The sequence below is a fragment of the uncultured Campylobacter sp. genome (assembly GCF_905373215.1).
GTDB lineage: Bacteria > Campylobacterota > Campylobacteria > Campylobacterales > Campylobacteraceae > Campylobacter_B.
In genome coordinates, this window is the sequence record NZ_CAJPRT010000005.1 from 57672 (window position 1) to 115035 (window position 57364).

Sequence of the window (57364 nt, forward strand, 5' to 3'; positions counted from 1 at the left end):
AAAATTTAATGCGTGATGAGGCGCTGCGAGATGCTCTCGTGCAAAATGCAAATGAAAATTTAGACGAGTTTTCGCAAGAGCGCATCGTTGAGCTCTGGCAGGGCTTGATCGATCGGTTTGCGCGCAAATAGCAGCCGCTTATCGATGCCCTAGCGGCACGCGGAGATAAATTTAAACTTCGGTGTGCTAAGATAGGCTCTTGTGCCCGAGCGGAGCGGCGCGTTTAAATTTGCCGCATCGCGCGATGAAATTTAGCCGCTTAGAGCGGCGTAAAATGCGCTAAATTTAAACGGAGTGTGCGGCGTATGCTCGCATAAAAAGCGGAACTAAAGCTTAAATTTAGGGCGCGGCAGCGATATTTAAAAGGTAAAGGGATGAAGAAATTAAGCGTTTTTATCTATTCGATGGGCGGCGGCGGCGCCGAGCGCGTCGTAAGTAACCTCTTAGGCGAGCTTACGGCGCGCTACGAGGTGCATCTAGTGCTGATGAATGAGAGGATTTTTTATGAAATTCCAAACGGCGTGAAGATCCATTTCATCGAAAAATCAGCCCCCTTTGAAAACGGGCTGCTGAAGCTCGCAAAGCTGCCATTTTTGGCGCTGCGCTACAAAAAGCTATGCGAGAGGCTGGGTATCGATATCCACTTCGTTTGGATGAACCGCCCTTGTTACGTGGCGGCGCTGGCGCGAGTTTACGGATTGGGCGGAGCGATGATTTTTAACGAATGCTCGACGCCGTCGGTGCTGTATGAAGATGCGAGTTTCAAATCTAAAATTTCAAAATTTCTGCTTCGCAAGCTCTATCCGAAGGCCGATTTTATCTTTCCAAACTCGCTTGGAAATTTGCGCGATCTGGCGGATAATTTCGGAATCGATGAGCGCAAGATGAGCGTGCTATACAACGCGATCGATTTGGATGAGATCGGGCGCAAAGCAAGCGAGCAGGTTGCGCAGCAGCAGCCGTTTTTCCTAAGCGTCGGCAGGCTCGATGCAGGCAAAAACCACGCGCTTTTGATCCGCGCGTATGCAAATTTAAAAAATAATGACAAAGACCTGCTGATCTTAGGCGACGGCGTGCTGCGAGCCGAGCTTGAGGCTTTGATAGAGGAGCTGGGATTAGGCGGCCGCGTGAAGCTTTTGGGCTTTGACGCAAACCCGTATAAATATATGGCCAGATGCTACGCGTTTGTCTTCGTAAGCCTTTTTGAGGGCTTTTCAAACGCGCTCATCGAAGCTCTTGCGTGCGGCAAGCTCGTGATTTCAAGCGATCATCAAAGCGGCGCGCGCGAGCTTATGGGGCAGAACGAATGGGGCGTACTGGTGGGCGTGAACGATCTAGAAAGCACCCAAGCGGCGATGCAAAAAGCGCTGGATGATGAAAATTATGTAAAATTTTATGAGAAAAAGGCTAAAATTAGAGCCTCGTTTTTCGATAAAAAACGAATAGCAAGCGAGCTGATCGCAAAAATAGAACAAATCGACGAAGGAAAATAGGCGTGGGTGAAGAAAAAAAGGCTTTTAGCGTCAGAGAGATCGACGAAGGATCGGACGATCAAAAAGGCGCGCAATCAATGGGTACCGACAAAGCTGCCTTAAGCGAAAATTTCGCTAGTGAGGGAAATTTTGACGCAGAGTATTCCGCAGGCGGCGGAGAGAATTTTAGCGGCGAAAATGCCGAGATTGAGGGTAGCGAGGATACCGCGCCTCAGAGCGATAAAAATTCCGCGCTTGATGCAAAAAATTCTGCGAGCAAAAATTCCGCGCACACCGGCGTTAAAAATTTAAGCGACGATCAAGCGCGCGCTGTTTCTGCAAAAATGCGAGCACAAAAAAAATCCAAAAAGGCTAAAAAATCAAGCGGACGAAATTCCGCCTCGGTAAATTCTGAAAATTCCGCAGGCGCAAATTCTACAAACTCAAATTTAAAGGGCGCTGCAAATTCCACGAGCAAAAATTCTACAAATAAAAATTCCTCTGGCGTTGCGAACTCTACAAATAAAAATTCCGCAAAAGCCGCTAATTTGGCTAAATTTAAAAATGCGAATTCCGCAAGTGCTTTAAATTCTACAAACGGCATAAATTCTGATAATTCTAAAAGCTTTACAGCAGAAAATTCCCAAAATTCTAAAAATCAGTCAGCTGGCGCGCTTCCTGCCAGGCGTAGAATTTTTGGCTTCATAAAAAATTATGAGTTTTCAAAGCATATTTTGCTGATGATTTTGTTTGCATTTGCCTTTAGCGTGGCGTTTCGTATGTGGTGGGTGTATTGGGCGAGCGGATTTCCGAACTACTTTTTTTGGGATGGCGAGCTGATGATAAACACCAACGACGGCTACGCCTTTGCAGAGGGTGCGCGCGACCGCCTCGCGGGTTTTCATCAGCCCAACGATCTTAGTTATTTTAGCGCGCCGCTTTCGATCGTGACGGCGTTTTTGGCTGAAATTTTGCCCTTTAAAATCGAGACGATATTCGTTTATCTGCCGGCTTTGTTTAGCTCGCTCATCGTAGTGCCGATCTTGCTTATCTCAAGTGAGTTTCGCTGCATGCGCGCGGGCTTCATCGGCGCGCTTGTCGCGAGCGTGGCGAATAGCTACTACAACCGCACTATGGCGGGGTATTACGACACCGATATGCTAAATATCGTGCTTGCGATGTGTATTTTGTGGGCGCTCATCCGCATTTGTACGCGCGGTTCGCGCAGCACGCTGTTTTGGCTGGGCGCGTTTGTGATATTTTATATGTGGTGGTATCCGTCCAGCTTCTCGCTAAATTCCATGATGCTCGCCGTATTTTTCGCCTACACGCTGATTTTTAAACGAAAAAGTGCGGTAAATTACGAAGCGATGATTATCTTTTTGATCGCGCTTTGCTCCACGCCTTTGGTAGCTAAAATTTTAATCTCGCTCACGCTATTTTGGCTCTTTGCGTTTAGAGGAAAGCTATTAAATTTTAAAATTTTAACGATTATCGGCGCGCTTGCCGTAGTCTTTTTCGTCGCAAACGGAGGTCTTAGCCCGATCATCTTTCAGGCGAAATTTTATATCTTCCGCTCCCTTGCGGACAACGCCGATACGGCATTTCATTTTTTCAATGTCAATCAAACGATCCAAGAATCTGGCATCGTGCCACCTAAGATCTTTATGGAGCGCATCAGCTCGCACGTCGCGGTTTTCGTGATCGCGGCGATCGGATACGTAGTACTTTGCTTTAGGCATAAGGAATTTTTACTCTCGATCCCGCTTCTGCTTTTGGGCTTTGCGGCAAACAAAGCGGGCCTTAGATTTACGATCTACGCCGTGGGCGTGATGGGGCTGAGCTTTGGATATATTTTGTATTTTTGCGTAAAGCGCTTGGATCTGCCAAAGATCGCTGCACGCGCGATACTGCTTATTTTGACGGCGCTTGCGATCTATCCTGCGTGGCAGCACATCGTCTCGTACAAGGTCGATACGGTCTTTTATCAAAGCGAGGTGCGGGTGCTTGACGAGCTCAAAGATAAGGCGCAGCGCGAGGATTACGCGCTTTCGTGGTGGGACTACGGATACGGCATACGCTATTACAGCGACGTAAAAACCCTTATCGACGGCGGCAAACACCTAGGCAACGATAATTTCCCCGTTAGCTTTGCACTTTTTAGAGATCAGATGAGCTCCGCAAATATGGCGCGCCTGGATGTCGAATACACCGAGCGCGGATATAGCGAAAAAATTCCAAACAAGCTAAAGCAAATTTTAAAAGACTATAACGCGACTGATGTAAATGATTTTATCTTAAGCTTGGGACTGGCTGATTTTAAGCCGCCGAAGCCTACGCGTGACATCTACTACATCCTGCCCGATCGTATGATGAATATCTTTCCCGTCGTCACGCAGTTTTCAAACATCGACATCACCGACGGCAAGCAGCTGGGCGAGCTGTTTTTCATAACGAGCGATAGGTTTGTTCAGGATCAAAGCGGCGTGCATATGGACAACGGCTTTTCGATCTCGCCGAGCCTTTTAAATTTAGAATATAGCGGCAGAAAATTCGCGATCAATACCTTTTACGAAACGAGCTACGACGCGAGCGGCAAGCTTTCGGTAAAAGAGTTTAATATGGACAGCAGCGCGCAATTTTACGTGATTTTCATGCGCGATTACGGGCGGTTTTTGCTGATGGATAGAGCGATGCTAAACTCGAGCTACATTCAGCTTTTTGTATTTGAAAGATATAGGCCTGAGCTATTCGAGCCTGTGATCTTAAGCCCTGCTGTGAAAGTTTATAAATTAAAGCGCTAGATAAAATTTTGCCGCAAGCTAAGGAGAAATTTATGAAATTTAATCTCGCAACGCCAAGCAAGGAATGCAGCAGATGGCTCGCATAGGGTTTTTAAGCCATGCCGATATGAGCTTACATTTCTTTCGTCGCCCGATAATGCAGGCTTTAAAAGAGCGCGGACACGAGGTTTTTGCAATCGCTCCTCGCGGCGCTTATACGCAGGATTTGGTACGCGATTTTAATGCCGTAACCTACGATCTTGATCGAGCTAGCCTAAATCCGCTTACCGTATTTAGCAACACCAAAGCCCTTGCGCGCGAGCTAAAGAAGCTAAATTTGGACCTGCTGCAAACAGCTGCGCACAAATCAAACGTGTTTGGTACGCTGGCGGCTCGAGAGGCGGGTATAAAATATGTGATAAACTTAGTCGAGGGGCTGGGCAGCTTTTATATCGACGATGATATTAAAACAAGGCTCGTGAGGGCTGTCTTGGAGAAGCTTTATAAATTTTCATTTTCGCAGGCGGATGCTTGCGTATTTGTAAACGATGCCGATCCTGATTATATGCTATCTCGCGGGCTTATTGCGAAGCAAAAGGTCATAAGGATTAAAAGTGTAGGCGTAGATGCTGAAAGGTTCAACCCCCAAATCGTTAGTGCAGCGGATCTGGGCGAGGATTTGCATGGCAAAAAGATCGTACTGATGATAGCTCGCGCGATGTGGCATAAGGGCGTGAGAGAATTCTACGAAGCAGCAGAAATTTTAAAAGATCGATCGGATGCGAAATTCGTCTTCGTAGGCGAGGGCTTTGCGGGCAATAAAAGCACCGCCGATCCTACGTTTTTGCGAAGCGGTGAGGTGCATTATCTGGGTGCCAGAAACGATGTGCCAGAGCTTTTGAAGGCTAGTTACTTGCTGGCACTTCCTAGCTACAAGGAGGGCTTTCCGCGCACGGTTTTAGAGGCGATGAGCATGGCGCGAGCCTGCGTGGTAAGCGACTGTAGCGGCTGCGTCGAGGCGGTGCAAGAGGGGATAAACGGCCTAATCTGCCGCACTCGCGACGCAGAGGGTCTTGCGCGAAAGATCGAAATTTTATTAGACGATGCTACGCTTTGCGAAAGGCTTGGACGAAACGGGCGCGAGATAGTACTTGCAAATTACGACGAAAAGATCGTCACGGAAAAATATTTAGAGGTTTATAGGAAATTTATCGATGTATAGGGGCTTTTTAAAACGCGCGCTTGATTTTACGGCGGCTTTGATTTTGATTATTTTGGTTTCGCCCGTGATGGCGCTTACGTGGTTCTTGATCCGCAAGCACATTAGCAAAAGCACGATTTTTACGCAATCTCGCCCTGGGTTTGATGAGCAAATTTTTAAAATTTACAAATTTAAAACGATGAGCGACGAGCGCGGCGCGGACGGCGAGCTTCTGCCCGACGAAGAGCGGCTGAACGATTACGGCAAAAAGATCCGCGCGCTAAGCCTGGATGAGCTGCCGCAGCTTTTCAACGTGCTAAAGGGCGATATGAGCTTCATCGGGCCGCGACCGTTGCTGATCGAATACTTGCCGCTTTATTCGCCGCCGCAGCGCCTTAGGCACAGCGTGCGCCCGGGCATCACGGGGCTTGCGCAGGTAAACGGTCGCAACGCGATCAGCTGGGAGAAAAAATTTGAGTTTGATACGTATTACGCGCAGAATTTAAGCTTCGCGCTCGATCTTAAGATCGCGCTTTTAACGATAAAAAAGGTGCTTGCGAAAGAGGGCGTGAATAAAGAGGGTATGGCGACGACGGAGAAATTTAATGGACACAACTAAAATTTACGTTTACGGCGCAAGCGGACACGGGCTGGTGGTCGCGGATGTCGCGCTAGCCGCACGCGGGGCTAAATTTAGCGAGGTCATTTTTTTAGACGACGCAGCGGGGCTGAAATTTAGCGAGGATCTGCCGAAGCATCCCCTAATAATCGCAATCGGCGATAATAAAACCCGCGCAAAGATCCAAGAGAGAGTATCGCGCGCCGGTTTTGAGATAGCGACGCTAATTCATCAAAGCGCGATCGTTAGCGCAAGCGCAGTCATCGGCGAGGGCGCAGTCGTAATGCCCGGCGCCGTGATAAACGCGCGAGCTAAAATCGGTCGCGGTGCGATAATAAATTCAGGCGTCGTAATCGAGCATGAGTGCGAGATCGGCGAGTTCGCGCACGTTAGCCCAAACGCGGCGCTTGCGGGCGGCGTGAAGGTGGGGGCGTTTTCGCACATTGGAATCGGCGCTAGCGTCATTCAGAGGCTAAGTATCGGGCAGCGCTGCATCATCGGCGCGGGTGCTGCGGTCGTGCGCGACATAGCTAGCGACAGCGTAGCCGTAGGCGTGCCCGCTCGCGTGATTAAAAAAAATGGCTGAATTTAAAATTTATAGCATTAAAAGTGATAAAATCCGAGCATTTAAATTTTATACCGAAAGCTAAATTTAACTTTGCTCCGCGCGAGGTTAAATTTAAAGATCAAGGAAGGATAGAGATGGCAAGAGTATTTTTAAGCCCGCCAAATATGGGTGGCAATGAGCTTGAGTATATAAAAAAGGTATTTGAAAGCAACTATATCGCGCCTTTGGGCGAATATGTCAATCGCTTTGAAGACGCAGTGAAGTCCTATACTGGCACGCGCGGCGCGCTAGCGCTAAACGCAGGCACGGCGGCGCTTCATCTGGCGCTTCGCTGCAGCGGCGCAAAGGACGGCGACGTGGTTCTAGGATCCACGTTTACCTTCATGGCGTCGCTAAATCCAATATTTTACGAGCGCTGCGTGCCGGTGCTGATAGACAGCGACGAGAGTTGGAATTTAAGCCCGAGGCTGCTTAAAGAAGCGATCAAAAAATCGCCGAAAAAGCCAAAGGTGCTCGTCGTTACGCATCTTTACGGACAGGCTGCGAAGATGGACGAGATATGCGAAATTTGCGCGAACGAAGGCATTGATGTTATCGAGGATGCCGCAGAGGCGCTGGGCGGATTTTATAAGGGTAAAGCATTAGGCGGTATCGGAAAATGCGGCGCGCTAAGCTTTAATGGCAATAAAATCATCACTACCTCAGGTGGTGGCATGCTGATCTCAAACGATGAGGAGCTAGTGGCTAAGGCTAGATTTTTAAGCACCCAGGCGCGCGAGCCGCTGCTTCACTACGAGCACAAGGACTACGGCTATAACTACCGCTTAAGCAACGTCTTAGGCGCTATCGGCGTAGGTCAGATGGAGGTCTTGCCGCAGCGCGTAAAGAGAAAACGCGAAATTTTTAAAATTTACGAGGATCTGTTTAGAGGCACCGACGTGGAGTTTATGCCTGAAGTAGAAGGCGGCGAGGGCAATAGATGGCTTACGACGCTTCTATTTAAGAAAAAGAATGCCCATCTAAAGGTTATCGATGCGCTAAATAAAGCCGACATCGAATCTCGTCCGCTTTGGAAGCCTATGCATCTACAAAGCATCTTTGCAGGCGCGCTTAGCGTAGTTGACGGCACGAGCGAGGATATGTTCAGTCGCGGCATCTGCCTTCCTAGCGGCACCGATATGAGTGACGAGACGATCGAGCGCGTCGTAAAAATCGTAAAAGAAAACATCTGATGCTGTTAAAGCCCACTAAATTTAGCCGCTTCGCGTTTTTTTTGCTAGGAGATATTTTTATCTCGATCCTCTCCGTTTACATCGCGTTTTTGCTGCGATTTAGCGGAGATATACCGAACGAATTCTATAAAGGCGCGCTGCTTAGCGCCTCGAGTCTTACGGCGATTAAAATTTTCTACTTTTGGTTTTTGCGGATCTATTTAGTTCCGTGGAGATTTTTCGGGCTATACGAAGCGAGGAAGCTTTTCTACGCGCACGTGATGGCAGCGCTTACCTTTTTGATAGTATTCTTCTTGGCGAGTAAAATTTTTAACCCGTTCCCGCGCTCGGTCATTATCATAGACGCGGCGATCTCGTTCATCTTGATCAGCGGGGTTAGAATTTCAAAGCGGATGTTTCTAAGCGAGAAGAAAAACATCACGAATAACGAGCCCTGCATCGTCGTGGGCGCTACGAGCAAGACCTTTCACGTCCTAAAAGGTATGCGGCAAAAATATATCAACTACTATCCGGTGGGCGTCGTGGACGGGCGGCCTGAGCTTGTGGGAACGTATTGCGAAAACTATGTCGTGAGGGCCAAGGGCGAAATTCCGCAGATGATCAAAGATAGCGGCGCCAAAACCGCAATCATCGCGTTGGCGCTGTATCCGGACGAGCTAAAGGAGCTATACGACGAGCTTTTTGCATACGGGCTAAAGGATATCAAGCTCTTTTCGCTTTTGGAGGATGAGAGCAGAAAGATCCGCGACGTATCGATCGAGGATCTGCTCGCTCGCAAGCCAAAAGACCTCGACACCAAGGCGATCGAAAATTTTATCAAAGGCAAGATCGTGCTGGTAACGGGTGCGGGCGGCACGATAGGAAGCGAAATTTGCAAGCAATGCTTGAAATTCGGCGCAAAGCGTCTTATCATGGTCGAGCACAGCGAGTTTAACCTCTACTCGATTAATGAAGCCACCGGCGCGGACGCGCGCAACGAGCTAAAGATGATAAACGTCGTTTATCGCCATGAGCTGGAGGAGATTTTTGCGGAATTTCGCCCAGAGGTAGTCGTGCACGCAGCGGCGTATAAGCACGTGCCGCTATGCGAGTTTAACCCGCATCTAGCGGTCAAAAATAATGTCATCGGCACAAAAAACGTAATCGATCTGTCTAAAAAATACGGCGCGAAAAAAGTCGTTTTGATCTCGACCGATAAGGCGGTACGACCGACGAACATTATGGGCACGACGAAGCGTATCTGCGAGCTTTACGCGCTAAATTCCAACGACGCGGCAAGCGACACGCAGATCGTCGCGGTGCGCTTCGGAAACGTGCTCGGCTCAAGTGGCAGCGTCATCCCTAAATTTAAACGCCAGATCGAAGCGAACGAGCCGCTTACCGTTACGCACCCCGAGATTACGAGATATTTTATGCTCGTTAGCGAGGCGTGCCAGCTGGTGCTTCAAGCGGCCTCCATCGCGCAGGGCGGCGAACTTTTCGTGCTGGATATGGGCGAGCCCGTAAAGATCGCCGATCTTGCCAAGCGAATGCTGCAGCTTGCCGGCAAGGAGGAGCTTGGTATTAAATTTGTAGGCCTGCGTCCCGGCGAGAAGCTTTACGAGGAGCTTTTGATCGACGAAAACGACAAGAGCACGAAGTACCAATCCATATTCGTAACCCACTCCGCAAAATACGATCTGCAAGAGCTAAGCTCGCAGATCGAGGAGCTTTCGGAGTGCGAGGACGCGCAGGTCGCGGAGAAGTTAAAGCGCATCGTGCCTGAGTTTTCGCACCGATTGAACGATATGAAGGGCACGGCTTGATCGGTATCGTGGATTACGGCGCGGGCAATATCCAAAGCGTGATGAACGCGCTTAGCTTTTGCGGCGCTAAATTTTGCCTCGCGCGCAGCCCTGAGGAGCTTTTGAGCTGCGATAAGGCTCTGCTTCCGGGCGTGGGCGCATTCGGCGAGGCGATGGAGAGGCTTCGCGCAAGCGGTATGGACGCCGCGATTAAAGAATTCGTCGCGAGCGGCAGATATTTTTTAGGTATCTGCCTTGGGATGCAGCTTCTGTTTGAACAAAGCGAGGAATTCGGCGCGCGCAGCGGGCTTGGAATTTTACCCGGTCGCGTCGTAAAATTTGACAAAACGAAATTTAATATTCGGGAGGCGGAATCCAGGTCCGAAAATATAAAATTTAGAAAAAATATGAAATTTGGATCGGGCGGGGCGAAATTTAATTCAGACGGGGCAGAGCCGAGCGAGCACTGCGGGCAAAATTTCGCTCGCGCCGAAAGCCTAAAGATCCCGCACGTCGGCTGGAACAGCGCGCATTTTATCAAGCGCTCGCCGATAAATGCGGGCCTAGGCGAGTTTGAGTATCTGTATTTCGTGCACTCCTACCACGTCCTTTGCGAGCGCGAGATCACGCTTGCGAGCACGTTTTACGGCTATGAGTTTGTAAGCGCGATCTGGCGCGAAAACGTATTCGCCTTTCAGCCGCATCCCGAAAAAAGCCACGATGCGGGCATAAAAATCATTAAAAATTTTACGGAGCTGTGATGGAGATTTTACCTGCGATCGATCTAAAACAAGGATGTGCCGTGCGCCTTAGCAAGGGCGAGATGCAAAGCGCAAAAATTTATTCCAAAGACCCCTGCGAGCTAGCCAAAAAATTTGAAGATCTCGGCGCTAAATGGCTGCATTTGGTCGATCTCGACGGCGCGTTTGCTGGCGAAGCGGTAAATTTCAAAGCGATCGAGCGGATCGTAAAAAGCACTCGCCTGCGCGTAGAAGTGGGCGGCGGTATCCGCGACGAAGCGCGCATAAAGCAGTATTTGAGCCTAGGCGTCGATAGATTTATCCTCGGCTCGGCGGCGCTTAAAAACCCGGATTTCGTAAGGAGGATGGCGAAGCTTTACCGCATCGTCGTGGGCATAGACGCAAAAAACGGGCTCGTAGCGACCGAGGGCTGGGCGGAGCTAAGCCGCGTAAAAGCGACCGATCTGGCTCGAGACTACGCGGACGCGGGCGTTTGCGCGATCATCTGTACCGACATATCGCGCGACGGGATGCTAAGCGGCGTGAACGTAGAATTTAGCCGCTCTATCGCGAAAGCTTGCGGCATCGATACTATCGCAAGCGGCGGCGTGAAAGATATGAACGACATAATCACGCTTAAAAACGCAGGGCTCATCGCGGGCGTCATCGTCGGCAAGGCGTATTACGAGGGTACGCTCGATCTTAAAAAGGCGTTTGAGGCTCTATAAAAACGCCCGAGCGTAAGCAAAGTTTGAACTAAATTTTAGTAATATGCAAATTTTAAAATTTAAAGGCGATGTGAGGCGATGAAAGATTTTTTTTATGAGATGATCGTAAAAAGCGCGAATGCAAGCGAGCTTTTTAAAAACTTTGCGTTTGAGTTCGGCATTACCTGCGTCGAAGAACGCGGCGAGCGTTTCATAATCCGCGACGAAGAGGATCTGCAAAATTTAAAATTTGCGTTTGAAGAGTTTAAAAAGGAGCTCGCGCGATCTCTCAATTTAGATGCCGATCTGCAGATCGAAATTTCAAAAAAGCCTAATATTGATTGGATCGAGCAGTATAAAAAAGGCGTCGCGCCCGTGGCGGTCGGCAAATTTTACGTCCGTCCGAGCTGGTGCGAAAGATCGCAAGATCCCGCGCTAATCGATCTGCTAATCGATCCTGCGCTGGCGTTCGGCTCGGGTCATCACGAAAGCACCAATATGTGTCTGGCGCTGCTTAGCGAGCTTGCTCGCGCGGGCATGAGCGCGCTTGACGTGGGCTGCGGTAGCGGAATTTTAAGTATCGCGATGAAAAAACTGGGCGCAAAGGTAAGCGCCTGCGATACCGACGAGCAGGCGGTAACAGCTACACAGCAAAACGCCGAGAAAAACGGCGTGCAGATCGATCAAATTTGGCTCGGCAGCGTTTCAAGCTTGGGCGAGCGAGCGTCTAGTTTAAGCGAGCAAGACTCAAGCGCAGCCGCGCAGTCGCAGTTTGATCTCGTCGTCGCAAATATAATCGCCGACGTGATTTTGATCCTAAGCACGGATCTGAAAAAAGCGCTAAAACCGGGCGGCAAGCTCGTGCTGTCGGGAATTTTAGAAAAATATAAAGATAGGATCGAGCAAGCCTTTTCGGATCTAAATTTCGTGCAGATGAAAAAGCAAAACGAATGGCTCAGCTTCGTTTATGAAAGGAAAATATGAATAACAACCCAAATAATCAACCCCCTCAAAACGGCGGCGGAAACAATTTTTTCAATAAAAATCCGATCGGCGTTTTTATAATTTTTGCGCTTATTTTGATAGTCGTGTTTAAAGCGATATCCCCAAGTGGTGGATTTGATAGCGGTGGAGTGCTGGGCTCCGTTTCGGGCGAGAGTAGAAACGTAACTTACTCCGAGCTAAAATCGCAAATCAAAAACTCCCAAGTAAGCATGGTTTCCATTGGAAGTTCCACGATTAAAGCGCAAGTCGGCAATGTAATCTACACCGCTAAGCGCGTGGATGATCCCGAGCTAGTTCAAATTTTAGAATCGCGCAAAATTCCATACGGCGCGTATAACGAGAGTAACTTTTTGACCGATCTGCTCTTTAGCTGGGTCTTGCCGCTCGTGATTTTCTTTGGAATTTGGATGTTTTTGGCCAACCGCATGCAGCGTAATATGGGCGGCGGCGTGCTTGGCATCGGAAGCTCTAAAAACCTAGTAAGCGCCGAAAAGCCTAAGGTTAAATTTAGCGATGTCGCGGGCGTTGAAGAGGCGAAAGAGGAGGTTAAGGAGATCGTAGATTTCTTAAAAAACCCCGAGCGATACATTAGCCTCGGAGCTAAAATTCCAAAAGGCGTTCTTTTGGTTGGACCTCCGGGCACGGGCAAGACGCTGCTAGCCAAAGCGGTCGCGGGCGAAGCGGACGTGCCGTTTTTTTCGGTATCGGGCTCGAGTTTCATCGAGATGTTCGTAGGCGTGGGCGCTAGCAGGGTGCGCGATCTATTTGATAACGCTAAAAAACAGGCTCCGGCGATCGTTTTTATCGACGAGATCGATGCGATCGGCAAAAGCAGAACCGCAGGCGGTATTGGCGGAGGCAACGATGAGCGCGAGCAGACGCTAAATCAGCTGCTTGCCGAGATGGATGGCTTCGGCTCGGAATCAAGCCCGGTAATCGTCCTTGCGGCTACCAACCGCCCGGAGACGCTGGATGCGGCGCTTCTGCGTCCGGGCAGATTCGATAGGCAGGTTCTAGTCGATAGACCTGATTTTGACGGCAGAATGGCGATTTTGAAGGTGCATATGCGCGATGTTAAATTTGCTCGCGATATCGATATCGAAGAGATCGCGCGCCTTACCGTAGGTTTTGCGGGAGCAGATCTTGCAAATATTATCAACGAAGCCGCGCTTTTAGCGGGTCGCGAGGCAAAGGCGGAGGTCGAGCAAAAAGACCTGCTCGAAGCGATCGAGCGCGTCGGTATCGGACTAGCTAAAAAATCGCGCCGCGTAAGCCCGATCGAAAAGCGGATCGTCGCCTACCACGAAAGCGGCCATGCGCTCATCGCCGAGCTTACCAAAGGCGCGATGCCGGTATCTAAAGTAACTATCGTGCCGCGCGGATTGAGCGCCGCGGGATATACGCTAAATTCTCCATTTGAAAATAGATATCTGCACCAGCGCCATGAAATTTTTGCCGAGATCGATACGTTTTTGGCAGGGCGCGCGGCGGAGGATGTGTTTTTAGGCGAGATCACCGACGGAGCAGGTAATGATTTGCAGCGCGCTACCGATATGCTTAAATTTATGGCTACTCAGGTAGGAATGACCGAGGCTCTCGGGCTTGCGGTGCTAGAAAAGCAGCAGTATTCCTTCCTAAACGGCGGACAGAGCATCAAGGATTACAGCGAGGTAACGGCGGTCAAGATTGACGAATATGTCCGCAAGACGCTGGATGAGCGCTACGCGGCGGTAAAAGAGACACTAAGGACCTATGCTCCGGCGATCGAGGAGATGGTGAAGGCGCTGTATGAAAAAGAGACGGTCTCTGGCGAGCAGATCGTGGAGATCATCTCTAAATTTGAAAAAGATAACGGCATGCCTACCCGTCTGGTGCGAAATTTGGGCGCTAACGATGATATCGAAAACGCAAAGAGCGAGGCTTAAATTTAAAGCCTCGCGCGGAGTAAGAACTTAGGGCTAAATTTTAAGGCGATCGCGCTAAAGCGTTTTACGAGCGATCCGCGGCACCGAACGAAAAGCGATGCAAAAATAAAATTTAAAGAGTAAGAGATGGAAGAGGAAAAGGGAAAATTGATCTACATATTGCCGAATTTTTTCACGGCGGCAAGTGCATTTTTAGCGGTCATCAGCATAATTTCTACGATCAAAGGCAACTTCAGCGCCGCGATCTTTTATATCATTTTATCCTTGATCTGCGATGGGCTTGACGGCCGCGTGGCGAGGCTAACGCATGCGACATCGAAATTCGGCGTGGAGTTCGATAGCCTTGCGGATATCGTTGCTTTCGGCGTAGCGCCGGCGCTGCTATTTTACTGTGCGGTCGGGCACGATTACGGTAAGGTTGGCTCGCTCGTAGCCGCACTTTACGTGGTTTTCGGCGCGATCAGACTGGCGCGATTCAATGTCACTACGGGCACCTACGAGCCTAGCGTTTTTATCGGGCTGCCGATTCCGACAGCTGCGATTACGATGGCGTTTTGGATCGGAATTTATCTAAAATATGAGCTCTCCAAAGGGTTTGGGGTATTTTTGATCATCGCAATGGCGGCGCTATCGTTTTTGATGGTAAGCAACATCCGCTTTCCGAGCTTTAAAAAGATCAGCCTAAAACGCCCCAATGCGATTAAAATTTTAGTGCTTCTAATCGTCGTATTTTTCTCGCTTTTATATCTTTTCAGGCTGGAATTTCCGGCGGTGCTAGCCTTAGCTTACATCCTTTACGGTTTAGTCCGCGGAGCTTTAAATTTAAGCGCGGCCAAATTTCATAAAAAAGACAAACCCGAGGAAACGGCGAAATAATCTCAGATATGTTTATTGTCGCGATTGTTTTAAGCTTGCACGGCTATAATTTCGCCAAATTTTAACGATTTGAAAGGATCTGTAATGGACAAAAATAAAATCATAATCTTCGATACGACGCTTCGTGACGGCGAGCAAAGCCCCGGAGCGTCGATGAATACGGACGAAAAGATACATCTTGCGTTGCAGCTTGAAAAGCTGGGCGTAGATGTTATCGAGGCGGGTTTTGCGGCGGCGAGCCCCGGGGACTTTGACGCGATAGAAAAGATCGCGGGCGCCGTTAGCAAGGCTCGCGTCTGTTCACTTGCGCGCGCTTTAGAAAAAGACATAAAGGCCGCAGGCGAAGCGATAAAGGGCGCGAAGCTTGGGCGCATCCACACCTTCATTGCCACAAGTCCCATCCATATGGAATTTAAACTCAAAATGCAGCCGCAAGAGGTCATAAAGCGCGCCGTAGAGTCTGTGCAATACGCTAGAAGCCTATGCGATGACGTGGAGTTTAGTTGCGAGGATGCGTGCAGAAGCGATATGGGTTTTTTAAAAGAGATCTGCGACGCCGCGATAAGCGCAGGGGCCTCCACCATAAATATCCCCGATACGGTGGGCTATCTCTATCCGGATGAGATCACTGCGCGCATAGGCGAGATCGTTAAGCTTATCGACGGGCGCGCCGTAGTTTCGGTGCATAACCACAACGACTTGGGAATGGCTACCGTAAATTCCTTAGCCGCTATTTTAGCAGGAGCCAGACAGGTCGAGTGTACGATAAACGGTATCGGCGAGCGCGCGGGCAACGCGGCGCTGGAGGAGATCGTAATGGCGATCAAGACGCGCAGGGATAAATTTGCGCCGCTTTATACCGATATAAATTTGAAAGAAATTTATCCATCCAGCCGCTTAGTCGCGAGCATCACCGGTATCGAGCCGCAACCTAATAAGGCGATCGTGGGCAAAAACGCCTTCGCGCATGAAAGCGGCATCCACCAAGACGGCGTGCTAAAACACAAAGAAACTTACGAGATCATGCACGCCAAGGATATCGGACTTGATAAAAACTCGCTCGTACTGGGCAAACACAGCGGCCGCCACGCCTTTAAAGACAAGCTGGTATCTTTGGGCTATGAGCTTAGTAACGAGCAGATTGAGATCGCGTTTAATAAATTTAAAGCGCTCGCCGATAGCAAAAAGGACGTTTTCGACGAGGATATTAGAGAGCTTGTAAACGACGAGTTCGTAGGAGCCGAAAAGACCTATGAAGTGCTAGTTTTAAGCTCCAATAGCTGCAACAAAGGACACGCTAGCACTGCGCTTACGCTAAGGTATAAGGATGAAATTTTAAGCGACAGCGCGCTTGGAAACGGCGGCGTGGATGCGATATTTAAGGCGATAGACCGTATCAGCGGCATAAGCGGTAGCTTGAAAGAGTATCAAGTAAAAGCGGTCTCGCAGGGCAAAGACGCGCTGGCGAAAGTAACCGTCAAGGTGGAATTTGCGGGCGAGGGCGCCATCATCGGCAGAGGACTTGACGTAGATACGATGCTAGCGTCTGCAAAGGCCTACGTTGCGGCGCTAAATACATATCTGGACGCCAAGTGCTAAGATGTCGGCGTGCACGGCGAGGTTTATTAAATTTAACGCAAATTCCGCCAGATTAAACAAATCAAAAGCAAAATTTTAATAATATTTTGCACTTAAAACGTTGGAGTAGGGGTATTGATCCGAAACTCGTTTTAAAATTTATTTATGGAGACTTTTATGAAAAAAGTTCTTGTATTGTTATTTGCGCTTTGCGGCGCAGCTTTCGCTAGCGAGCAGCTAAGTGCTTACACTCAGATCGTTTCTTATTCTGCGATCACGGTCGGTATCGTTTTAGGATTGGCCGCCTTCGGTGGCGCTATGGGTATGGGAAATGCTGCTAACGCGACAATTACCGGTATTGCTAGAAACCCGAGCGTAGCTAGTAAGCTATCGACTACGATGTATATTTCGCTTGCGATGATCGAAGCACAGGTTATCTACGCGCTAGTTATTGCTTTCATCTTGCTTTTTGCTAACCCTTTCGTAACAGAAGGTCTTGCGGCTGCTGCAAAATAATCCTAAGCCCGAGAAATCGGGCTTTAAACTTATATAATTCAAGGCTTGAGATTAAGCTTTAAAATTTATGCGACCGTGGTGGAATTGGTAGACACGCTATCTTGAGGGGGTAGTGCCGCAAGGTGTACGAGTTCAAATCTCGTCGGTCGCACCATCTATCAGAATTTCCCCTATTTTTTAGTTTTTTGAATTTTTTAAAAGCCCTATTTTTGGGAATTTTAAAATTACTCTTAAAAAATTTTAATACTTAGAACTGCCGATTGATACATATATTTTAAGAAAAACTACTATATATTAAAAAATTGTATAGTAGCTCTTTCTGCGCTCTCGCCTTGTTAATCCTTTGAGGAAATTCTATAATCTGCCTAAAATTACTATACAAAGGAAGAAAGATGACAGAAGTTTTTACCAAAATTAAGGATAATCCAATTTTTAAATCAGACCCTGACAAAGTAGTCAGGAATTTTATTTTGCCGCAATATAAGCGCACTATGGTCGAAGTCTTAGATGATTTTATAGCCGTTAAATTTTATAGCTCACCAGCCAGAGACGGAACGATTAAAATGCATAGACACTATCACTATACGCAAGGTGGCAAGTTAATCAAGGTTTTAGGTAATGCCGACGAAATAACATTCGAAGGGGCTAGAATATTGTTAAAGAAATTAATATCAAATAGCTATACTAATGGTGTGGCGGCTCCAAAGAATACGCTAGCGAGTGTTTTTAAAATTTACTGCAAATATAACGCTTTTGCCGAAAGAACGTTAAGAAAATTACGATTTAGATTTCAATCGAGGCTAAAGTACGTTAGCGATAAGGATATCGGCAAGATTACTAAAAAAGAGATAATGCAGATATTAGACCCTATTTACAAGAATGGAAATTTGCACTTTTAAAAGATTTGTTTTATTTTATCCGTTCTTTATTCAGGTTCGCGCGAGATAGAGGTATAAGCGATAATCTTTTAGGCTCTCTTTAACTTAAGCTCACATAAAGGAGTAGTAAGTTACGATGAGAACTATGAAAAACAAGTATATCTATCGTTCCCGAATTTCGGAAAAGAAATTTAGAGAGATTTTGAAGTATTTCGCAGAGGATATAGATGCTACTAAAATGTCAAATTTAACCGGAATTTCTAGAATTTCCATTAATAAAATTCTAAAAAGCATTAGAATTTTGATATCCAAAGAGTGTGAGAAGATATCTAAGTTTTCGGGTGAGATAGAGATAGATGAGAGCTACTTTGGAGCTAAGAGGGTAAGGGGAAAAAGAGGCAGAGGAGCAAGCGGAAAGCAGCGAGTGTTTGGAATGCTAAAGCGTGACGGTAAGGTCTATACCCAGATAGTTAAAAACTGCTCTGCTAATGAACTGATACCGATACTAAAAGAATTTAGCGAGCTTGATAGTTCTACTATCTATTCTGATTGCTGGAAGGCTTATGACGGTTTGGTTGATTACGGAGCCAAAGCACACTACAGAGTGAAGCACTTTAAAAATGAATTCGCTAATGGTAAAAATCATATAAACGGCATAGAAAACTTCTGGGGTTATGCTAAACATAGACTAGCTAAATTTAAAGGTATTAAGAAAGAGAATTTCTTGCTTCATCTAAAGGAATGTGAATTTATATATAATACTAAAACTATACAGGAAAACCTATATCAGAAACTGTTGAAATTGATAAGAGGGAATCCGCTTAAGTTTACCGGATTAAGAAGCTCAAATGTAAGAAATTTAACCTACGAGCATTTAAAAATAGACGATGGCGGAGAATATTCCTTGCTATTCCCGCAAGATGAAAATAAAGTGAAAGCTAATGGCGATGAACATCTGGGGCTTCCAAAGGAGGTAGGCAAGTGGCTAGAGAGCATAAAAACAAAGTCTCCTTTATCTTTTGTGAATACAGAGGGAAATGTTTTGAGTGAGGCGACGCTTGTTAAGGCTCTTAGCCAATACCTAATGCTATAGCGCCACTAGCCGCATCAACGATAGGAATAACTATATTTAGCCCACCTGATTTGATTTTTACATAGTTATCAAAAACCTTGACATTATCAGGGTCGGCTAAAATATTTACAGGAATTCCTTTTATGAAATCGATTGTATCCGAAGTGGGCTCGATATACCAAGCAACGCCTTGATTTGAATTGTTAGAAGTATTGTCATCTTCTGGCATGATTTTCTCCTATTTATAGAATTTGTAATTTTTATCTAAATTTTCAATTTGTAAATTAAAATTTTGTAGTAAATATTCATTTACTAGTTTATAGTCTTGCTTTGTCATCAAATAGACATTTACGGCATTTTTTTGATTGTCATAAAAAACTATGGTGCAAAATAGTATAAATTTATAATCTTTGTTAATTAACAAGGCAAATAATTTTACTAAACAAGCAAACAAATTTGATAAAATCAAAAAAAATCCCACAATAACAAAACCAAATGGTGCAAAAATTTTTTGAACCGAGTTATCTGGTATCTTACCAATCATAGGATAAATACTTTTTTTAACCCAAACAATATTTTGTTTTGCTACCGTCGTATCTCGTTTATCCCAATAAACTTTATCATTATATAAATATACTTTTTCGGGTTTTCTAAATTTTCTAATAAAATCAATAAAAGCCCAAATATTGACTATTGGAAATGCTACAACCACAGAGCTAAATCTTGGATTTCTCATTTCATTTTTTAAAATTTCAAAAAACTCGTCACTATTCCAATCGACAACACCAGTAAAAAATACAATATAAATCATTATAGTGTTACATACAAGTAAAAATGTAAAACCATACATTATCATTATAAAGTTATTTTTAATGATGAGCGGAGCTTTATCATAATCTCTCATTTTAATCCTTTTTAAAAAATTTCTCTTATTGCAAGAATTTATTTAAATTCCCACAATGCCCACAACCTTGTCATTGCGAGACCATGAAGTGGTCGAAACAATCCAGCATGAGGCGTTTTGAATTTGCAAATTTGCTTTAATAAACGGTTTCTCTGTTTCGCAATGACATTTTAATACAAAATTCAAATCTCGTCAGTATCGTTTGATACCGAATTTATTAAATTTACAAATTTAAACTTACTTTACAAATTCACACAATTAGTAAATTTAAATTTGCAAATTTGATATTTGGATCTGTTTGATCTGAATTAGCCCCCCCGGTTAAACTCAAAGAATATAGCAGTCTTTTTTCTGCTTTATCCAACTCGTTTGTTGCCTTGTTAATTCTACTTGAATTACTCTTTTTTTGTCTCCTTATTAGAATTTTTTAATATTTTTTATATATCTGTATCCAAATTTATATGAAAAAATGTATAAAAATATTCTTTTAACAAATCGTGGTCTTTTTGATTAAAAAAAGCTATTGTTGTTCCTTGTTGTATTACTACGCGAATACCCCTTATCCAACCTATGTCAATTACAAACTTTTGTGAATATTTCCAAAAATCTATAAGATTTTTATTTGATTTTTTATAAAGCAACATACGAAATAAAATATCATACATAATTGCCAAAAATAAAGCAAAAGCATAAATAAATAAACCTATTATAAATTCGCTATCAAAAGTAAATATAAAACCACCTATTGATACAATTAAAATAGGGTATATTGTTATGAATTTTGCACTAAGTATGATATATAAAAATGAAGAAAATTCTTTATTTCCTAATAAACTATAAATTTTTCGTATTTGTAAATCGTTATCGTAATATATCGCTTTCATATCATACGAAAGTAAAACATGGCGCTTTTTTGAAAATATAGTTATCATATAAGAAATAGTTAAAAATCCTACAAATATCAAAAATAAGATATAAATTTTTCTTATTATTTCGTCAAATTCATCAAATTTGATGTGGTGCTGTATTACAAAAGTAAAAAGCAAAGAAATAAAGAAAAATATTAAATTTAAAATACCGTGAAGCAATATTTCTCTACTGTAATCACGTAAAATCAACGGCTCTTTGTCATAATCCCTTAAATTCTTGTTTTTATTAAAAACATCATTATCCACCTTTCATCCTTTTTATACAATTTCATTTTAAATTCAATATCGGTCAGTATCGCCGATACTGGATTTTATGAATTTACAAATTTAAACTTACTTCAAATTCGCACAATTAGTAAATTTAAATTTGCAAATTTGATATTTGGATCTGTTTGATCTGAATTGCCCTCGGTTAAATCCAAAATCCATGGCAGTCTTTTTTATACCACAGCTTGTTAATTGTTCAATCTCCTATACCCCGCCCAAGCTAGCTCTGCATATGTTTTTAGCGCCTCAAACTTTCTCATTTTCTATCCTTTCTGAAGAATTCTTCTATCATCTTTTGATTACATATATCCAAATACTTCTCCCTGCCACTATCGCAAAAATCCGTACTCCCGGGATTGCCGCCATATGCCCTTATGATTTCACCCGCTATCCCTTGGTATCCAATGCTCATATATACGTTATCTGCTAGAATTTTACCGGTATATCTATCTTTGATCACGGCACCGTAGTTAAAATCAATATATAACATATCTGTCAATACATTAGGTTTTATGTCGGGCTTTAGTTCTAAGAGGTGATATAGATCTTCCGCTACGAGCTCGATAGGCGCTATCTCATCTTCATTGATTTCTTTGCGAGCTACGCATTTGTCTTTGTAAATTTGCTTGAGATCTTTCATATTGTATTTTATGTAGCTTAATATTTTGGACGGTTTTATATCTATCATCGAGGCGTTTCTGTCATCAAGTAACGATTTTATCCCCCTGATTATCTTATCATCACTTTCATGATTTGGTTGCAGTTGATTAAAAAATATATTTAATTCTTCATATGTTATCGGGATACTCTTTAAAAAGCCACTTGTGCTTAACTTGGCTGATAAAAAGCACTCTTTTGCGGTATAGTCATCCAGATAAATTCTAAAGTATTTACCGTTTGTAATAGGATTCTCGCTTTTTTCTTTGTAGTCTATAAAATTTACGTAGCCGTTTATCAAAGATATGAAATTCGCATCGGTCGTACTTGCAGGGAAATTTAGCCAATTGGTTGGATCTATCAAAGGAAAACCGCTTCTATTCCATTTGACTATTTCTCTTTCTCCTGCATAGTAAGCGTGTATGGCGGGCTTTTCGTAGACACTTATCTTGGCATATTTAAAATTATAATAAGCCATAACGACTCGAAGTAGGATAAAGTCGCTAAAGAAAACCAAAAACCAAACAAAAAGCCAAAGTAGCTTGCGTTTGCCCTTGAGGGCGATTAAGGCGACAAAAAAGCTTATGGTAAAAAAAGCGGGTATTATGAAAAGAAATACTATACTGCGCATATCTAACCTTTATAAAAATACATATGCAAATTTGTAAAGTCAAAAGAGCTTCTTTAGTAGCAATATTTTATTGCTCTATATCTTAGCTCGTCATTAAATTTCATATAAATTCAAGTAGATGAATTTATATGGAATTTTAAAAACTAGCTTGAGTATCTTAAAGTTATTTTCAGTTTTTTAAGTCTTTTTAGCTCTTCAAACTTCTGTTTTAATTGGGCTCTTTATAAACGGAATTTCGATGCATTCTATACGAAAGGGGATTAAAATTTTATAAAACAGCGGATGAAATTTTAGGTTTGCCGTCACGATAAACAGGTAGGTTGATCTGCGAATTTCAAACGCAAAAAAAGCGCTTAAAAGCCCGCGAGCCGAAGCGGAATTTGGACGCAGCGGCGGCGTTTTGCTTTGCAATTTGGGCTAAAATTTGATATGATTGTGCGAAATTTCTATTGAACGGCTTTTTAAAATGAATAAATTTATAACCCAAAAAATAGGCGCGCTCGCGGGCTTTAGCGATGAAATTTTAAAAATTTTAGCATCGTTTGACGCGGATAGTTCGGACGTCAGGCTCGCTCTGCAAATTTCAAAAAACGCTCCTCTTGCGGATAAAATTTTAGATTTGGCCTTTTGCGGTTTGTCTAAATTTAGCGCCGAAGGGCTTGCGAGGCAAAATTTAGCTACCGCAGATGAGCAGTGCGATCTCCAAGGCGCGGAGCCTATGAGGCACGGCTTGCAAGACGCCGCAGACGAGCGGCAGCAAAACGAGTGCACCTCGAGCGAGCAAAAGGGCGCAGACTTAGCAGAACAGGGCGATAGTCTTAAATTTAATCATTCAAATGGCGCAAACGGCGTGAACTGCAGCGACGAGAATTTTAAATTTAACCCCTCGCAGGCCGCGAGCGATACGCAGCAGCAAAATGAGCACGCTGCTGCGAGAGCCGATTGCGCGCTAGGTTCGAGCATCTCTACGCAAGCCGCACAAACGCAACAGCAAGAACGAGCGCAGGAGCAGGGGCAAGCGCAGAAGCAAAAACAGGAGCAAGAATGGGGCAGAGCGCAGGAGCGGGGACAAGAGCAGGGTGCCGCGGCATTAAAAGCGCTAAATTTACAGCGAGCGTTTGAGCTTTACGGGCGCGAGCAGATGCGGGCGTTTTTTCTATTCGCCGTATTCGACGAGATGTTAAAGCCGAGCCTGCAGGCGTATCGCATCGATCGCGAAAAGCTCGCGCAGGTCTCGCTGCTGCGAAATCTGCTTATGTTTTCGTGGATCAAATCCTACCCGCAGATTGAGCAAAGCATCCTTTCAAGCGTGATTTTAGTGGAGTTCGGGCGGGTTTTTATCGACGAGCAGGTGTGCGCGGCGGGCAAGGCGGAGGAATTTTACCATGCCATCAAGGGCTCGATCTTTCCGCAGGATTTTACCGACGTGGAGATGGAATTTAGCGGCACGAACCGCGAGAGCGTCTCGCACGCGCTATTTGCGCATTTCGGGCTAGAACAGATCGCGCAGGACGCGCTGTATTCAAACGCCCCCGACGACGCGCCTTTTGAGAACAAATCCCGCTACGCGATGCTAAAAATCGCCAAAACCGCGGTCAATATCTACCATCACTTCGACGAGCTTAGCATCGACAACGCTTTAAATTTACTAGTCGAGTTTGGCTTCGAGCAGGAAGCGTTTTTAGAGGCGAAAGGTGAAATTTCGATATGAAAGAGTTCCTGCGCGCCTTCAACTCGGGCGTATTTGAAAAGGATCTTAGCGGCGAGCAAAAGGAGCTCGCGCGCAACTTCCTAAATATCGGCGCTATCAGCGCGCACAAGGGTAAGCTCTACCTAAACGACGGCTATGTTTTCGGCAGGCTCGACATCGCGCGCGACGGCACGGGCTATCTGCAAAGCTTCGACGATCGCTTCAAAGCAGATCTCATCATCGAAAACAGATATTTAAGCGGCGTGCATCTGGGCGATCTGATCCTAGCAAAAATTTTAAGCTCAAGAAAGTCCCGCCTGCACGCAAAGGTGCTGATGTGCGTCAAGCCCGCATTTTTAACTAGCGTAGTTTATACCAAAAGCTTTGGGCGCGAAATTTTAGGCGTGAACGTCAAAACCGGCCTCTCAAATCCGCTCAAAGCCACGCAAAAATCGCTAAAGCAACTGCCGCCGAATACCCTTTTAAAGATCGATAATCTAACGAACGAGATCACCGAGGTGATCGGAAACCTAGCCGATCCCTTCGTCGATGAGAAAATTTCTTTAGCGATCTACGATAAAAACGACGAATTTAACGAAGCGTGCAAGCAGCAAGCCGCGAGCTTCGGCAGCGAAGTGGACGAGGCGCTGTATCCGCAGCGCGTGGATTTGCAGCATCTGCCCTTTTGCACCATCGATCCTATCGACGCCAAGGACTTCGACGACGCGATCTATTTTGACGTAAAAGAGCGTACGCTTTACGTCGCGATCGCCGATGTGAGCGAATACGTAAGCGAATACTCGCCGATCGATAAGGAGGCGAAATTTCGCGGCTTTTCGATCTACTTCCCGCACCGATCCGTACCGATGCTACCGCGCGAGCTTAGCGAAAATATCTGCTCGTTGATGCCGGATTTGCCGAGGCTAGCTTTTGTTTTTAAGATCTCTTTGGATGAAAATTTAAACCCGCAAAAACAGGAGCTTTTTGAAGCGATTATAAGATCAAAACGCCGCTACAATTACGACGAGGTCGATGAAATTTTACGCACTGAAAAAGCAGCCGAGCCTGAAATTTTAAGCTGGCTCTTGCCGCTTAATGAAATTTGCGAGCGACTGCGCCGTGCGAGGCTAAAGCGCGGATTTGATTTTCGCACCAAGGAGCTTCGCATCACGCTTGATGAGCACGGTCAAATAAGCTCCACTCGCTTTGAGACCGACACCCCGTCGCACAAACTCATCGAGGATTGTATGCTGCTAGCCAACAAAGCCGCTGCGGCGCGCATCGAGCGGGGCGTTTTTAGAAATCACGGCTCGGCGGAGCTTAAAAAAATTTACGCTCTGCTTGACGATCTGGCGCTGTTCGGCATCGACGTGCCGTATCAGAGCAACCTTGCTAAGATGATCGGCGAAATCCAAGCGCAAGCTGATACCATGGGTATCCGCGAGGAGGTCGATAAGCTCATCATCAAGGCTCAAAAGCGTGCCGAGTATGCGTCCGAATCGCGCGGGCATTTCGGGCTCGGATTTGATAACTACACGCACTTCACAAGCCCGATCAGGCGCTATTCCGATCTCATTTTGCACCGCCTGCTAAAGGCGCAGATGAGGGGAGATGAAAAATTTTATAATTACCTGCTTTTAAACATCGACGCGACGTGCTCGCGGCTAAACGAGCTCGAGCGCGAGGCAGACAAGGTCGCGTTTGATTTTATGGACCGAAAATTTGCACGCTGGGCCGCAGAAAATTTGGGCAAAAAATTCCGCTGCTACATCGACGAAAACGGAAATTCCGTCACCGCAAAGCTCGACGACAAGCTAAAGGGGGCTAAAATTTTAGTTTCAAATTTCGCCGGCAACATTTTAACGTCCGTTCTAGTCGAGCTTACGGACGCAAACATCGCTAGCGGAGTGATTTTAGGCAGGGTGGTGAGAAAAATCTGATGTATAGGAGAGAATTTGACGGGCTTATCGCAAGCGGCAGGGTGCCGAATTTCGTGCTTTTGCGCGGCGGAGACGATTTTTCAAACGAGCTTTACGCGCAGCGATTGAAGCAAATTTACGCCTCGGAAAATTTTTTGAGTTTGTATTTTTTGGAGTATGATTTTGACGCGGCGCGAAGCTTCTTGGAGCCCTCGCTTTTCGGCGGCAGCAACACGCTTCATATCAAAACCGCCTCGCTCATCAAGAAAGAGGAGCTACGAAGGCTCATCGCGCTGTGTAAGTCGGACGCGAATAACCATCTGATCTACGAGCTAAACGATAGCGAAATTTCGGTAAGCGCGGATTTTATCAAAGAATTTGAACGAAACGAGGTCAGATTTTTCAAACCCTCGGGCGTGAATGAAGCCATAGCGCTGCTTGTGCAAAAATGCGAGATGTGCGGGCTTTTTGCAAACACCGCCGCGCTTAGTAGGATCTACGCCATCCACAACGAAAGCCTGAGCCTAAGCGCGAGCGAGATAGAGAAATTTGCAAGTTTAGGGCTCGAGCTTAGCCTGCAAAACGTAAATTTGATGGTTTATGGCCTTAGTGAGGTGAGCTACGACGAGCTTTTTGATAAAATTTTTGGACTAAGCGACTTTCGCGTAGATTTTTACAAAATGGCTCTGGGCGGCGGATACAACGAGATGGAGCTGATAAATTATTTCTACCGCCTGATTTATAGAATTTTTCGCCTGCATGCTTACGTGAAAATAAACGGCAGATTTGATTTTAAGGCGGTTTTAGGCTATCAGCCGCCCCCTTCCGTAGCCGCACAGATGCAGCGCTATGCCACTGGTTTTTCTACGCAGACGTTTTATAAAATTTTCGCTCACTTAAATGATTTGGAATTTGAACTCAAAAGCGAAAAGAACGCGGCGAAGGATGAGCTTTTGCTCGCGTCGTTTTTGAGGTTGCAGCGCATGCTGCTAAGCTCGCTCGGGCAAAAAGCAAATATTAAGTGAAATTTTAGTAATATCTCTTTGCATTTTTTGCAAAATCCTTGCCCGCAGACACCGTTTGCGAGCTAAAATCCATAAGGAGAATTTATGAGAAACTACGAGGTTTTATTCATCGTTAAGCCCACGCTTACCGACGATGAAGTTAAAACAAAAGTCGATTTCGTCAAAGAAATCATAACCAAAAACGGCGGAGAGATCGCCTCCGTGATCGAAATGGGCGCTAGAAAGCTTGCCTATAAGATCGACAAATATGAGCGCGGAGTTTATTTCGTAATCTATTTTAAGGCCGAGCCGAGCTTGATCTCCGAACTTGTTAGAAATCTGCGCATCAACGAAGATATCATTAGATTTTTGACCGTCAAATATGAGACTAAGCGTGAAATTTCCGCTTGGGACAAGCTAAGCAAAGGCATCAAACTAAGCCCTGCGAAAAAAGAGCGCGAGCCAAAAGCGCCGGTAGAGCCGAAAGAGCCTGAAGAAGCAGCCAAAGAGGGCGAATAAAGGATAAAATATGTTTAATAAAGTAGTTTTGGTAGGTAATTTGACCCGAGATATCGAGCTTAGATATCTGCAAACGGGCACCGCCGTAGGTAAAACCGGCATCGCCGTCACGCGCAGATACAATAGCTCAAACGGCGAGAAACGCGAAGAGACGTGCTTTATAGACATAGATTTTTTCGGTCGTACGGCCGAGATCGCAAACCAATACTTGCGAAAAGGCAGTAAAATTTTGATCGAAGGCCGCTTAAAGCTAGATCAGTGGCAGGATCAAAACGGACAGAACCGAAGCAAGCACTCCATTAGCGTAGATACGATGGAGATGCTAGGAAGCAATCAAGGTGGAAGCGGCGGCTATAATCAAGGCGGCAATTACGAAGGCGGCAATTATGGCGGAAACTCCGGCGGCTACGGCGGAGGAAATTCTAGCTACAGTAATTACGGCGGCGGAAATAGCTATGCTAATAGACAAAACTCAAATTCTAGAGGCGCAAAAAACGATTATAACGCGCCTAAACAAAAAGAGCAGAGTTACGAAAGCACGATTCCGGAAGTCGACGTCGATGCCGATAAATACGATGACGGCAATGACACGATCCCATTTTAATTAAGGAAAAATCATGGCAGATAAGAGAAAATATACTAGAAAGTATTGCAAATTTACTGAAGCAAAGATCGAATTTATCGATTATAAGGACACAGCGCTGCTAAAGCACTGCCTAAGCGAGCGCTTTAAGATTATGCCGCGCCGCCTAACCGGCACCAGCAAAAAATACCAAGAGATGGTAGAAAAGGCTATCAAGCGCGCGCGCCAAGCAGCCCTTATACCTTACATCGTCGATCGCAAAGACGTGGTCGTAAATCCATTCGAAAATCTTTAAATTTTAGCGGTACAAAGCCGCTAAAATTCCCCCTATTTTAAACTCTAAATTTTAAAATTTAAGCCCGCTCTTATATATAATTCCACCTATATTTTTTCAAAGGAGAAATTATGGCAAAGAATGAACATCCGGATCATTTAATGTGCCCATTTTGTGGCAAAGACGACATCAAATACGGTGCGGTCGTATGTAGCGGATGTCAGGCGGAGATCTCTTATAGTAGAGCATGGTTCTTGAAATTTTTAATAGGCGTGGTATGTCTTGTTTTTGGAATACGTGTCCTTATAAGAGCTGGTTTTATAATTCAAGATGTTTTTCTCATCTCTATCGGTACGATTTTGGTTTTATATTCTTTTGCGCTAGCAAGAGATCATAGCCCAGAATTTCATAGGACTATGAAACATGTCGAATAATCTTGCATATTTTTCATCGCCCAATCGGCGGTTAAATTCTAAAACTCTCCGATTGAATTTATAATCAGAAAGTCTCGCTATTTAAATTTTTAAAGGTTGCTTATGGACTTTTTATTAGGTCTCATTATTGCGGCAGCTACTTCACTTGAAGGGCTTGCGATAGCGATTTTAATCGCTGCCGCTATGGTTATTTTCAGCGCTTTTAATGCCACGATTGCTTTTGCCGTAGGATATATAGTATTTTGTATCGCGACCTGGTTATTATATGTAATACGAATAATAGATTTATGACAATTACGTCTCTTGCAGTAAGTTTGACTCTGGGCTATTTAGCGGCTGATGCCGTTTATGAGAGAGAGCAGATTAAAGATGCCGAACGTGAAGTGCAGAAGCAACAAAGTATGACACAGCAAGATAAAGTCTATTATATCCAGCGAAGTCTGATGTTCGGTAGCTACGGCGTGGCAATCGACGGCAAGTGGGGCAAAAAGACTATACAAGCGGCGCAGAAATATTCGGGCTCGTCCGCGACTTCGATCGATGAGCTTTATGAAGCCGTCAAGGCTAAAAAAGAGGGCAGAAGATAAAATTTAAATCGCAAGCCAAGCCATCCGCACTAAATTCTTAAATTTACTCGCTTTATATACGTCTTATCGGGCGCCTCAAAACATATTGCGCCGCTTTCCGAAATCTCTTAAGTCCGATTGAGGTGTAAATTTTAAAAGGGAACTTGAGCGTTTTTGAGGTAAGCAGACGAAATAAACTTGCTTGCGCGTAGACTATGTAAATTTAATAAATTTAGCTGCAAGACACGACGGAATTTACGCTGTTTGCGGCTTGCAAGCGGGATAAATTTAAGGGCGCGATCTTTACGGGCAAAATTTTATGCGCGACCAATGAGGCGCGCGGTTTTCTATGAAAGTTTAAATTTCTTATGCTCAAAATGGTATTTTCTTTGCGAAATCGCGTTAAATTTAAGGCTATCTATACTGGAAAAATTAACGGCATATTCCTTCAGGCGGGTAAGGATGAAAGAGAAGCGGTAATTGCCATTTTCGTAAAATATCTCGCTCGTTATTATTTCGCCGGGCGCCGCGTCGCATCTTCGATCCGAGCTCATAACGCATTTTAGTTCATAATATCCATTTTGCAAATCTCCGATGTAAAATTTCAAATGCAACTTTTCATTGATTTGTTTTGGGGGTAGCAATAGCGCATCGTTGAAGCTTATGCCCGCAAAAATTCTTTCTAGCGTATGCATATTTTTATGCATCCCTGCCAAATACGCCTCATACCGCCGCTGCCTTAAGGCATATTCGCTATCTTTTATATTGCCTTTGATCCAATCTAGGTCGAAATATAGCACTTCAATCTCTTCGGTTTTAAATTTATCGCTACCTGTTCGCTACAGCCCCAAGAAATTCTCATCGTTTTTGATCTTTTCGATGAGATCAAGCGTGGCGTAAAATTCGTCGTAGAAATATGGCATCTCGAGCTTGAAAAATTTAAAGCTTAGCCCCTCCAGCACCTTGAGCGAGTGTTTGTTTTTAAGCAAAAATATGAAAAATACCCCGTCTTTTTCCAGCGCGTTGAGGTAGTTTATTTCGCTTATATTTGCGCGCAGGATCTCGGCGTCGAGGATGACGACGTCGGCTACGTAGATGAAGTCGTTTAGGTGCCTCTTCGCGCTCTCCCAGTTGGAGTTTGGCATCACGTCGCAACCAAGCCCGCTCAAAAAATCTCGCAGCTCCTCGAAGATCGCGCGGTTTTTATGCGTGATGATGACGTTGTAGTCGTATTTTTTGGCGCTAAAGCTCTGCTGCGCGAAGCAGCTAAGCACGGCATCCATTTTAATGAACGTCCCACGCCCGTCAGCTCCAATACTCGGATGCGAACCGAGTGCACGCAAATGGGTCTGCGCCGAAGTAAGATACTCATCATCCGTACTAGCGGCGCTTTCTAGTGCACTTTTAAGCGCATAGGTGCGCGGATCCTTTAGCTCGCGATCGATACCTACTCGCACGTCGAGCTTGATAGAGCTCATATTTGCTCTAAGTTCCTTGCTACTAAATTCCACGCTTACGCGGATTGGCTCAGCGATATTTTGTAGGAAAAACTCGCACGCATCAAATACCGCGCTAGTAAGATTTAGCACCTCGCCGCCGTAGATACGCGGCAGCTGCGGCGGGAAACTAAGATAGAGCGTGCTGTCGTATTTCGTGCACTCCTCAAATAAAATTTCGCTTTGAAATTTTAAAATTTTTAAAATATCGATCTGCGCGATATCCTCGCGCCTAGGCACGACGGGGCTGCTTTCTTTGACTTTAGGCGCAGCGGAGAAAATTTTACCGCTTACGGCGGGCTTTTTAGAAAAGAGCTTTCTTGCCGCAAACCACGCGATCGCTGCTATCAGCGCTAGCGCGCCTAAAACCACGGCTTTCATAGCACAAGCATCCCATCGCCATAGGAGTAGAAGCGGTATCTTTGCTCCACTGCGATGCGGTAGAGCTCAAGCGTGCGCTCAAGCCCGATGAAGCTCGCTACGAGCATTATCAGCGTGGATTTGGGCAGGTGAAAGTTCGTAAGCAAAAAATTCTGTCTTATCGGCGGGTTGCCCGGGTGCAAAAACAGCTCGCAGATCCCGCTACTCTGTCCGTTGCGTGCAAAATTTTCGATCGTTCTCGTAACGGTCGTACCCACGCCTAAAATTTTTCGCTCGCTTTTTAGAATTTGCGCGGTCTGCGGCGGGATAGAGTAGAGCTCGCCGTGCATTTTATGATCGCGCAGATCCGCTACTTCCACGGGCTTGAAGGTGCCCGCGCCTACGTGTAGCGTGATAAAATAAATTTCGTGTCTTTTGCGTAGATCGTTTAGTATCGCATCGTTAAAATGAAGGCTCGCGGTGGGTGCGGCGACGGCGCCTTGCTCGCGCGCGAAGATGCTTTGATACCAGCTCTCGTCCTGCTTGGTATCGGCGCGCTTAATATATGGCGGTAGCGGCACATGGCCGATACGTTCGCAAATTTCAAAAACATCATGGGTGTTTAAAGCTTCGCCGCCGCGCTCAAACTGCACGATGCGAAGCCCGCCTTCCATCAGCTCGCAAACGCGCGCTTCAAGGTCACTTTGAAATTTTAATTCGCTGCCTACTTTGACGCTGCCGCGAATATAGGCGCTAAATTTATTGCCCTCAAGCGGCGAGTTTAGCAGAAGCTCGATCTTGCCGCCGCTGTTTTTATGACCGAAAAGGCGCGCCTTAATCACCCGTGTGTCGTTAAAAATAATATCGCAGGGCGGCAGGACGTCCGCTAGATCGCCGAAGTGCGCGTGAGTGATCTGCTGCTTGGCGCGGTCGTAGATCAGCAGGCGCGCGCTTTGTTTGGGCATCACGGGCGCGCTTGCGATGAGCTCGCTAGGAAGCTCGTAATCGTAGCTGCCAACTAAATTTAGATCCGCCATCTCACGCCTGCGCTACGTCCGTGGAATTTTCGCCTTTGTCATCCTCTGGCTTATACGGATTTATCATTTTGGCGATGAAGATCGAAAGCAGATAAAGCGCAATTAACGGAGTTGCGAGCATAAACTGACTAAGCACGTCCGGCGGCGTCATGACCGCTGCAAAGATAAAAATAATGACGATTGCGTAGCGAAAAAAATCGCTCAGGCTTTTGTTCGTCACAAGCCCGATCTTAGCGAGGAAAAATGTCACCACCGGAAGCTCAAAGCTGATGCCGAATGCGACGACAAGCTTAGCGAAAAAGCCTACATATTCGCCGATTGTAGGCATCGCAGTAAATTGCTTGGCGCCAAAATTTACCAAGAAATTAAATGCGACTGGAATTACGAAAAAATAGCAAAACGCTGCGCCCAAAAAGAACATAACGCTCGCGCCGCTAACGAAAGGGATGACATATTTTTTCTCGTTGTCGTAAAGCCCGGGCGCTACGAAAAGCCACGCCTGCCAGAAAATTATCGGCATCGCTAGAAGTAACGAGGTGAAAAACGATACCTTCATCGCGGTAAAAAAGGTCTCGCCAAGCTGGGTAAAGATGATCTCGCTGCCCTTAGGAAGCACGCGCACCAGCGGGCGGGTCATAAAACCTAAAATATCCTCCCAAAAGCCGAAGCACCCGATAAAAAGGACGATGACGGACAGCACGGAGATAACCAGGCGCTTGCGAAGCTCGGCTAGATGGGGTTTTAGCTCTTCAAACATTAAATTTCTCTCTCATTATGATTTTTGCGTATCGCTATTTTGCGCGGAATTTTGCATAGAATTTTGCGCATCGCCGTTTAAATTTGCATTTTGCGCGGCGTTTTTCGCTTCGCCGTTCGCATTCGTATTTTGCGCGGAATTTCCCGCGCCGCCGCCCGTGCTCGGCATGGAATTTTTACTTTCATTTTCGACGTTAGAATTTTTGCTTTTGTCTCCGGCTCCGGAATTTATTGCGCTGTCGGCGGAGCCTTGCATAGAGTTTGCGGCGCCAGCGGAGCTTTGCGCGGAATTTTCGCCGCTCGAATTTGCTTTTAAATTTGCCGTCTCATTTTGTTTTTGTGCCGAGACTTTCGCGGAGTTTAGCACGTCTTTGGCGGCGTCCGAGCTAAGCGTTTCTTTAAGCGAACTTTCCGCGTCTTTTAGCCCCGCATTTAGCGTCTCTTTGACCGAGTCGATACCGCCTTTGATCTCGTCGAGCTCCTCAAACGTGAGCTTTTTGCGCACGCCCTCGCTTGCTTGCGTGATACTCTCTTTATATTTTTTGGCGTCCTCTTTGAGCTCGGCGATGCGAAGCTCCTGATCGAAGCTCGATTTTGCGTCGTTGATGGTTTTTTTGATGACTTTGAAGTATTTTGCGAGCTCGACCAGCACTTTCGGGAGCTTTTCGGGCCCAAGCACGATTATCGCGATGATTAAAATGACCGTAATTTCAGGCATACTGATACCAAACATAAAATTTCCTAACGTAAAAAGTGGCGTATTGTAACTAAAATTTCATTAATCTTAAATTTAGCGCCCGCGGCGGCTTTCTTGCGTGATAAAAAGCGCGATCTCGTCGGCGAGCAAAAAGTTAGGATTATAAAATTTATCTTCGCCGAATTTCAGCTTTTTTGCCCGCACGAGCAGCTGCGCGTTACTTAGCTCCGCGACGTTTAAAATTTGCGCCTCAAATCCCAAAACGCAGCGCAGCCCGAGAAATATGCGCTCAAGCTTTTTATCCTGCGCGCTTAAGACTTCGCGCTGTTTTTGCAGCGGATCTGCAATGTAATCTCGCAAATTTTTAGGCGAGCTAAGGCGCACCTGAGCGCTAGTTCCGACCGCAAATGCCCCAAATCCCACGTAATCCTCGCCGCGCCAGTAGGCGAGATTGTGCTTACAGCGCAGTCCGCGCGCGGCAAAATTTGAAATTTCATACTGGCTAAAGCCGCTATCCGCCGCCAGAGCAAAGAGAAATTTAGCTAGAGCCGCGCTTTCCCTTTTGAAGCTTTCGCGCCCGAAAAAGGGCGTATTTTCCTCAAGGCTTAGCGCATAGGCGCTTAGATGCGGCACTTCGCAGCGCGCAAGCTCATCCATTTCAAATTTTAAATTCCTCTTATCGTCAAATTTGCTCGCGTAGATTAGATCCAAATTTATATTATCAAAGCCCGCCGCTTTGGCATTTTGCACCGCGAGAAAAATCTGCGCCGCACTGTGTGCGCGACCGAGGAATTTTAACTTAGCGTCGTTAAAGCTTTGCGCGCCGAAGCTGATGCGATTTACGCCGAGCCCCTGCATCGCTCTAAGCCAGGCGGGGCTAGCGGAGTTTGGATTAGCTTCCGAGCTGATTTCAGCTTTAGCGGCAAAATGCGGCGCGAGCAGCGCAAAAATTTCGTCGTAAAGCCCCGCATCCACGGCACTTGGCGTACCTCCGCCGATAAAAAGCGTCGAAATTTGCGCGTGCGGATTTTTCGCCAAAAAATCGCGCACCTCAAGCTCTAGCGCGCGAAAGTAGCTTTTTACGAGGCTAAACTTATCGCTGAAGGAGCCAAAGGCGCAATACGGGCATTTGGAGGTGCAAAACGGCACATGGATGTAGATGTGCAAGGTCGGTCCTATGGGCTAAATTTACGTCGCAAAATTTAGCGAATTAATTTGAAAATTTATATAAATTTTAAGCCTCTTAACGCAAATTTTAATATTTTTAGGTAGAATTTTGAGAAATTTTTTGTGAGAAAACGAGATGGAAAAAGAGAAAAATTACAGACCGAATGTCGCTGCAATCGTACTTTCGCCCTCGTATCCGTTTAATTGCGAAATTTTAATCGCGCAACGAAGCGACATCAAAGGCGCTTGGCAGTTTCCTCAAGGCGGTATCGACGATGGTGAGACGCCTAAGATGGCGATTCGCAGAGAGCTAGGTGAGGAGATCGGAACAAGCAAAGTCGATATCATCGCTGAGTGCCCGAAGTGGCTTAGCTACGACTTTCCCGATGGAGTAGCTCAAAAGATGCGCCCATACGACGGGCAAATTCAAAGGTATTTTTTGGTACGATTGCGAAGCTTAGCCGATATAAACATCAATACTAAACTTCCTGAGTTCGACGCATTTAAATTCGTAGGCGCGAATGAGGTTTTAAGGCACGTAAATCACTTCAAAAAGCCGATTTACGCGACGGTTTTAAAATATTTTAAGGAGGAGGGTTACATTTAATGCTGATCGTTCAAAAATACGGCGGTACGAGCGTCGGTACGCTAGAGCGGATCGAGGCGGTCGCGCAGCGCGTGATAAAGACTAAAAACGAAGGACACGATGTCGCGGTAATCGTTTCTGCGATGAGTGGCGTTACCAATCAGCTCATCGAGCAGGCGGAATTTTTTACTAAAACTCCCGTAGGCAGAGAGATGGATGTGCTGTTAAGCTCGGGCGAGCGCGTTACGAGTGCACTTTTGGCTATCGCGCTAAATGCCAAGGGCTATGCTGCGATCGCATTTAGCGGGCGTGGTGCGGGCATCGTGACGGATAATTTTCACACCAAAGCTCGCATCGTCTCGATCGATCCAAAAAGTATGCAAGAGGCGCTAAAGCAGGGCAAAATCGTCGTCGTCGCAGGCTTTCAGGGCATCAGCACCGCAGGCGAAGTAACTACGCTCGGGCGAGGCGGAAGCGATCTTAGTGCAGTCGCCGTCGCAGGGGCGCTGAATGCCGATCTGTGTGAAATTTACACCGACGTAGACGGCGTATATACGACCGATCCGCGCATCGAGCCGAAAGCCAAGAAGCTTGATCGCATCAGCTACGACGAGATGCTTGAGCTTGCGAGCTTGGGGGCGAAGGTTTTGCAAAATCGAAGCGTCGAGCTTGCGAAGAAATTAAATGTAAATTTGGTGACGCGAAGCAGTTTTAACGATCATGAAGGAACACTCATAACAGGAGAAGAAAAGATGGAAGATGCGGTAATTAGCGGCATTGCACTGGATAAAAATCAAGCAAGAATCACGATTAGAAACGTAGAGGATCGCCCCGGCGTCGCGGCTGAAATTTTCTCCGCGCTTGCAAGCAAGGAGATCAACGTCGATATGATCGTGCAAAATATCGGACGAAACGGCGAGACGAATTTAGGCTTTACTGTGCCGCAAAACGAGCTGCAGACTGCTTATGCGGTAATGAAAGAGGTAAATCCAAATCCGAATTCCATCATCGAATCGGATGCCGATATCGTAAAGGTTTCTTTGGTAGGCGTAGGTATGAAAAGCCATAGCGGTATAGCCAGCAAGGCGTTTAAGACGCTTGCGGACGAAGGGATAAATATCCAGATGATCTCCACGAGCGAGATTAAAATTTCGATGATCGTAGAGGCCAAATACGGCGAGCTCGCCGTGCGCGCGCTGCATAAAGCCTACGATTTGGATAAATAATGCAGGATCTGCACACTTGGAGCGTCACGGCGATGCGCTCCGAGCCCGGACTTGAGTGGCTCGAGGATCGCAAGGAGGACTGGACGCCGCTTTTAGCATCAAAGCTAAAATTCCTCCACGACGGCTTTGCTTTCATCGTCATCTGCGACGATGAACGAAGCTGGTTTAGCGAATATATCATCAAAAAGATCAACTCCTCTACCAACTCCCGCCCGCTGCTACCATTTTTTTCGCTGCGTTCGCTCTACCGCGGCGGCGTAAATAGCCTGGAGGACGCGCTGCTGCTAAACGATATGCTAAGCCTCGCGTTCGCCAACGGCTTTATATATTTTTACATCGGTAACGGCAACCATCCGCTAGCCAAAATCGCCAAAAGCCACGAGGACAGCTATCTGTGGCTCATCGACGAGAGGCTGCAAAACAGCTTTTACATGAGCGAGAGTGATCCTAGCCTGGATCTCAAACTGATCCAGCTTTTTAAAATTTTAGACAAAAGCATAGACGCCGTGCTTTTTGACGAAGTGGTGCTTTGAAAATCATAAATCAGATCGTTTTGACGAGCGATTATGAGGGCTTTAAAGATAAAATTTTAGCCGAAATTCCGCGCAAAAATTTAAGGTTTTTCGAAAGCGTTGAGCTTAAGATTGACGAGGCACGAAAGATCATTGACGAAGCCTACGTCGCCGAGCGCGAGGATAAGATCATCGTCATCGCCGCTACGAAATTCGGCGAGGAGGCGCAAAACGCTCTGCTTAAAATTTTAGAGGAGCCGCCCAAAAATACGGTGTTTTTCCTGATCACTCCCTTCATCAACGCCCTGTTGCCTACCATCCGCTCGCGCCTGATAGTGCAAAACCTCTGCGTGCGAAAGCCTAGATACCGCACCGGGCTAAGCTTAGCCAGACTCAGCTTAAAGGAAGCAGTGGAATTTATCGACACGCAGATCGCGCTGGAGCGCAAGGGCGAGCTGGACAAAACGGCGCTAAAAGCGCTCATCGGCGAGATCGCGCTAGAGTGCTTTGAAGCAGGCGTTAGGCTAAGCGGCGATGAGCTGCAGCGAATAGATCGCTTAAGCTACCTCGCCGAGCATAACGCCAAAGCCCACGCCGTGCTTACTCCGCTGCTGTTGATGATCGAGGAGAAAAGATGAAAATTTATAAAATTTCAAACGAGGCCGATTTCGCGCTGATTTGCGAGCGCATCGGCGTGCGAAATGCGGGACGGGCGATAATGCAGAAAAAATCGCGCCTAAACTTTTTCTATCTAAAAGATCTGCGAGCGCCCGCGGCAAATATTTTAAAGCAGGATGCCCTTAGTATCGGCGCCGAGCTTGCGTGCAACGAAGGAGTAATCCTAGGGCGCGACGATACGGATGCGGTTTTGATCGCAAACGATCGCCAAATCGAAGTTTTGGCGCAGAAGGAAGCTCTGCAGGATTTTGGGCTAAAAGAGCTCGCGAAATTTCTAAGCGAGAAATTTGCTAAGCCGCAAAGCTGCGAAATAATGGGCGTAGTAAACATCAACTCTGATAGCTTCAACCCCGCAAGTCGCGCGGCAAGCTTAAAAGAGGCGACCAATAAGATCGAAAAGATGATCGAGCAGGGCGCCGCTATCATCGATATCGGCGGCGTGAGCTCACGCCCGGGCAGCCAGTACTGCGGTAGGGATGAGGAGTTTGCGCGCATAAAGGACGTGCTGAGCGAAATTTACCGCCTGCGTCTGCACGAAAGGGCTAAATTTAGCCTCGATAGCTTTGATGAGTATTGTTTGGAATTTGCGCTAGATCGGGGCTTTAGCATCATTAACGACATTAGTGCAAACCTCGCTCTTGCTCCGCTTGCGCTTCGCTACGACGCCGCTTACGTGCTGATGCACATGCAAGGAAAGCCGCAAAATATGCAGCTTGCGCCTAAATACGACGATCTGATGGGCGAGATCGATGAGTTTTTTGCGCAGAATTTGCAGCAGCTGCAAAGCACGGGGCTTAAAAAGATCATCCTTGACGTGGGCATCGGCTTTGGCAAGACCGCCGAGCAAAATTTGGTACTGATTAAAAATTTGCAGCATTTCTTGCACTTCGGCTGCCCGCTGCTCGTGGGCGCTAGTAGAAAGAGCGTTATTGATTTTTACAGCCCCTCTGCGGTCGAGGATAGGCTCGCAGGCTCGCTGTATCTGCACCAGGTCGCCGCTTTAAACGGCGCCGCAATCATCCGCACGCACGACGTTTTTCCGCACGCGCAGATGCTAAATCTAATGCGCGCGATGGATCGGATTCTGCTATAGTAAAATTTCAAAAAACTTATCGGAATTCTGCGAAATTCTGTGGAATTTTCTTGAAATTTCATGGCTTGGCAAGATTTTGATAAAACCCGCTTTTTATAGAATTTTAAAATTTGTCCGAGTCAAATCTTTATAATTTTTAGAAATTTTGCAAAAGAGCTTTTACAAAATTTCATCCGCGTTTTATTCTGCGCCTAAGCTTTTGCGTGCTTGCTTACCTAAACTTTATAAAAATTTATAAAATTTCGCTCGATTTATGAGGCGCGTCAAAACAGCGAAGTAAAGAGAGATAAATTCTAGCGACGATTGCACGGATTATTTGCTGCGCGAGCCGAGTTATTTCATTTTTGGGCGAAACGAGCGCTTTACGTCAAAGCCTTTGCTGGCAATTTTTATATCATTTGGTATCGTGCCTGCCGGAGCAGAGGCGTCCTTTTTGGCGGATAAAAACTCGACTAGGCTTTGCCAGACAAAGTCGGCATCCAGATAAAACCCCATTGCGTTAAGCTGTGGATTTATCGCCACGGTGTGAATGTTCTGTGTGAGCTTAAAAAATACGATGGGTGCGCTCAAAATTTCATCTTTGCTTATAATTTTATCGTCGCGAATAATATTTTTTAGTATCGTTTTGCGGTCGCCCTCTAACGCCACGAGCTGCAAAATTTCCTCGCGCGTAGCCTGCTCGCCGACCTTGCTGAGCCACGAGACGATATGGGCGCGAAATCCATCGCTAAAGCTCAAAGTTCTGTCATTCTGATACTGCCTTCTTAGCTCCGTCTCGTCAAACTCTAGACTTGTGTAAATTTTACACTGAGAGGCGAAAATATGGACTAAATTTTTACCGATGAAAATCACGGAGTGAAGCAGGCGCGGCAGCTTATTTACGTCCGTTTTGCTCCAGTTTATAAATTTACCGCCGATAAAGCGGTACCCGCTAAGCTTCCTTTCAAATACCTTTTTATCGCCCTCATCAAGCCTCCATAGCTCGTCCGCACCGACTAGAGTAGAGTTTCTGCGGTCATAGACCAAAGTCTTGTCAAGCCCGTATTTTGACACCATAAAATCGTAATTATCTTTAAATTTCGAGATAATTTTCATGTTCGTCTCTTAAAATTTTATCTTCCCTAAGCTTCTTAATCGGTGCGCTTTGCACTGAAACCGAAGCAAAATTTTATCATCGTAAATTCGCACTGCAAACCTCGCAAATTTTACTAAAATTTACTGCTAAATCGCCAAAATTTATATTGCAAGCTCACGGCTCGCTCAATTTTATTGTGTGTCGGCGAAATAGTAAAACCAAACAAAAAGCGTGCGGCGCGGCAAATTTTAAATTTATTTTACGCGGCGACGTAGAATTTTAAAATTTATTTTCCGCGATGGCGCAAAATTTCAAATTTATCTGCCGCAAAAACAGAGGCCGCTACCGCTTAAAGTCATGGATTTCGATACTAGCGCCGTATTTTTTGCAAAGCTCGCTTACCTTTTCTTTAAGCCTCTCCTCGTCATAGCAGATGAGATCGATGTATGCGTGCCTCTGCCCGGTTGCTCCGCCGATTATCTCTAGAAACGAGCCGCAGCTCTCTAGCTCCTCGTCCTCGATCTTGTTTCGCAGATCAAAGCCCGCCTGCACGTCGCCGCCGTTATCAATGCTAAGAAAGCAAAATTTGATACCGAGCTCGAAGGCTTCGTTATAGATGTCGCGCTCGCCGTTTAGGTACTGATTTATGATGGCCGTTAGGCAGGTGGTGCCTACGATCACGTCCTCGCGTACCTCGCTACCGCGCGGCTCCATTTCATAGCTGAAAAAATTCTTTAGCGGTTCGCGTGCGGCTTTTTCGCCGAATTTCTCATCGACCAGATCGGCAAATTCGCTTAGCGGCACACCGTTTTCTTGGGGTTCGGCCAGTACCTCAAGCTCGCCTAGCGTATTTATGACCGCCGTTTCGCCGATCATATTGTCAAGCAGGATAAAGCTAAGGTTATAGGCCTTGCCCTCGTCCTGCGCGAGTAGAGCCGCTAGGTTTTCGTTGTAAATTTTAATATCCACGTCGCTTTCGTTAAACTGCGCGTAGATCATCGACTCCTCGGCGTTTACGTGCGTATTGTACATCTCGATCCCGCCGATACCTCGCGGTGCACGCGGCTTTCCGAGCGTGCAGCGCATTTTGGATTCGAGCTGCTTGGGCATAGCGTTTTTGATGAAGCTTAGCCAAAATAATCGGTGTCTCATACCCTCGGGAGTTAGCACTAGATCGAGCTTATCGCCCACGAGCCCCGTCATAAAATAGGGCTCGGCAAGGCAGATACGAAGCTTCTCGTCGGTCTTTCGCATCGCCTTTTCAAACTCCTCCGCCGCCAGATCGGCCTTGATCTCATCTATCGCGCCGCTAAATTCCGCCCAAAATTTATCCACTCTGCCGGCAAAAGTGCTTGGGATTTGTGCTTTCTCAGCCTTTTTACCAAAACCGAATAACCCCATTTTTTCTCCTTAAATCAAATTTTACTTGCATTATAGCTAATTAATTTGCCTCACGTGCACTGAAAGCAGCCGCCCAAAACCTCGCATTTTTCGCAAATTTGCACATATATGACCCCCTCGCCCTGCACCAGCTCGCCGAATGGGATCTGCGCTAGATGCTTCATCGTCCCGCCGCAGCTAGGGCAGGCTAGATACGCGGCGTCCTGCACCCACTGCGGATAGCCTCCCACGGTCACGTCAAGCTCGTCAAAACAGCCGTAAAACGGGGGAACTTCGCCGCCTAGCTTAAATTTCATACCGTTCAGCCGCGCAAGATCTTGCTGCGAAAAGTAGCTTTTCTCCACCCCTTCGCCCTCGTATTGCATCTGCAGCTCGCCGTCCGCGCCGCATTTGCAAAAATACATTACCGAGCCGACGCAGGTCGGGCAGCAGCGAAATATCGCGTCGTGCTTTAAATTTAAAAACGCAAGCCGCGGATCAGTTGCCTTTAGGCGGAGCATATCGAGCATCTCGCAGCCGCAAAACTCGCACTTTTGCCCCGTAGGCCTGCCGATACGTACGGGCTCATCCGCGTTTTGGTTTGCGCCTTCGCAGCGGGCATCCTTTGCATTTTCGCTCAAATTTAAACCGCTGCCAGCGTCTTTTTGCGCGTCTGATTTGAAATTTACGCGCTCGTTCCGCAAGCTCGCGTCTTCGTCCATGCCCGTGCGAGAACTCTGCGCGCCCGCGTGTAAATTTGAAATTTCGTCCGCGCCGTTTTGCGCATTTTGTTCGCAATTTTCGCCGTCTGCGCCGCCTTTGAAATTTAAAATTTCGTTTGCGCTTTCATCTCTGCGCCCGATCGCGCAGCCGCCGTTTTTCTCCGCGCCGTCTCTCGCGCGCACTACCGCGAGGCACTTATCAAAAACGAGCGATTTTCGCTCGCCCATCTGATCAAAGCTCCAGCCGCCGATTTGCGCGTAAATTTCGGTGCCTGCGTAGAGCTTTTGGCGCCACGGCTTTGGGTTTTGATACAGCTCGTAAAAAAGCTGCATCGTCTGCTCGTCACCATGCCACGCAAGCGCGCACAGTAGGTCGTTTAGAGTGTTTTTGGCATTGTCCTGCAGCGAGGCGAGCTTGCGGACGAGCGCGTCTCTCACGTCTTTCGACGCGCCGAAGTAAAGCTCTGGCGGGCAGTAGATCTCCGCCGCGGCAGCGGCTCGCGCAATCCTTGGATCGTGGATGTCGCGTAGGCTAAAAAGCGCCCAAAAATCGTTGTAAATCTCATCCCATTTTTCGATCTCGCAGATGCGGTCCGCGATTTTTAGAATCATCGCCTCCACTTCATCCGCGCTTAGGTTTAAAATCTCCTCTCGCCTCTGCCTTTGGCTGCATGAGTGGCAGATGCCGTCGAAATAGATCGTGTTTTCGCCGCATTTTGGGCATAGATGGGCTTTGCTTTACATTTTATCTCCTTAAATTTGGATTTAAATTTCGTCAAATTTTAGCTAAATTTTACTGTTTTGTGGCGATAAAGCGCGGTTTAGAATTTAATGTCGCATTGAACGATAGACTTTATAATACAGCTAAATGCGTCATTTACAAATGGAATTCAAGCTGAAAGAGATGTGAATTTTAAATTACAATAGAAATAGGGCGGGTTTGCGAGATCAAGTGGAATTCATCTTCGAAAAAATAAATTCCACTTTTATGCTCTTAGGCGTAAATCACTTTTCAATGTGATGTTTGACTAAATACTCGATGATATTTACCGCATTATCGATGCCGCAATACGACGTGTCGATGCAGATATTGTAGTTTGCGGATGCGCCCCAGACTTGGTTGGTGTAGTATTGATGAAAGCTCATCCTGCCCGCGTCGCTATTTTCCATATACTCGCGCGCGTCGGTATGGCCCTCTTTTTCTAATCTGGCAAGCTTAAACTCATCGCTCGCACGTAAAAATACCGTCAGCAGATCCGGATGTCCGCGCAAGAAAAACCCTGCGCAGCGTCCAAGCACTATAACGTTGCCGCCCGAGACGATCTTTTCGTAGATTGCTACGATGCGATCGCGTTTTTGCTCATTGGCTAGCTCGTTGTGCGAGATTGCCTGAAGTAGCGTATTTACGGGCATTTCGTTGTAGAACTCATACATCTGCTCGAAGCAGCCAAGCTCGTCTGCTTTGCGAAGCAGATCCGCCTTGGCTAGATAGGTGTAGCCTAAGCGCTCGGCTAGTTTGCGCGCAGTTTCGCGCCCGCCTGCGCCAGTTTGTCTAGCGATCGAGATTATCATATTTTCTCCTTAGATGAAATGTGCAAAAATACCGGCACCGATGACGGTAAGAAGTCCCGTAACCGCCATCGCCAAAGAAGCCATCGCCCCCTCCACGTCACCGATCTCAAGCGCGCGCGCCGTTCCCATCGCATGGCTCGCGCAGCCTAGGGCGATACCTTTTGCCATCGCCTTTTTTATGCCAAAAATTTTAAGTAGCGCCTCGCCAAATACGCTGCCGATGATACCCGTAGCGATGATGCAGGCCACCGTTAGCGTCACGATGCCACCTAAGCTTTCGCTGATACCCATACCGATTGGCGCCGTGACGGATTTCGGTAGTAACGTGACATACATTGTGTGATTTAGCCCAAATATCACCGACATCGCGTAGATGCTGCCTAGCCCTGCGATCATACCAGAAATCAGCCCTGCAAAAATAGCTAAAAAATTACTTCGCAAAAGCGCAAGCTGCTCGTATAGCGGCACAGCTAGACAGACGGTAATCGGCGTTAAGAAAAAGCTAATGTGCGAGGCGCTCGCGTTAAATTTTTCGTATGGAATTTTAAAGATTAAAAGCACGCAGACGGTAAGCACGATACCGATTAGAAGCGGGTTGAAAATCGTTAGCTTAAAGCGCTTTTTTAGATAAAGTCCCAGCTCAAACGAGCCCAGGCACAAAAACACGCCGAAAAAAGCGGAGTTCATTAAAATTTCTCTCATTTTTTGTCGTCTCCGGATAAAATTTCGCGCTCCAGTTTCGCATCCACGCCCTTTGTATTCACGCCGTCTTGTTCGTGCGCGGCTGCGTAGAGTCTGCGCTTAACGCGGGCGAGGGCGATTTTATAAAAAATTTGCGTTACCGCGCCGCTTGCACCGATGACTACTACCGTAGAGACTGCTGTAATCGCGATGATTGCGAAAAGATGCTGGCGCAGCGCATCGCCTGCGATGATGATCGCGGCACCCGCTGGGATGAAGATCACAGGCATAATCTGCATAAAAAACGACACGGTTTCTCTGATCTGCGATACTTTGATGAGTTTGAAGATCAGGGCTAAAAGCATAATAACTAGTCCGTAGATGCTAGCGGGGATCGGCACAGGCACGAGCGCCGCCAAAATCTCCGCAACAAAAGATATTCCTAAAATCACACTGAATTGGATTAAGTAGTTCAAAGCTTACCTCGGATTAAAATTTAGCGCTAAATTTAGCACTTTGCAGTTAAAATAGATATTAATCTTTCTAGGTTTGGGCGAAATTTTGCGGCAAAATTTAAAATTTTGATCGCAAGCAGGAGCGAGATTTCACTTCTAAAATTTCAAATTTTAATCGCTAATTTGTCGCCGCTTGAGTGAATTTTGATTGGAATTTAAAATTTGGAGCCGCCGGTTAAGCTATCTGCGAGCCAGCTGCGTGAATGAAATTTTATACACAATTCTGCGCCGAACTCTGCTACTGACTTCACGGCGCAAAAACACATCGCGTGGAGTAGCCAGGCGTACATTGGGTAGTACGAGTCGTGTGGAAGCTGCGCGAGCTGATGCAATCGTGCGGTAAATTTTAAAATTTCTGCGAGCGAGCGTTTAAATTTGAGTTAAATTTCAGCAAATAAAAAAGCGCGCTTAATTTTAAAGAACGGGCAAGCTGGTGCTTAAATTAAGAAGTTCGCGCCGCTCGAGTTTAAATTTCACGATCCGCGTCTCGCGGGTATGGGTGCTGTCGCTATTAAATTTTACGGCGCTGTTAATTTAATACCGCGTAGGACACGCCGCTAGCAAATTTTGCGGCGGGCGCGGTCGTATGAGCGACGGCTCGTTTTAGCCGGCTCGAAATCCACGTGCCGCAAATGACAAGTGCGGGCGCGAATGCCGTGCGCAGTGTATTTTAAAGGCTGGGAGCGGCCGCGACTCGCAGTACGATCAGCGTCGCAGTGTAAAGCCGAATTAAATAAAATTTCAAAAACCGATTTAGCGCCGCCGCCTGAGCAAAAAGCGCAGGCAAATCCCGCGCGAAGCTTAGCCTAGCTCGATTTTGATACCGAGCACCCTGCAGACTAGATCAAAAATTTCAATATCGACGTTGGGCGCGTATTCGTCCAAAACCGTGTAAACTTCGGCGCGCATATCCTCGTCGTGGCCCGGGTGCGAGCGCGAATACAGCTCGTCCGTGCGCCGCACGAGCGTGAGATTATCGATATCTCGCTCGCGCATCACCTGCTTGAGCCGCTTTGAAATTTGCCATTTGAAACTTTGCATTTTCCATCCTTTAAATTTTATTTCAGCGTTTAAAACCAAAGCCTGGATTTTGCACCATGGTGGTAAAACTTGCCTGCAAGTTTCGGTGGCGGCAAATTTTTTCTCAAGCTTCGATAGCAATAAATCTTATCTTTGAGCTTCGATGACGCTAAATATTGCTCGTAAGCTTTAATGAATTTATCGCGCCCCAGTTTTAGTGCGCTAGGTTTTGGCCAATCGGGCTTTCGCGCACCGAGCTCAGTTCGCGAAATTTTATTAAATTTTATGTAAAATTTCATTAAATTTAGTGCAAAATCAACATAGAAATTGCAAAAAATTTCGTTAAATTCTATGCAAAGTTTTACGCAAAAATTTGGCGCAAAACTTGCGCGAGTTTAGCCTTTGAAATCTCACGCTTAAAACTCACTCGCTAAATTTCATGCAAAAATCGCGCTTGAGATTTAAGCCGAGTCGTTCGCACGCCTTGTCATGAAATTTAAAATTTCATATGCTCGCCCGCTGTGAAATTTTACGCCCGCATGCGTAGTTTACGCAGGCGCAAGTTAAATTTGCAGCATCGCGATTAATTGCGTATCGTAGGATTAAATTTTACGAGCTGTCGCGGCGCGCGCCGTGAAAGAATTTTGCAAGACTACGCATCGTCGTGTACCCTTAAAATTTAATTGCACTTCGTGTATTCGCCCTGCGCCGATTGATCGCCGCAAGATTAAAATTTTACGCGTCACACTGCGTCGTAAATTTTACGCTGCCGTATACAGCGCTATATTACTGCCGCGAGTTTTAGATCGCACTGCGCCGTTGTTGATTTTAAATTTCACGCCGCGCGCTCCCTAAAAATCTAGACCATCAGCCGCACAGCAGAGCATTTGAAATTTAAAATCTATGAGAGCGGTGAAGCTTTGTGGTGCGTTATGCCGTGCATCGATGTAAGTTAAATTTTATTGCTAACGAGATTAGTTGTGCTGCGTACATTATCTGCCGCATTTCGTACAATATGTTAAGTTGCTGCGAAAGGTTCACATGCCGTATTTACCGCGCTCGCCCATGCATGATGCCGCATGTGTACTGACGCGCTACACTAGATAAATTGAAACCGAGTTTGCACTAAATTTTAAACTCAAGTTACCGCCATGTCGTAAATCTGCTGAGATTAAAATTAAAGAAAGGATCTGATCTTAATTTAAATCTAGGTGCAAAAGAGTAAAATTTAATAAGACCCCGCAAATTTATCTTAAAATTTAGCAGGATCAAATTTGGATTTACGCCGTAGGCGCACTATTTTCGGCGTGAGTATCGTCCGAGCCCTTAGGCCTTAAAAGCCACTGCTTTGCAAAGATCAGCACGTATATCGCAGCGCCGATGCCGTAGCTTGCGTATTCACTTGGGATAAACTCTATGAATTTCGCGCAGATATTAGGCACCAGCATTAGCGGCGTTACTAGCAGCAATAGCAGGCGCTCTAGTGGATTACATTTTGTTACAAACCAGCCTTGTAGCGAGGAGCTGAAGGCAAACATACCCACGATCGCCGTGGCAAAAATCAGCACGATTTGCAGTGGATCGCTGATCCAAACGATACTTTTTGAATCCATCGGATCGCCGATGCTTTGGATCAAAAGCAGCTTATTGTTGAAGAAAAACGCAAACGGAAGCACCGCGGTGCGCAGATCATACACGAAGCCCTGAAGTCCCACGGTTACCGGATTTGCCTTTGCGATACCCGCCGCAGCGTATGCTGCAATACCCACTGGCGGGGTATCGTCGGCTAAAATTCCAAAATAAAAGACAAAAAGATGCACCGCGATCGCAGGGATCAAAAAGCCGTTTTTGCCCGCTAGTATCAAAATCACTGGCGCGATTAGGCTTGAAACGACGATATAATTCGCCGTCGTAGGAAGTCCCATGCCCAAAATCAGGCTCATTATCGCAGTCATCAGAAGTATTAGTACTATGCTGTTTCCTGCGACTGCTTCTACGAGCTCTGAAAGAACCTGTCCCAGCCCGGTAAGCGAGATCGAGCCGATGATAATGCCCGCTAGCGCGGTGGCAACGGCTACCGTGACCATATTTTTAGCAGCGCCCACCATAGCCCAAAAAATATCTACGAAACCTACGATAAAATCGGACTTGCCAACCTTTTCGCCAAATATCGTTTTCTTGGCGGGCTCTTGGACGATCATTATTAAAAATAGCACGCAGATCGAGTTAAACGCCGCAGAGATCGCGCTTTCTTTCAGAATCAATAGAGTAAAAAGAAGCACCAAAATCGGGATTATGTAATGAATGCCGCTAAATATAATTTTTAGCTTTGAAACCTTGGCGTAATCGCGGCTGCCGCGAAGCCCTAGCTTGCAGCTTTCCAGATGCACGATAAAAAATAACCCCGCATAGCAGACGAAAGCGGGGATCACCGCCGCGATCATTACGTTAGTGTAGCTCATACCTAAAAATTCTGCGATGATAAACGCCGCAGCGCCCATGATAGGCGGCATAAGCTGCCCGTTTACGCCCGCAGCGACCTCGATAGCGCCCGCCTTAGTGGCGGTAAGCCCTGCCTTTTTCATTAGCGGGATCGTAAAAGTGCCCACTGTCACGACGTTTGCGGTCGAGCTGCCGCTTACCATGCCGGTTAGTCCGCTAGCGATTACGCTAGCCTTGGCGGGTCCTCCGCGAAAGCGACCTAAAATCGCAAACGCTACGTTTATAAAATACTGCCCCGCTCCGGCTCGCTCCAAAAGAGCGCCGAATAGCACAAACAGATAGATAAAGCTGGTACTGACCCCTATTGGCACGCCGAATACGCCCTCGGTCGTTAAAAACATATGCCCTGCAAGCAGTTCAAAGCTTGCGCCGCGGTGCGCGATGATATCTGGCATATAGGGGCCGAAGTAACAATATAGAAGAAAGGTAAAAGCGATAATGCCAAGCGCTGGTCCCATCATACGACGACCTGCTTCAAAAAGGATAAAAATACCTATAAAGGCTGCTACGATATCTCTGGTTAGATAATTTCCCGGGCGCTGCGCTAGCCCGTTAAATTCTATCGCAGGATACAAGATCGCGGCGACTCCGACGATTAATAAAATATAATCGTAAAACGGGATATAAAAATGCGCCTTGGAACGCGGGCGAAATGGAAAAAGCGAAAAAATTATAAAAACAGCGAACGCCAAGTGGATTGAGCGCGCGATATTCGTATTTAGCGTAAAATACGCGATGTAAAGCTGAAAGACCGACCACGCGAAGCAGACCAGCGTCACGAGCCAGAAGAGCTTTTTAGAGGTAAATTCTCTACTTTTTACCTCTAAAACCTGCTCGTCGTTTTGTGTAGATTTCTCCATCAACTAGCCTATTTCAGCAGCCCGGCTTCTTTATACACCGCCTCTGCCGCAGGATGAAGCGGCGCACTAAGCCCCTCTAAAAGAGATTCTTTGCTTACCAAATTTAACGCAGGGTGTAGCTTTTTATATTCGTCAAAATTATCAAGTATAGCCTTAACTACCGCTCTAACCGCTTCGTTGCTTTGGCTAGCGTCGGTTACTAGCACGGCCTTTACGCCGATAGTCTGCGTATCGTGATCTACGCCGTCATACATTTTCGCAGGAATCACGCCTTTGGCAAAATATGGATATTTTTCTAGAATTTTTTTGATATGCTCATCATCGATGCCGACTAAGTCGATAGGAAGCGAAGTCGCCGCATCGGTGATATTTGCGGTCGGATGTCCTACGACGTAGAAGTATCCATCGATTTTCTTATCTTTTAGCGCCATAGGGCATTCTTGCGCCGTTAAAACGCCGTGCTGGGCGAGCTTTTTAAGATCGAAGTCGTAATTTTCAAAAACTATCATGCTAGTTAGCTCGTTGCCGCTGCCCGGGTTTCCGATATTGATCTTTTTGCCCGCAGCGTCGCCGTAGGCTTTAATACCGCTTTCTTTAGAAACTACGAAAGCCAAAAGCTCCGGATAGATCGAAATTACGGAGCGTAAATTTTTATCCGCCGCGCCTTGAAATTTGCCCGTGCCGTTGTATTTATCATAGACGACGTCGCTTTGAACGAAGCCGAAATTTAGCTCTTTTTTAAGCACGTTATTGACGTTATACGTCGAGCCGCCCGTTGATTGCACGGAGCATTTCATATTTTTATCCATATTTATCAAGCGGCAAATCGCGCCGCCTACCGGATAATAGGTGCCGGTCATACCGCCGGTGCCGATATTGATGAACTCCTTAGCGCCTGAAACGCTAGCTAGTAAGGCCAAACCGGCCAAAGCAACAGAAAATTTTTTCATCTTTGCTCCTTTTTGAGTTAAAAGTTTGAAAGTATTGCTAAATTTCTATAAAATTCTAATAAAAATAGATCGAATTTCGCGCAAATTTACGATTTTACACATTGCGGCGCAAGTGATTTAATATCAAAGTAGGACGGTGATCTGCTCTGTTATGCGGAATTTTACCGCGATAAAATTCTAAGCTTGAAATCCAAACGCCTATAGATAAAATTTCAAGCCTTAATAACTCACGCTGCTAAGATACAGCCCGTTTGGCGGAAAGGGGATTCTGCTAAGCGCTCGCGAAAAGCTGATCTTGCGCCCGCTTTGCACGGATTTTAGGGCGTTTGCGACCATCAGCCGCACCTGCGCTCGCAAAAATCCATTGGCTTTAAAATTTATCAAGGTTAAATTTCTAAAAGAGTAGGCGCGCGCGACGTAGAGCTCGCGCACGGGGCTTTTTATGTCGCTGCCGCTTTTCATAAACTCGCTAAAATCGTGCTCGCCGATAAAATTTGCAAGCGCAGCATTGAGCGCGGCAAGATCTACACGCGGATAAAACACGCAAAAATCGCTAAGAAAGGGGCTCGGACATCCATGGTTTAAAACGTAGCGATAGGAGCGCGCCACGGCGTCGTAACGCGGATGAAAATCGCGCGGCACCGGGCTGATGTGACGTACAAAAATATAGGGCGCGCAGTGGCGATTGATGAGCTCTTTTAGGCGCGACAGCTCCCAATGCACGGTGCATTCGACGCAGCTTACCTGGCGCAGCGCGTGTACCCCTTTATCGGTGCGCGAGCTGCTGATAAGCGGCGCGAAGATCCCCACTCGCCCCAAAGCCGCGCGCAGCACGTCCTCGACGCCGCGCCCGTGGGGCTGAGACTGTGAGCCGCTAAATTTCGAGCCGTCGTAGGAGTAGATGAGCTTGAGCTTTACGCGCTCGGAGTTCGTGCTCGCGGCATATGAGCACGCATCTGTGGGGGTATTTGGCGCAGTGCTTATTTTGCCTATGTGCGCAAGCTCGCTTGCTGCGAAGCCGCTTACGGGCGCGCTTTTAATAATATTTTTGAGTTCGGACGCGCTTGCTGGCGTGTTTGCGGGGGCATCCGCTTTATAGGCGGCGTTTGCCTTGCGGGAGTTTGCGGTGCGGGCGGACGTGGGAAGGGTAGTGCAAAATTCGGCAACGGGCGAGATATGGATTTTTAAAGCGTCGCCGCTCGACCCATTAGCTTTCGCAGCGTTTGTCGCGCAAATATCGGAAGCGGCGGTATCGGCGGAATTTTTGCGGGCGGAATTTAAATTTGCCGCGCGCGCGACCTCTTTGGCACAAACGGCGTCCGAATTCCGCCTGACGCTTTCGTGATTCAAACCGCAATCGGGCGCAGTATGGATAGCCGTATCGCTCGCAGCATTCGCGAGAGCAGAATTTTTAAAATTTAAAATTTTATCGTTTAAGATCAAAGCCTGCTCGCCGTTTTGTGCTTCGTGTTCTAAATTTACGCCACGCAAAATTTCAGACGCGTTAGGCTTGCTCGCCGAAATTTTATCCGTTAAATTTCGAGCAGACGAGCTTTTGTTTAAAATTTCGCCGCCGCAGAGCTCGGAGCTTTTTTCAGTACCTCGGGGCAATTTTTATCCTGTAGTAAAGCAGCGATGTGATAAGCGTAACGCTGAATGTCACTGGAAGCGCGATGCTCGGGTATTTGGAGAGTAGCATGATCAGCGCGAAGTAGCTAAAAAGCACGCCGAAGATCCCCGCGTAAACGAAGCCCTTTTCGTAGCGATAGGTCACGATACCGAGGCTTAGCGCAAACAGAAAGCTCGCCAGCGGAAAGAGCGAAACGAGGGTGTAGATGCTAAATTCTTTTCTGCGCTTTTCGCTGCCGCCCATCTCGCTCCAGTATCCGATCACGCCGCCTCCGCCGCGAATATTGCGGTCGCTTTGCGTACGCAGAGTTAGGCTTTCAAACTCGCTTACGTGCCACTGATTGCTGCCCATCGTGTAAATTTTGCCGTCGTGCAGCATCGCGGAAAAGCTCGCGTTTTCGTTTTTAAACTCGCCGCTACGCGCTACGATCATCCGCTCGTGATCCTGCGAGCCACCTGGATTATACAGCACCAGATCCTTATACAGGGTGCTTGTGCCGTTGTTTTCCTGCGAATCGATAAAAACGAGCCAGTCGGAGAATTTCTGCCCGAATTCGTTGGATTTGATATTTAGCGTCGCGCTAATTTTTTTGTAATCGATGAAATTGTCCTTTAAATTTTCGGCTATCGGCATCATAAAAAGCGAGACGAAAAGCAGTGCCAAGGAGCACAGTGCGGCGCTTATGCCGAAAAACAGCGCGATCTTGCGCGTGGCGTAGCCGATCGTAAATATTACGATGGTTTCGTTCTCTTTAGATAGCCTAAAAAGCGAGATGCTAAGCGCTACGAAAAACGCGATCGGCACCGTAAATATGAGGATGCGCGGCAGCATGAAAAGATAGAGCTTGACTAGCTCTGAAAAATTTATCTCGATAAACGACGTAATGCGCGCGATCTGAAGGAAAAAGACGATCGACATTATGATAAAAAGCGTGCTGAAAAGCGACGCGAAGGAACCGACGAAATTGCTAAATAAATAGCGCTGCACCCTATCCATAAATGACGTCCAAGAGCCTTAAAATTTGATCTCTAAAAATAAAAGTAAGAAGTAGCCCCATCGATAAAAACGGCACGAACGGCAGCTCGTAGCCTCTTTTGTGCGCGATGAGATACGCAGGCAGCGTCAAAATCGCGCCGATGTAGATCGAGATGCCGCCCAGCTTCCAGCCCAAAATCGCCCCCATAACGCCCGCGATAAAAATATCCGCGCTTCCCATCGCTTCGCGCTTTAGCACGAAGGTGACGATGAGGCGCAGCACGAAAAATATCGCCGCGTATCCCGCCGCTGCGCCCACGCCTCTAAGATCAAAATCATACATCAGCGTATAAGCAAGCGAAAGCGCCGTAACTACGTAAAGAAGGCTCTCCGGTACGGCTTTATACTCAAAATCGATCGCTGAAAGCGCCATAAGCAAGATAAAGCAAAGCCCAAGCACCGCGGCTTTTGCAAGATCGGGCTCGCCGAAATACGCCGCAAGCGCAAGCGTGCCGCCTAAAAGCTCGACGATCGGGTAGCGGATTGAAATTTTGGTTTTACAAAAGGCGCATTTGCCGCCCAAAAAGAGCCACGAAAGCAGCGGAATGTTGTGGTAAAATTTTAAAGCGTGAGAGCATTTGGGGCAGTGCGAAGCGGGAAAATTTACGCTCTGTCCGCGCGGCAGGCGGTAGATCAGAACGTTGCAAAACGAGCCTACGCAGGTGCCGAATACCGCAAAAATCACGCCGTAAACGATATTTAAATCCATCTTTTTCCTTTGAGACTTTAACTTTTTAAAATTTAATCAAACGCTCTATGGTAGCGAGAAATTTCTTAGTTTTCATTGATTTTTTGCCTCTCGTAAGGGAAAAATTTTACGAAAATAGCCGCCGCGCCTACGCAAAATAAAATGGCTATGAGCCCTGCGATTAGCGGTTCGCCCCATGCCCCATATAATCCGCCGAAAATCAAAAATCCCGCCACCAGTATCACGGCATCCAAAAGATCGAAGTTCAAAGTATCTACGATCCATAAAAACATAATATATGCGCCTATCCCGCTGCCTGTGGACGCCAAAATCCCCATTTTATCGGGGATGAAAGTAAACGCTAGCATAAAAAACAGCAGCAGGCAAATGTAGACCGCCAGTATAAATTTCTTTGGTTTTTTATACACGCTGCCGCATCTTGGGCATCTTAGAGTTTTCATCGGCTTTTTGGTAAGCTTTTTGCCGCAACCACATTGTATGTAGTAGCTCATAGCCTTCCTTTCGGTCTTTGCACGAATGCGCGGCGTGATTTTTAAAATTCTGCCGCGTTAAATTTACCGCGCCGCGCAACACGGCTCGCGCTAGGGCTTTAAATTTAAAAGGGCGAAATTTTAAAATTCTAAAATTTTGAAATTTCACGGCGCCACGCGCCTACGTAGTTAAAATTTTAAATTTTACGATGCCGTAAATTAAAATCCTGAAATTTTAAAATTTCATGGTGTCGTGAGCGCCCGCGGATTAAATTTTAAAATTTACTGCATCGCAGGCGGTTCTGCAAATTAAAATTTTAAAATTTAAAGCGACCGTTAGAGCGACTGCGCCGCAGCTTAAAGACCGCCGAAGCGGCGTTGTTTGCGGCGGAAATCATCCACTATGCGCGCAAGCTCCTCGCGCGTGAAATCGGGCCACAGCGTCGGCGTAAACGCAAGCTCGGCATAGCTCGCCTGCCAGAGTAAGAAATTCGACAGCCGCTGCTCGCCGCCCGTGCGCACCAGCAGATCCACGTCGCCGCTGTGCGCGGTATCCAGATGCGTGCCGATGCCCGCTTCGCTTAGCCGCTCGCCGCTTGCAAGCAGCCGCTCGCACGCTCGCACGATCTCGTCGCGAGAGCCGTAGTTGATCGCTAGGTTAAAATTTAGCGCTCGCCCGTTTTGCGTTAAATTTGAAAGATATTCGATCTCGCTTCGCAGATCGCCCTCAAAAACCGATATGTCGCCGATAGGATAGAATTTTATTCCGTTTTGGATAAATTTTTTGCGGCGTGAAATTAGGAATTTTTGAAGCAACTTCATCAAAAATTCCACTTCGTTTTTCGGGCGCTTCCAATTTTCGGTGCTAAAGGCGTATAGCGTGAGGTTTGCGATGCCTTCGTCGATGCAAAACTCGCAGATCTGCTCCACGACCTCCGCACCCGCTTCGTGCCCGCTGGTGCGCAGCAGACCGCGCTTTTTCGCCCAGCGCCCGTTGCCGTCCATCACAAGGGCTAGATGATTTAGGCTATTCACGGATCAGATTTTTTTCAGCTCAGCCGCGATTTTTAGGGCGACTTCGTCCTTCGGCGCGGTGTCTATTACGACCTGATCGTTTTTTGTGATGAAGGTGACCTTAAGGACGTCGCCGCCGAGCTTGATGATGTCGTCCAGCACGTTTAGGCAGACGGCGTCGAGATGCTTTTCATTTAGCATGCGTTTGGCCTCGCCGACGGCATTTTCGCGGTCGGTTTCGAGTTTAAAGCCCACCTTTTTGATATTTCCGCGCACGGAGCTTAAGATATCCTCGTTCTCGCCCAGGCGTAAATTCCAAATTTCGCCGATCTCCGCTTTTTTCACCTTGTCTTTGTAGCGCACCTTCGGCGAGTAATCGCTTACCGCGGCAGCCATTATCAAATATGCGCCGTCGGGGAATTTCGTGCTGTCAAGTGCTGATTTTAGCCCGATAGTACTTTCAAATTTAACGAGCTTGTATGGTAAATTTTCATACTCGTTGCTAGAGATCAGCGTTACGTCCGCACCTAGATAAAACAGCGCGTCGGCGAGCGCTTTGGAGGTTTTGCCGCTGGAGAAATTCGTAATGCCGCGCACGCTGTCGATCTTTTCGATCGTCGCGCCTCCGGTGATGATGACGGTTTTATCCTCCCAAAATTTATCGTTATAAAGCGCGCGCTTTAGCGTCTGCATTATCGCCTCGGTGCTTGCTAGCCCGCCCTTGCCGGTGTCGCCGCAAGCTAGGGTTTTTTCTATCGGATCGACGAAATACGCATTTACGCTCGCTTTTAGCATATCGATGCAGTTTTTCGTGATGTTGTTTTCAAGTAGCGCTGGATTTGCGGCCGGCGCGATAACCACCTTAGCGTGGGCGAAAGCCGCGTTTAGCACCTCTAAAAATACGTTGTCGCAGACGCCCCACGCGAGCTTGTTTATCGTATTTGCCGTCGCAGGCGCTATTAAAACTAAATCCACTTTGGAATAAGCGATGTGGTTGATGCCCGCCTGCCAGTTTTCGTTGGCTTTGCAAAGCACGGGGTGATCGCATAGCGCCTCGAAAGCTTTGTAGCTGACAAACTCCTGCACGCCGTCGCTAAGCGCGACATAGATGTCGAAATTCGACTTTTTCAGAGCGGATAAAATTTCAAACGCTTTGTAAAAACTGATACTCCCGCAAACCGCGAGTAAAACCTTTTTCTTATTCATCTTCGCTCCTAAAAAATTTATGGAAAAACCCATCTTTGTTGATTTGTTTGCTTCGGCTGATCGCCAGCGCGCCGCTTGGAACGTCGCTTGTGACAGTCGTGCCCGCGGCGATTATGACGTCGTCGGCCACCCGCACGGGCGCTACTAGCTGCGTGTCCGAGCCGATAAAGACATTTTTGCCGATTATCGTTTTGTATTTTTTCTTGCCGTCGTAGTTGCACGTAATCGTGCCGCAGCCGATATTGCTACCCTCATCGATCTCACAATCTCCGAGATAGCTTAAATGCCCCGCCTTGATCTTGTTTACTTTCGCGTTTTTAAGCTCGACGAAATTTCCGATATGGGTGCCTATAACTTCGCATTTTGGGCGTAGATGTGCCATCGGACCGATGTCGGAGTTTTTTATGACGCTATCTTCGATGACGCAGCCGCTTTTAATGAGCGAGCTTTCGATCACGCAAGGACCGATGATGCTTACGTTTTCTTGCAGCTCGCACTCGCCGATAAATTTCGCTCTGCCGTCGATGTAGATGCTTTGCGGTAGGCGCATTAAAACGCCTTGTTTCATCAAATTTTCTTTGATTTCGTTTTGCATTAAATTTTCGGCGATGCTGAGGGCGAGCTTATCGTTTATGCCCATGAAGCTTTGCTCGTCCACCCACACGGCGGCGCATTTTAGGCCCATATCTTTGGCAATTTTGATCGCGTCTGTGAGGTAGTATTCTTTTTGCGCGTTATCTGGTTTGATTTGCGGTAGGATCTGTTTTAGCGCGTCGCTTTTGAAGCAGTAGCAGCCGGCGTTTGCGTCTTTTACCGCTTTTTCCTCTTCGCTCGCGTCCTTTTGCTCGACGATCTTTAAAATTTCGCCGCCTCTGGTAATTACGCGGCCGTATCCGAAAGGATCGCGCGCGCTAAAAACGCTTAGATTTACTTCCGCGTCCGCCTCGCAGAGTTTGCGAAGCTCGGCACTTTTTACCAAAGGCATATCGCCGCAGATTATGAGCGTTTTGGCTCCGCGGATTTCGACCTCTTTTAGTCCGCCCGCAGTGCCGGGGAAATGCTCGTGGTCTTGTTTGTAAATT

General features: G+C 46.7%; 56 protein-coding genes, 1 tRNA gene and 2 pseudogenes (2 of these 59 only partly in view). 32 read left to right on the top strand and 27 right to left on the bottom strand.

Translation table 11 applies throughout. The features are described from left to right. The 18 genes and pseudogenes from QZ176_RS03825 to QZ176_RS03910 all read left to right on the top strand — a co-directional run. Window positions 1-131 carry the 3' end of a glycosyltransferase gene (locus tag QZ176_RS03825; RefSeq protein WP_295151359.1) on the top strand. Its footprint begins 913 nt before the window's first position, so only the last 131 of its 1044 coding nucleotides appear in the window; the start codon falls outside the window, past its left edge; its stop codon occupies window positions 129-131. 243 nt (window positions 132-374) lie between these two features. Further along, window positions 375-1493: a glycosyltransferase gene (locus QZ176_RS03830; protein ID WP_295151360.1), complete on the top strand. Its 1119-nt coding sequence runs from the start codon at window positions 375-377 to the stop codon at window positions 1491-1493. A gap of 2 nt (window positions 1494-1495) precedes the next feature. Further along, window positions 1496-4276 (top strand): STT3 domain-containing protein, encoded by a 2781-nt coding sequence (locus QZ176_RS03835; RefSeq protein WP_295151361.1) that lies wholly within the window; start codon window positions 1496-1498, stop codon window positions 4274-4276. Between the two features lie 73 nt (window positions 4277-4349). Continuing rightward, window positions 4350-5477: a glycosyltransferase family 4 protein gene (locus QZ176_RS03840; protein WP_295151362.1), complete on the top strand. Its 1128-nt coding sequence runs from the start codon at window positions 4350-4352 to the stop codon at window positions 5475-5477. Then, entirely contained in the window at window positions 5470-6075 is a 606-nt protein-coding gene (gene pglC, locus QZ176_RS03845; protein ID WP_295151363.1) for an undecaprenyl phosphate N,N'-diacetylbacillosamine 1-phosphate transferase, read from the top strand. Before QZ176_RS03840 ends, pglC begins: the two co-directional genes overlap by 8 nt. Beyond that, the gene (pglD, locus tag QZ176_RS03850; RefSeq protein WP_295151364.1) at window positions 6062-6661 is read left to right on the top strand and encodes a UDP-N-acetylbacillosamine N-acetyltransferase; all 600 of its coding nucleotides are present in this window, start codon (window positions 6062-6064) and stop codon (window positions 6659-6661) included. The genes pglC and pglD overlap by 14 nt, the downstream gene beginning before the upstream one ends. A 116-nt stretch (window positions 6662-6777) precedes the next feature. Further along, complete coding sequence (gene pglE / locus QZ176_RS03855) at window positions 6778-7875, top strand: UDP-N-acetylbacillosamine transaminase (protein WP_295151365.1); 1098 nt, start codon at window positions 6778-6780, stop codon at window positions 7873-7875. Continuing rightward, window positions 7875-9680 carry a nucleoside-diphosphate sugar epimerase/dehydratase gene (locus QZ176_RS03860; protein ID WP_295151366.1) on the top strand — a complete coding sequence of 602 codons (1806 nt, stop codon included), beginning with the start codon at window positions 7875-7877 and terminating at the stop codon, window positions 9678-9680. Before pglE ends, QZ176_RS03860 begins: the two co-directional genes overlap by 1 nt. Continuing rightward, entirely contained in the window at window positions 9677-10420 is a 744-nt protein-coding gene (gene hisH / locus QZ176_RS03865; RefSeq protein ID WP_295151367.1) for an imidazole glycerol phosphate synthase subunit HisH, read from the top strand. Before QZ176_RS03860 ends, hisH begins: the two co-directional genes overlap by 4 nt. Beyond that, entirely contained in the window at window positions 10420-11127 is a 708-nt protein-coding gene (gene hisA, locus QZ176_RS03870) for a 1-(5-phosphoribosyl)-5-[(5-phosphoribosylamino)methylideneamino]imidazole-4-carboxamide isomerase (RefSeq protein ID WP_295151368.1), read from the top strand. Before hisH ends, hisA begins: the two co-directional genes overlap by 1 nt. A 78-nt stretch (window positions 11128-11205) precedes the next feature. After that, entirely contained in the window at window positions 11206-12090 is an 885-nt protein-coding gene (locus QZ176_RS03875; RefSeq protein WP_295151369.1) for a 50S ribosomal protein L11 methyltransferase, read from the top strand. Further along, a complete protein-coding gene (gene ftsH / locus QZ176_RS03880) occupies window positions 12087-14036 on the top strand; it encodes an ATP-dependent zinc metalloprotease FtsH (RefSeq protein ID WP_295151370.1) in 1950 nt (649 codons plus the stop codon). Before QZ176_RS03875 ends, ftsH begins: the two co-directional genes overlap by 4 nt. A 126-nt stretch (window positions 14037-14162) precedes the next feature. Then, window positions 14163-14912, top strand: coding sequence for a CDP-diacylglycerol--serine O-phosphatidyltransferase (gene pssA, locus QZ176_RS03885; protein WP_295151371.1), 750 nt, complete (start codon window positions 14163-14165; stop codon window positions 14910-14912). Window positions 14913-14996: 84 nt separating this feature from the next. Beyond that, window positions 14997-16511 carry a 2-isopropylmalate synthase gene (locus QZ176_RS03890; protein WP_295151372.1) on the top strand — a complete coding sequence of 505 codons (1515 nt, stop codon included), beginning with the start codon at window positions 14997-14999 and terminating at the stop codon, window positions 16509-16511. A gap of 156 nt (window positions 16512-16667) precedes the next feature. After that, on the top strand, window positions 16668-17006 hold the full coding sequence (atpE, locus tag QZ176_RS03895) for an ATP synthase F0 subunit C (RefSeq protein WP_295151373.1): 339 nt from the start codon (window positions 16668-16670) through the stop codon (window positions 17004-17006). Between the two features lie 69 nt (window positions 17007-17075). After that, window positions 17076-17160 (top strand) — tRNA-Leu (locus tag QZ176_RS03900). Between the two features lie 238 nt (window positions 17161-17398). Next, window positions 17399-17905 carry a hypothetical protein gene (locus tag QZ176_RS03905; RefSeq protein WP_295151374.1) on the top strand — a complete coding sequence of 169 codons (507 nt, stop codon included), beginning with the start codon at window positions 17399-17401 and terminating at the stop codon, window positions 17903-17905. Between the two features lie 115 nt (window positions 17906-18020). Beyond that, window positions 18021-18713 (top strand): annotated as a pseudogene (locus QZ176_RS03910) (IS1595 family transposase); the annotation flags it as partial. Window positions 18714-18954: 241 nt separating this feature from the next. Here QZ176_RS03910 and QZ176_RS03915 read toward each other — a convergent pair. The 5 genes from QZ176_RS03915 to QZ176_RS03935 form a co-directional block, all read right to left on the bottom strand. Further along, window positions 18955-19185 carry a hypothetical protein gene (locus QZ176_RS03915; RefSeq protein ID WP_295151375.1) on the bottom strand — a complete coding sequence of 77 codons (231 nt, stop codon included), beginning with the start codon at window positions 19183-19185 and terminating at the stop codon, window positions 18955-18957. Between the two features lie 9 nt (window positions 19186-19194). After that, on the bottom strand, window positions 19195-19860 hold the full coding sequence (locus QZ176_RS03920; RefSeq protein WP_295151376.1) for a hypothetical protein: 666 nt from the start codon (window positions 19858-19860) through the stop codon (window positions 19195-19197). 437 nt (window positions 19861-20297) lie between these two features. Beyond that, window positions 20298-21035, bottom strand: a complete 738-nt coding sequence (locus QZ176_RS03925; RefSeq protein WP_295151377.1) for a hypothetical protein — start codon at window positions 21033-21035, stop codon at window positions 20298-20300. A gap of 277 nt (window positions 21036-21312) precedes the next feature. Further along, window positions 21313-22344, bottom strand: coding sequence for a hypothetical protein (locus tag QZ176_RS03930; protein ID WP_295151378.1), 1032 nt, complete (start codon window positions 22342-22344; stop codon window positions 21313-21315). A 195-nt stretch (window positions 22345-22539) separates the two neighbouring features. After that, a complete protein-coding gene (locus tag QZ176_RS03935; protein ID WP_295151379.1) occupies window positions 22540-22755 on the bottom strand; it encodes a hypothetical protein in 216 nt (71 codons plus the stop codon). A gap of 55 nt (window positions 22756-22810) precedes the next feature. Here QZ176_RS03935 and QZ176_RS03940 point away from each other — a divergent pair, with 55 nt between their 5' ends. The 9 genes from QZ176_RS03940 (at window position 22811) to QZ176_RS03980 (ending at window position 29354) form a co-directional block, all read left to right on the top strand. Beyond that, entirely contained in the window at window positions 22811-24055 is a 1245-nt protein-coding gene (locus tag QZ176_RS03940; protein ID WP_295151380.1) for a hypothetical protein, read from the top strand. Beyond that, window positions 24052-25974: a ribonuclease R family protein gene (locus tag QZ176_RS03945; protein WP_295151381.1), complete on the top strand. Its 1923-nt coding sequence runs from the start codon at window positions 24052-24054 to the stop codon at window positions 25972-25974. The genes QZ176_RS03940 and QZ176_RS03945 overlap by 4 nt, the downstream gene beginning before the upstream one ends. Continuing rightward, complete coding sequence (locus QZ176_RS03950) at window positions 25974-26978, top strand: DNA polymerase III subunit delta (protein ID WP_295151382.1); 1005 nt, start codon at window positions 25974-25976, stop codon at window positions 26976-26978. The genes QZ176_RS03945 and QZ176_RS03950 overlap by 1 nt, the downstream gene beginning before the upstream one ends. A gap of 84 nt (window positions 26979-27062) precedes the next feature. Beyond that, window positions 27063-27476, top strand: a complete 414-nt coding sequence (gene rpsF, locus QZ176_RS03955) for a 30S ribosomal protein S6 (protein ID WP_295151383.1) — start codon at window positions 27063-27065, stop codon at window positions 27474-27476. Between the two features lie 10 nt (window positions 27477-27486). Then, complete coding sequence (locus QZ176_RS03960) at window positions 27487-28080, top strand: single-stranded DNA-binding protein (protein ID WP_295151384.1); 594 nt, start codon at window positions 27487-27489, stop codon at window positions 28078-28080. A 13-nt stretch (window positions 28081-28093) separates the two neighbouring features. Then, the gene (rpsR, locus tag QZ176_RS03965) at window positions 28094-28354 is read left to right on the top strand and encodes a 30S ribosomal protein S18 (RefSeq protein ID WP_295151385.1); all 261 of its coding nucleotides are present in this window, start codon (window positions 28094-28096) and stop codon (window positions 28352-28354) included. A 110-nt stretch (window positions 28355-28464) separates the two neighbouring features. Further along, a complete protein-coding gene (locus QZ176_RS03970; protein WP_295151386.1) occupies window positions 28465-28767 on the top strand; it encodes a hypothetical protein in 303 nt (100 codons plus the stop codon). A 102-nt stretch (window positions 28768-28869) separates the two neighbouring features. After that, on the top strand, window positions 28870-29058 hold the full coding sequence (locus QZ176_RS03975) for a hypothetical protein (RefSeq protein WP_295151387.1): 189 nt from the start codon (window positions 28870-28872) through the stop codon (window positions 29056-29058). A 23-nt stretch (window positions 29059-29081) separates the two neighbouring features. Beyond that, window positions 29082-29354, top strand: a complete 273-nt coding sequence (locus tag QZ176_RS03980; RefSeq protein WP_295151388.1) for a hypothetical protein — start codon at window positions 29082-29084, stop codon at window positions 29352-29354. 326 nt (window positions 29355-29680) lie between these two features. Here QZ176_RS03980 and QZ176_RS03985 read toward each other — a convergent pair whose 3' ends face one another. From QZ176_RS03985 to hemW, 6 genes and pseudogenes are all read right to left on the bottom strand, one after another. Then, window positions 29681-30133 carry a hypothetical protein gene (locus QZ176_RS03985; RefSeq protein WP_295151389.1) on the bottom strand — a complete coding sequence of 151 codons (453 nt, stop codon included), beginning with the start codon at window positions 30131-30133 and terminating at the stop codon, window positions 29681-29683. A gap of 39 nt (window positions 30134-30172) precedes the next feature. Beyond that, window positions 30173-31210 (bottom strand): hypothetical protein, encoded by a 1038-nt coding sequence (locus tag QZ176_RS03990; RefSeq protein ID WP_295151390.1) that lies wholly within the window; start codon window positions 31208-31210, stop codon window positions 30173-30175. Beyond that, window positions 31207-32226, bottom strand: coding sequence for a tRNA preQ1(34) S-adenosylmethionine ribosyltransferase-isomerase QueA (gene queA / locus QZ176_RS03995; protein WP_295151391.1), 1020 nt, complete (start codon window positions 32224-32226; stop codon window positions 31207-31209). Before queA ends, QZ176_RS03990 begins: the two co-directional genes overlap by 4 nt. Before the next feature lies 1 nt (window position 32227). Continuing rightward, entirely contained in the window at window positions 32228-32983 is a 756-nt protein-coding gene (tatC, locus tag QZ176_RS04000; RefSeq protein WP_295151392.1) for a twin-arginine translocase subunit TatC, read from the bottom strand. Between the two features lie 462 nt (window positions 32984-33445). After that, window positions 33446-33715 (bottom strand): annotated as a pseudogene (gene tatB / locus QZ176_RS04005) (Sec-independent protein translocase protein TatB); the annotation flags it as partial. 57 nt (window positions 33716-33772) lie between these two features. Then, window positions 33773-34846 (bottom strand): radical SAM family heme chaperone HemW, encoded by a 1074-nt coding sequence (gene hemW / locus QZ176_RS04010; protein WP_295151393.1) that lies wholly within the window; start codon window positions 34844-34846, stop codon window positions 33773-33775. A gap of 136 nt (window positions 34847-34982) precedes the next feature. On the opposite strand from hemW, the gene QZ176_RS04015 reads away from it, so the two are divergent. From QZ176_RS04015 to folP, 5 genes are read left to right on the top strand one after another with little or no spacing between them, the layout of a single operon-like run. Next, window positions 34983-35453, top strand: a complete 471-nt coding sequence (locus tag QZ176_RS04015; RefSeq protein ID WP_005873256.1) for an RNA pyrophosphohydrolase — start codon at window positions 34983-34985, stop codon at window positions 35451-35453. After that, window positions 35453-36658, top strand: coding sequence for an aspartate kinase (locus QZ176_RS04020; RefSeq protein ID WP_295151394.1), 1206 nt, complete (start codon window positions 35453-35455; stop codon window positions 36656-36658). Before QZ176_RS04015 ends, QZ176_RS04020 begins: the two co-directional genes overlap by 1 nt. Continuing rightward, window positions 36658-37191: a HobA family DNA replication regulator gene (locus QZ176_RS04025; RefSeq protein WP_005873254.1), complete on the top strand. Its 534-nt coding sequence runs from the start codon at window positions 36658-36660 to the stop codon at window positions 37189-37191. The genes QZ176_RS04020 and QZ176_RS04025 overlap by 1 nt, the downstream gene beginning before the upstream one ends. Then, complete coding sequence (locus QZ176_RS04030) at window positions 37188-37808, top strand: DNA polymerase III subunit delta' (RefSeq protein ID WP_295151395.1); 621 nt, start codon at window positions 37188-37190, stop codon at window positions 37806-37808. Before QZ176_RS04025 ends, QZ176_RS04030 begins: the two co-directional genes overlap by 4 nt. Next, window positions 37805-38941 carry a dihydropteroate synthase gene (gene folP / locus QZ176_RS04035; RefSeq protein WP_295151396.1) on the top strand — a complete coding sequence of 379 codons (1137 nt, stop codon included), beginning with the start codon at window positions 37805-37807 and terminating at the stop codon, window positions 38939-38941. Before QZ176_RS04030 ends, folP begins: the two co-directional genes overlap by 4 nt. A gap of 333 nt (window positions 38942-39274) precedes the next feature. On the opposite strand, the gene QZ176_RS04040 is transcribed toward folP, so the two are convergent. From QZ176_RS04040 to glmU, 16 genes are all read right to left on the bottom strand, one after another. Continuing rightward, complete coding sequence (locus QZ176_RS04040) at window positions 39275-40036, bottom strand: hypothetical protein (protein WP_295151397.1); 762 nt, start codon at window positions 40034-40036, stop codon at window positions 39275-39277. A gap of 322 nt (window positions 40037-40358) precedes the next feature. Then, window positions 40359-41417 (bottom strand): hypothetical protein, encoded by a 1059-nt coding sequence (locus tag QZ176_RS04045; RefSeq protein ID WP_295151398.1) that lies wholly within the window; start codon window positions 41415-41417, stop codon window positions 40359-40361. 50 nt (window positions 41418-41467) lie between these two features. Then, window positions 41468-42730 (bottom strand): cytochrome C, encoded by a 1263-nt coding sequence (locus QZ176_RS04050; RefSeq protein ID WP_295151399.1) that lies wholly within the window; start codon window positions 42728-42730, stop codon window positions 41468-41470. 393 nt (window positions 42731-43123) lie between these two features. Beyond that, window positions 43124-43690, bottom strand: a complete 567-nt coding sequence (locus QZ176_RS04055) for a cytidylate kinase-like family protein (protein WP_005873246.1) — start codon at window positions 43688-43690, stop codon at window positions 43124-43126. Window positions 43691-43699: 9 nt separating this feature from the next. After that, on the bottom strand, window positions 43700-44392 hold the full coding sequence (locus QZ176_RS04060) for an LrgB family protein (protein WP_295151400.1): 693 nt from the start codon (window positions 44390-44392) through the stop codon (window positions 43700-43702). Continuing rightward, entirely contained in the window at window positions 44389-44847 is a 459-nt protein-coding gene (locus tag QZ176_RS04065; RefSeq protein ID WP_081451750.1) for a CidA/LrgA family protein, read from the bottom strand. The genes QZ176_RS04060 and QZ176_RS04065 overlap by 4 nt, the downstream gene beginning before the upstream one ends. A gap of 840 nt (window positions 44848-45687) precedes the next feature. Next, window positions 45688-45927, bottom strand: coding sequence for a hypothetical protein (locus QZ176_RS04070; protein WP_295151401.1), 240 nt, complete (start codon window positions 45925-45927; stop codon window positions 45688-45690). Window positions 45928-47186: 1259 nt separating this feature from the next. Continuing rightward, window positions 47187-49268: a TRAP transporter permease gene (locus tag QZ176_RS04075; RefSeq protein WP_295151402.1), complete on the bottom strand. Its 2082-nt coding sequence runs from the start codon at window positions 49266-49268 to the stop codon at window positions 47187-47189. 8 nt (window positions 49269-49276) lie between these two features. Further along, window positions 49277-50218: a TAXI family TRAP transporter solute-binding subunit gene (locus tag QZ176_RS04080; RefSeq protein ID WP_295151403.1), complete on the bottom strand. Its 942-nt coding sequence runs from the start codon at window positions 50216-50218 to the stop codon at window positions 49277-49279. 219 nt (window positions 50219-50437) lie between these two features. After that, complete coding sequence (gene truA, locus QZ176_RS04085) at window positions 50438-51121, bottom strand: tRNA pseudouridine(38-40) synthase TruA (RefSeq protein ID WP_295151428.1); 684 nt, start codon at window positions 51119-51121, stop codon at window positions 50438-50440. A 691-nt stretch (window positions 51122-51812) separates the two neighbouring features. Beyond that, the gene (locus tag QZ176_RS04090) at window positions 51813-52844 is read right to left on the bottom strand and encodes an LptF/LptG family permease (protein WP_295151404.1); all 1032 of its coding nucleotides are present in this window, start codon (window positions 52842-52844) and stop codon (window positions 51813-51815) included. After that, a complete protein-coding gene (locus QZ176_RS04095; protein WP_295151405.1) occupies window positions 52837-53592 on the bottom strand; it encodes an A24 family peptidase in 756 nt (251 codons plus the stop codon). The genes QZ176_RS04090 and QZ176_RS04095 overlap by 8 nt, the downstream gene beginning before the upstream one ends. 65 nt (window positions 53593-53657) lie before the next feature. Next, on the bottom strand, window positions 53658-54083 hold the full coding sequence (locus QZ176_RS04100; protein WP_295151406.1) for a hypothetical protein: 426 nt from the start codon (window positions 54081-54083) through the stop codon (window positions 53658-53660). Between the two features lie 336 nt (window positions 54084-54419). Next, window positions 54420-55097 (bottom strand): polyprenyl diphosphate synthase, encoded by a 678-nt coding sequence (uppS, locus tag QZ176_RS04105; protein ID WP_295151407.1) that lies wholly within the window; start codon window positions 55095-55097, stop codon window positions 54420-54422. A gap of 3 nt (window positions 55098-55100) precedes the next feature. Further along, window positions 55101-56282: a bifunctional phosphopantothenoylcysteine decarboxylase/phosphopantothenate--cysteine ligase CoaBC gene (gene coaBC, locus QZ176_RS04110; RefSeq protein ID WP_295151408.1), complete on the bottom strand. Its 1182-nt coding sequence runs from the start codon at window positions 56280-56282 to the stop codon at window positions 55101-55103. Continuing rightward, window positions 56275-57364 carry the 3' portion of a bifunctional UDP-N-acetylglucosamine diphosphorylase/glucosamine-1-phosphate N-acetyltransferase GlmU gene (glmU, locus tag QZ176_RS04115; RefSeq protein ID WP_295151409.1) on the bottom strand. It continues 212 nt past the right edge of the window, so only the last 1090 of its 1302 coding nucleotides appear in the window; its start codon lies off the right edge, out of view; it ends in the stop codon at window positions 56275-56277. The genes coaBC and glmU overlap by 8 nt, the downstream gene beginning before the upstream one ends.

Excerpts from the sequence above, each read along its gene's own strand:
- QZ176_RS03830 (WP_295151360.1), top strand. The coding sequence starts at position 375 with ATGAAGAAATTAAGCGTTTTTATCTATTCGATGGGCGGCGGCGGCGCC.
- QZ176_RS03840 (WP_295151362.1), top strand. The coding sequence starts at position 4,350 with ATGGCTCGCATAGGGTTTTTAAGCCATGCCGATATGAGCTTACATTTC.
- pglC (WP_295151363.1), top strand. The coding sequence starts at position 5,470 with ATGTATAGGGGCTTTTTAAAACGCGCGCTTGATTTTACGGCGGCTTTG.
- pglD (WP_295151364.1), top strand. The coding sequence starts at position 6,062 with ATGGACACAACTAAAATTTACGTTTACGGCGCAAGCGGACACGGGCTG.
- pglE (WP_295151365.1), top strand. The coding sequence starts at position 6,778 with ATGGCAAGAGTATTTTTAAGCCCGCCAAATATGGGTGGCAATGAGCTT.
- QZ176_RS03860 (WP_295151366.1), top strand. The coding sequence starts at position 7,875 with ATGCTGTTAAAGCCCACTAAATTTAGCCGCTTCGCGTTTTTTTTGCTA.
- hisA (WP_295151368.1), top strand. The coding sequence starts at position 10,420 with ATGGAGATTTTACCTGCGATCGATCTAAAACAAGGATGTGCCGTGCGC.
- QZ176_RS03875 (WP_295151369.1), top strand. The coding sequence starts at position 11,206 with ATGAAAGATTTTTTTTATGAGATGATCGTAAAAAGCGCGAATGCAAGC.
- ftsH (WP_295151370.1), top strand. The coding sequence starts at position 12,087 with ATGAATAACAACCCAAATAATCAACCCCCTCAAAACGGCGGCGGAAAC.
- pssA (WP_295151371.1), top strand. The coding sequence starts at position 14,163 with ATGGAAGAGGAAAAGGGAAAATTGATCTACATATTGCCGAATTTTTTC.
- QZ176_RS03890 (WP_295151372.1), top strand. The coding sequence starts at position 14,997 with ATGGACAAAAATAAAATCATAATCTTCGATACGACGCTTCGTGACGGC.
- atpE (WP_295151373.1), top strand. The coding sequence starts at position 16,668 with ATGAAAAAAGTTCTTGTATTGTTATTTGCGCTTTGCGGCGCAGCTTTC.
- QZ176_RS03905 (WP_295151374.1), top strand. The coding sequence starts at position 17,399 with ATGACAGAAGTTTTTACCAAAATTAAGGATAATCCAATTTTTAAATCA.
- QZ176_RS03915 (WP_295151375.1), bottom strand. The coding sequence starts at position 19,185 with ATGCCAGAAGATGACAATACTTCTAACAATTCAAATCAAGGCGTTGCT.
- QZ176_RS03920 (WP_295151376.1), bottom strand. The coding sequence starts at position 19,860 with ATGAGAGATTATGATAAAGCTCCGCTCATCATTAAAAATAACTTTATA.
- QZ176_RS03930 (WP_295151378.1), bottom strand. The coding sequence starts at position 22,344 with ATGCGCAGTATAGTATTTCTTTTCATAATACCCGCTTTTTTTACCATA.
- QZ176_RS03940 (WP_295151380.1), top strand. The coding sequence starts at position 22,811 with ATGAATAAATTTATAACCCAAAAAATAGGCGCGCTCGCGGGCTTTAGC.
- QZ176_RS03945 (WP_295151381.1), top strand. The coding sequence starts at position 24,052 with ATGAAAGAGTTCCTGCGCGCCTTCAACTCGGGCGTATTTGAAAAGGAT.
- QZ176_RS03950 (WP_295151382.1), top strand. The coding sequence starts at position 25,974 with ATGTATAGGAGAGAATTTGACGGGCTTATCGCAAGCGGCAGGGTGCCG.
- rpsF (WP_295151383.1), top strand. The coding sequence starts at position 27,063 with ATGAGAAACTACGAGGTTTTATTCATCGTTAAGCCCACGCTTACCGAC.
- QZ176_RS03960 (WP_295151384.1), top strand. The coding sequence starts at position 27,487 with ATGTTTAATAAAGTAGTTTTGGTAGGTAATTTGACCCGAGATATCGAG.
- rpsR (WP_295151385.1), top strand. The coding sequence starts at position 28,094 with ATGGCAGATAAGAGAAAATATACTAGAAAGTATTGCAAATTTACTGAA.
- QZ176_RS03970 (WP_295151386.1), top strand. The coding sequence starts at position 28,465 with ATGGCAAAGAATGAACATCCGGATCATTTAATGTGCCCATTTTGTGGC.
- QZ176_RS03975 (WP_295151387.1), top strand. The coding sequence starts at position 28,870 with ATGGACTTTTTATTAGGTCTCATTATTGCGGCAGCTACTTCACTTGAA.
- QZ176_RS03990 (WP_295151390.1), bottom strand. The coding sequence starts at position 31,210 with ATGAAAGCCGTGGTTTTAGGCGCGCTAGCGCTGATAGCAGCGATCGCG.
- queA (WP_295151391.1), bottom strand. The coding sequence starts at position 32,226 with ATGGCGGATCTAAATTTAGTTGGCAGCTACGATTACGAGCTTCCTAGC.
- tatC (WP_295151392.1), bottom strand. The coding sequence starts at position 32,983 with ATGTTTGAAGAGCTAAAACCCCATCTAGCCGAGCTTCGCAAGCGCCTG.
- QZ176_RS04015 (WP_005873256.1), top strand. The coding sequence starts at position 34,983 with ATGGAAAAAGAGAAAAATTACAGACCGAATGTCGCTGCAATCGTACTT.
- QZ176_RS04020 (WP_295151394.1), top strand. The coding sequence starts at position 35,453 with ATGCTGATCGTTCAAAAATACGGCGGTACGAGCGTCGGTACGCTAGAG.
- QZ176_RS04025 (WP_005873254.1), top strand. The coding sequence starts at position 36,658 with ATGCAGGATCTGCACACTTGGAGCGTCACGGCGATGCGCTCCGAGCCC.
- folP (WP_295151396.1), top strand. The coding sequence starts at position 37,805 with ATGAAAATTTATAAAATTTCAAACGAGGCCGATTTCGCGCTGATTTGC.
- QZ176_RS04040 (WP_295151397.1), bottom strand. The coding sequence starts at position 40,036 with ATGAAAATTATCTCGAAATTTAAAGATAATTACGATTTTATGGTGTCA.
- QZ176_RS04045 (WP_295151398.1), bottom strand. The coding sequence starts at position 41,417 with ATGGGGTTATTCGGTTTTGGTAAAAAGGCTGAGAAAGCACAAATCCCA.
- QZ176_RS04050 (WP_295151399.1), bottom strand. The coding sequence starts at position 42,730 with ATGATTCTAAAAATCGCGGACCGCATCTGCGAGATCGAAAAATGGGAT.
- QZ176_RS04055 (WP_005873246.1), bottom strand. The coding sequence starts at position 43,690 with ATGATAATCTCGATCGCTAGACAAACTGGCGCAGGCGGGCGCGAAACT.
- QZ176_RS04060 (WP_295151400.1), bottom strand. The coding sequence starts at position 44,392 with ATGAGAGAAATTTTAATGAACTCCGCTTTTTTCGGCGTGTTTTTGTGC.
- QZ176_RS04070 (WP_295151401.1), bottom strand. The coding sequence starts at position 45,927 with ATGCAAAGTTTCAAATGGCAAATTTCAAAGCGGCTCAAGCAGGTGATG.
- QZ176_RS04075 (WP_295151402.1), bottom strand. The coding sequence starts at position 49,268 with ATGGAGAAATCTACACAAAACGACGAGCAGGTTTTAGAGGTAAAAAGT.
- QZ176_RS04080 (WP_295151403.1), bottom strand. The coding sequence starts at position 50,218 with ATGAAAAAATTTTCTGTTGCTTTGGCCGGTTTGGCCTTACTAGCTAGC.
- QZ176_RS04090 (WP_295151404.1), bottom strand. The coding sequence starts at position 52,844 with ATGGATAGGGTGCAGCGCTATTTATTTAGCAATTTCGTCGGTTCCTTC.
- QZ176_RS04095 (WP_295151405.1), bottom strand. The coding sequence starts at position 53,592 with ATGGATTTAAATATCGTTTACGGCGTGATTTTTGCGGTATTCGGCACC.
- QZ176_RS04100 (WP_295151406.1), bottom strand. The coding sequence starts at position 54,083 with ATGAGCTACTACATACAATGTGGTTGCGGCAAAAAGCTTACCAAAAAG.
- coaBC (WP_295151408.1), bottom strand. The coding sequence starts at position 56,282 with ATGAATAAGAAAAAGGTTTTACTCGCGGTTTGCGGGAGTATCAGTTTT.